Source organism: Paenibacillus sp. Y916, assembly GCF_056786435.1.
Genome location: NZ_JBXCJA010000003.1, coordinates 1 through 57,671, shown reverse-complemented (window position 1 = coordinate 57,671; position 57,671 = coordinate 1). Strand labels below are relative to the sequence as shown.

The following is a 57,671-nucleotide window of genomic DNA, read 5'->3' as shown; positions in this document are numbered from 1 at the left end:
TACAATATCTGGTGCGTCTTCATATTCATCAACGAATTTGTCGATCGCAAGTTCTACATGATCTTTGCATACTACGTACATGAATGAAAGCATCCTTTCTGTCCTACACTCTGCTGATGTTCCATTTATTATAACCCGAATTTGCTCATAACACATCAAAAAACTACATAGGGTTCTCTTTGCTACTCCACAGGCTTATCACTAAGTGTTAGCTTAACAACTTTCAATATACCCTCGCGATAAAAGGTAACTTCAACAACATCGCCAATTTCCCGCTCATTATAGAGGTACTTGCGGAGCTTCATCGTTGAGCTAATGGGTGCATTATCTAGCATCGTAATGACATCATTCAGCTTCAATCCTGCCTCTAGTGCAGGACCCACAGCATCCAATACCAAGACGCCATCTTTGACGTTACTTGGAAGTTTCAAGCTTTTACGTTCGTCTGCATCTAACGGTGCAAATGGATTACTAATGTCCACCGTATATACTCCGATATATGGACGTGTTATTTTACCTGTCAGCATCAATTCATCGACGATATGCATCACATGCTTGATCGGAATAGCGAAGCCAAGTCCCTCAACACCCATATCCGATATCTTCATCGTATTAATTCCGATCACTTCACCGTTCAGATTCACCAAGGCACCACCACTGTTACCTTCATTTATGGCAGCATCTGTCTGTATCACTTCCTGCTCCCAATCGTATATGCCGTCTTTATTCATCGATACTGGAATGATCCGATTCGTATGGCTCACTATCCCAGAAGTAAGTGTATCTCCTAACCCTAACGGATTGCCGATAGCAATGACGGTCTCTCCTAACCGGAGTGTACTCGAGTTGCCTATCTCAGCGATCGTATGTATCTTCTTCCCATCAATAGAAAGAACCGCAATATCGTTAACCACGTCTGTACCCACCAATGTTGCTCGGATCAAGTCTCCATTCGTCGTCATCACTTCCAGCTCATCTGCTTCTGCGATGACATGATTGTTCGTGATAATATAGGCTAGACCATTCTCCTTCTTGAATATGACGCCCGATCCCAGACCTGATTCATCTAAATCTAACTCATCCTTCTTCAGATCCTTATAATTAGCAATACTCACGACGGTTGGACGTACCTTTGCTGCTGCCTGTATCAATCGTTCAAAAGGATCCGTCTCCATCTTGACCGGTACTGTGCTCACTGCAGCTGCCTCAGGAGCTGATTTAGGCACTCCAGTAACTAGACTGAATAATAATACAGCTACCATTGCACTGATCACCGAACTAATGACAGATATTTGCAATGTGGACATTCCCTTGCGGTGAGCTTTGGACCAACTTCCAGAATTGGGCTTTACTTTGGTATGCTCTTTGCTCTGTCTTGATACCTTGGTCGAATAAAATCCATCTTCGAACAAACCCATAGTAAATCCTCTCCCTTTGTTATTACCCTCTGACAATCCTCAACCTTTTTAAACACACACTAATATAACAGTTTTACAACCCTAAAAGTTGCACTTCTTAACTACTTTATTTTATATATCACCAAATAACATCACTTTGAAGAGGTAATTCAAAAAATCATCTTTTGATCACGAAGTATAACAGGAAGTGTATTCGCCATCGAATATTGAATTCAGCCGGTCTTTCCGGTGCTGAAAAACTGACTTTTTGAACCTTTTTCAATTCTTCTCGAAATTGAAATAGCCATTTTTAAAGTAATAAAAGTCGAAATTCATTCGGAATGGAATAATTTTTAACAAAGCGGACTACACTAATAACAAGTCTCTTATTCTAGAATCATAGCTTCATAGAGATTATAGGTATATGTTCTTACTGTTCATTGTATCATATGTAGCTTAGCTACATAATCTTTTCGCATTTATTTTCACTGGTTAATAGTGGGTAAATCATCCGTTCGAGGGAGGGAATAATTCATACATGGAAAATGGAAATATTTCAATGGATATGGTGCACATGATGGCCAAGCTTGGAGATATGAAGGACGAGCATTATCGTAATACCCTTGCCATAAGCACAATCATTGAACTTCTTGTAGACAAGGGAATTCTCACTCGTGAGGAATTGGCTATCAAGGCCGATGAACTAGATTAATTCATCGCTTGCTCACCTTATCCCATGGGGTAGGTCGATCATAATAAGTATCACACAACTGGAAATCCGTTTCTTTATAGAAACACCCGCGCTCTTCCATCGCATCACGTACTGTCATTTTAGCTAAATCCATCATGTTGTGATCTCGACTTAAATGTGCCAAATATGTGCGTTTCGTATCACCTGTCAGGAGCTCACTCATCGCTTCTCCTGAAGCTTCATTGGAGAGATGCCCCATATCGCCTAGAATACGACGTTTCGTGTTCCAAGGATAGCGGCCCATTCGCAACAACTCAATATCATGATTCGCTTCCAGCACCAATACATCTGCATTCGAGATAGCCCGCTTCACTTTATCGCTGACATAGCCTAAATCCGTAGCCACACTCAGCTTCTCATCCCCATCATAGAAATTATAGCCTACGGGTTCTGCTGCGTCATGGGAAATACCGAAGGATTCCACGCGGAGTGTGCCGAAATCTTTCACTTCTCCACTATCCATCACAATCCGATTCTCTTCAGCAATCTTACCAATGGATTTATTCATGGCATCCCATGTTTTCTCATTCGCATAGATTGGGAGATTGTATTTGCGGGCCACAGGACCTAATCCCTTAATATGATCCGAATGCTCATGTGTAATGAGAACGCCGTCTATTTCCCCGCCGCTTAACTCTCTTTCCTGCAAAAGCTCATCTATCCGTCGTGCACTAAACCCTGCATCAATCAACAGTGTCGTCTCCCCGTTCGTGACTACCGTTGCATTCCCTGTCGATCCACTCGACAGCACTGTAAATGATATCCCCATAACAATAACTCTACTCCTTCGCTTTCTCTGTCTTGGAACTAATAACGTCCCCACTGATGCCCTGTACATAATACATTTCATTCTCAAGTGTGAAGCGCCACGCTGGTGCAGCTACCTGATTCTCTGAGTCAAACATCTCGCCATAATAGCCTAACTGGATGTCCTTCACAACGGAATTAGGTGCAATATACTTATTAATTAAAGTAGTTAATGCATCTACCGCTGTTAACACCTTCTGTTGTTCATCCTCATTGGATGAAACCATCTTAATGGGGGATTGCTGATACGAGACTATCTTTCGATCGCTGTATATCAGCTTCAACTTTAACTGATCATTAAAGAGTGGCCATTCCCCTTCAACTAAAGGGTGGAACACAAATACCCCGTTCTCACTCTCCATTGGATCATAACGATAATCTTTGAAATTCGGGATCTGACTCTCTAATGCTTTCACTAACTCATTACCCATGAAGACTAGCTTACTATCCACAGGTGTTTCTAGCTCTATGATGTCCGTATTCTGATCATTAACAAAGTGATAATTAATTTTAGGAAGTACTGGGGTCCGTGCAGGAATAAGAGATAGCAGCTGTATATTCTTCTCCTGCATTATTTTCTGTGTATTACTATCAAGTGAGGTGTAATCCAGCTTTGTGCTTACTTGTTCTCTTACATCATTCCATAATTGATAGCCTAACACGAGATTTAGCAACAAGAAAGCATAGATCAATACATTTTTAGCCCGTCCCCAATCCATTCCCTTCCCTCCTTATCCCCATTGTGTTCTATTCAATTCACCCAACTTATTTATCCAGCACCATCACTCCACCTGTCTGAAACTTAACAGCCCATACAGGTGTAAGCAGTAGCCCTTCCTCGCTACGTGTAGGCAAGTAAGCAGGATACAAGTCCACTACTCTAGATTGTCCACTGATGCCTTTTAAGCGACCTCTCAGTTCTTCCCCATAAGGCAACATCTTCATGTCCTTCTTCGTTTCCTCAGACTTCATATAGATGAGAGAGCGCTCGTATGTGGATACCGTTCCCTGATGTAGGTTAAGGTTGATCGTTCCATATTGAAATTGGGGTTCTGATAGAATAGGATAGGTACCATAATATTGCTGGAATACCACCTCATTCTGATCCGTACCCCCACCAGCAAGGCTTAAGCGATAATCCCCATTCCATCCTCCATGATCGTTCACGAAGTCAACCGCGGCTAGCACTTCTTTATCCATATCAATTTCCCCATCCGGCAGTGCCGCAGGATCTGTATATCTCATCCACTTCTGTTCTTGTCTTACTTGCAAGCTCCGCTTACTATCTGTATATATTTCAGAGCCATTCTTCTCCCTAATATTACGAGTAATGCTGGGATCAAAGAATAGGCTGCGTTGCATTTGTTCCGCTGTATACGCATCAATACTTAGCCTGGTTTGTACCATCTCTACCTCTGTCTCAGGAATATAGTACAACCCATTCTGTAAAGTATATGGGGTCCATGTTAATCCGAAATCGACATGCTGTTGCACATCCTGAATCGTAAGGTCGGCTTTCCCTGCCTCGTATACGACGTCACCTTCCGTACTGAAGAACAAAGCACGTGCCTTCGTTTCATTACTAACATTATAAATCCAGATTCGATCTATTTGCTCCGCTTGGAATAAAGCATCTGGATGGATCTGCATGATTCGTTGCAATAATGTCACGGGAACACCAGCCCCGAAAGTCAATTCAATCCCCGGATTCTGTGATCGTATTTCTGCGATATTCAGATCCTGCAAAGAACGACGCTGAAAACTATCAAAGCTCCGACCTTCAAGCCGAGAGAAGATCAGATTGTAGAACGTTGAATTCGGATAAAATATGGTATGTTTATTTTCACCCATATGAATGATCATCTTATCAGGATAAATCAGACTCTCAACATCGGCTTCAGGTCCCATATCCTCTGCCTTGAGATACTTAGCTGCAGACTTAATGACCGAATCACCACCCGGAAGGCGATACATGAGATAATAACTCTCCACTAAGCTACTCAAGACCAACAGGACGAGTAAGATCGACTTCAGCTTCTCTTTCATGTCATCACACCCCAATCTTCAACTAAAGGAAGCGTAAAGGTAACCTTCGTCCCTTGTCCAAATTCAGATTGGAGAGCCATAACCCCACCGTGGGCACTAACAATTTCCCGGGCAATCGAAAGACCCAGTCCCGTTCCTCCCATATTACGCGAGCGTGCTTTATCCACCCGATAGAAACGATCAAATATACGCTCCAAATCCTTCTTTGGTATGCCAATCCCAGTGTCCTGTACTGAAATTGCAATCTGATAGTCCTCAGTCAACCTAGCTTCTAACGTAACAACACCACCATCAGGTGTATATTTAAGAGAATTAGACACAAGATTATCCAATACTTGATCGATCTGGTCACGGTCAAATAATACGCTATCAATACCCGCTTGGATCTTTATGTTAGATTCAATATGTTTCTGCTGCATTTGAAAAGAGAATCGATCCGTCACATCCTCCAACATTTCCAGCACATCCGTCGGTTCTTTGCGCAAGGCAGCTTCCTTATTATCAAGCCTTGATAAGTGTAGAAGATCCGTCACTAGACGAATCATTCGTTCTGTTTCATTCTGAATCACGCCTAAGAAGCGTCGAGCTAACTGTGCATCCTCTAATGCACCATCATCCAAAGCTTCTGTGTAGCTCTTAATCGTTGTAAGTGGCGTTCTTAACTCATGTGATACGTTCGCTACGAACTCGCGTCGTGATGCCTCCAGCTGTTCTTGCTCCGTTACATCCTGCAATACGGCAATCGTACCCGCTATCCCGAATTCACGTCGATGAATAGGGGTGAAAGTTACACGCACCTTGTAGGTGGTAGCCACCTCTTCTGGACTCATCTCAAGCAGTGCACTCTGAATAGATCCCTCAGCAAAAGATTCCGTCTGCTCTGGATCAAGTCCAAGCAGCATCGTAATATCTCGGCTATCTAACTCTTCTTCATCTAAACTTAACATCGCACCAGCACGACGGTTCATGAGAATAACCTGTCCCGTTTCATCCGTGGCAATGACACCGTCACTCATATTCGTAAGGATAGAGGCTAATTTCTCCTTCTCCTCTTCATTCTGTAAGAGTGCATCTCGCAAGCGACTCGTCATATAATTAAAGGCTTCACTTAATTGCCCGATTTCATCGTTACCGAATACGGGCATCTTCTGATCGAAGCTGCCTTCTGCCACTGCTGTCGCATGGCGTGTCATCTCTTTGATAGGCTGGGTAATCGTATGTGCCAGAATAACGCTAAGTATCGCCGTTAATAGGAGCGCAATCAACATTCCCGAAATAAAAATATTGTTAACCCGTCCAATCGTATCATGTAATTCATTCATAGAAGCAACGATATAGACGGCACCCACAATTTTACTGTTATAAATGACTGGCTTCGCAACCACTCGCTTGCGTTCATTATCTTCATCAATCACATATTCCTCATTATCACTAATGCCTTGAAGCGCTCGGCTCACTACCGTCTGCGTGTTCTTACGTCCCACATAATCGGCATGGGTAGACAATGAGGTAATCAGTACCTTCCCACTCGCATCGAGGACTTGAATTTCTACGCCACTGAGGTTAAACAGGTTGTTAATGATCACGCCTAAACTTTCCACTGAATTCTTCCCAGCCTCAACATCGCCTCCCAATTTCTCCGCGGACATCACGGACAGAAGCTCTGCTTGTTCTTGCAGATCATTCGTGAAATTGCTCGTAAGTGAATTTTTCATCGCGCTCACGAAATAGACGCCTATCAACTGCATGGCAATTAGAATCAGAAGCATATACACAAAGATAAGCTTAGCTTGAACAGTACGAAATAATGAAGCCGGCTTCATTATAGACCTCCGTTTTTAAGACTTCGCATCACATAACCAAGCCCCCTACGGGTAAGTATATACTCCGGTTTGCTAGGGTTCTCCTCAATTTTCTCGCGAAGTCGACGAATGGTCACATCCACAGTTCGCACATCACCGAAGTACTCAAATCCCCACACGGCTTGCAGTAAGTGCTCACGCGTCATCACTTTACCCGCATGCTTCACGAGATAGAACAGCAATTCATATTCCCGATGTGTCAGGTCAAGTGGTTCACCATTCTTGAATACTAAATACATATCCGTATCTATAAACAAGTCAAAGAAGGGTATACCTTGCCTCTCCGAAGCTACACTCTCTTCCGATGCTGCTGCCATCTTATTGACTCTTCGCATATGCGCTTTCACTCGGGCTAGCAGTTCTCTTGTGCTAAAAGGCTTGGTCACATAGTCATCTGCACCCAGCTCTAATCCGAGCACCTTATCAATTTCACCATCTTTAGCTGTAAGCATAATAATGGGGAATTGCAACTGAGCTGCCCTAATCTCGCGGCATACGTCCATGCCATCTTTACCTGGTAGCATGAGATCAAGTAGCATAAGATCAGGTTTCTTAGATAAGGCTAATTCAACGGCGGTAATGCCATCAAATGCACATATGACGTCGTACCCCTCTTTTTCTAAGTTGAATTTCAATATATCAGCAATGGGTTGTTCATCATCTACTACTAGAATGGTTCCCTGCATGAATGTATCCCACCTTATATTTCAATCAATCGGTTGTTAGTCGTCTTCTTATTTTACCACACCTGAATGCCTGTCACACCCTCATAAGTATCTTATATTTGCAAAAAGAGCATGCCCCTCGATTAGGGTCATGCTCTTATGCCATTAACAAACTTCCTCTACTAATTCAAATATTTCATAGGGTTCTGGGCAACATCATTCTTCAGAATTTCAAAATGTAAATGTGTACCTGTCGAGCGTCCAGTATTGCCCATAACACCGATGCTACCTCCCTTCGTTACCGTCTGCCCTTGAGTGACCGAGTAACTCTTCAAGTGACCGTACAATGTCGTGTATCCATTGCTATGATTAATAATGACCGCTTTACCGTAACCGCTAATGTTGCCCGTGAAGGTAACAACACCCTCATCAGCTGCCATAATGGTACGGTTTCCTGAGACGATGTCGATCCCTTTATGTTGTTTCCCCCATCGTGAGCCATAAGTACTGGATATGGTCGCACCTCTTACGGGCCAAGCGAATTGCCCGGATCCTTGCCCAGCAATCTTCGTACCTTGTAGCACCACTTCGGTGACCGGTTGTTTAATGACCTCTTGACCGATCCACTGTTCATCGACAACATAACCGTTCTCTTTAGTCACCAAATACTCCATGACCTTGAGTCCTTCTTGTCCAGGGCGAACTACTTTTGATTTCCCCGCTTCAAGCTCCGCTGTCTTTCTAATTTCAACGGCCGGAGCCGTCACAATCTCTTCCGATATTTGCTCAAGCGTTGTAACCGTTATTGGAAGCTTAGGCACCTTAAGTTGTAGTGTATCTCCAATTTGAAGATATTTCTCCTTAACATCAGGATTGTTTAAATAAATTTGCTTCTCTGTAATATCATATCGCTTCGCAATAGACCCTAACGTATCACCTTCATCTATTGTATATACGATTGGAGCCTCTTTACTTACCGTAAGGAGCGCTACGACTTCCTCTGCGTCAAGTAGTTGGTCAGGATCTGTGTTAATTGGTGTCACATTCACTTCTTCTCCGATTTTGACTGATTTCACAGTTGACTCTTCTGGCGCACTCGCCGCACTTACGTTAGCAGTTGGTATCGAGCTACTCATCCTTTTCAACTGAAGCTGTTCTTTGGCTACCTCTGGTACATACTGTCGCTTCACCTGATTCAATATATCGTCTACCGTTTCCTGGTCTTTAACAATCGCAACGATCTCACCATCAATCTTTAGCTCTACCCCTTTAGCATATGCATTTAGCATGCTGTCTAGCTTCTTAAGCGTTAACTCGCTATCCACTTCTGCATTGAAAGCTTCTTCTGCCTTGGTCGTAACACCTTCCGTCTGTAGAATCATTTCCACATCGGGATATTTATTCTGATATTCTTGTCGCTTCTGACTGAACAATTGTTCAATCTGGATTGGATTCTCGACGCTTCCGATCTCTTCATCCTCGACGTAAACATTATAGTAAGCGATTTTGTTAGCATTAACATATTGGTTGCCTGCAAGTACAAGAACTACCGTTATCACAATTCCTGTCGCTGTTATAGTTAACCATCTCTTCATTTGGCTCTCATCCGCCTGTTCCACAGGCAGGACAAATCGTGTGATGCTACTCCATGTATTCTTTAACCAGGGTATAACGTTGAAACCTTTCATCATGTATCTCCTTTGCAACCATATCTTTATTTGCAGTTGAATGATAATCCTCTATTTCCAAATGCTTATACTTCCCAATTTTCTTTATATTAAGTAGCCTTCTCCAAAAATAAGTAAATCCAAAAGGTTTCAAAATCTTAACCTTTAGCTCTCTGTTTACTTTACCATAACATTTGCAAGCAATTCAACCTTTACTAACTACGACAAAAAACCCGCTGTTATGCGGATTTCTAGATATTGTTAATATTCTATTCTTTATTTATAAATGACAAACAGATGACATTCACAATCTTAATTATGATTTAAGTAAAGATAACAACTTAGCGTATTCATCTTTATCTAAATATTCAGATAAGATTTTCTCTACTTCAGTCAACTCTTGTTCCGTCAGACCATTCTCCATAGCGATGGTGATTTCCTGAATTTTCTCTTGAGGAAGCTTCGTGATTAATATGTTAAATATCTCTTCCTTGTCACTAGTGATCAGACCATCCTTCTTACGTACCATTTCATCGGGTGTAACCACAACTTGTTGATCCAACCCTAACTGATCCTGTTGTCCCAATCCAGCAGCTTCCTCTGTGTAGGATTGTCCCATCACTGGTAGTGCGTCAACTGGCGCATCATTGTCAGAAGGAGCTTGTTCCGCTCCTGGTTCTGAGAGCGTCCCCTTCTCCTCTATCTTCTCATCGGAGACTTTCGTATCCTTCACTTCGGTTCCCATTATCCCTTGTAACATACTTACCAAAGCAATGGGTTGCCCCGGAAGCTGTATATTGAAACTTGCTAACATCGATTTAAGATAAGTATTCACGACCCATCCTGTTGTGAACATGGTCAATGTACTGACCAATACTACCGTTAAGACTACCTTACACAACCACACTAGAAACTTCATCATTTATCCTCCTCCACACCCCATGATCCGATATCCATGTTCATACTCTCATCAGCAGTATTGACCAGAAGGATGGCGTTTAATCCCATAAATAAGACATTCACGTCGAATGATCGGTCCTATACTTAACCTTTATCATCATCTTGTAATCACCTTACGCCGACCAACCCTTCCTCAATTAGATGTACCTAGCTTTGCTAGGAACGCAGTTGCATTAAGTACATCTAAATGTAGCCATATCCCTCTTCATCCAATTTTAATTGCACAACCTACATCTAAATTACTGAAAATTCCACTTTTCGGCATTATCGACATTTTTAACTGTAGATTTAGCAACTATTTCCTTTGATTACTACTTTTCCTGCTTATTAAGCGCATATATACATCTATTTCAGCCTCTTTATGTTAAAAAGAGCCCACCAGTCACAGAAGTGACCAGCAGGCTCCTTTAGATGTTTCTTGAACAACTACATTCTATGATTCATAGATCGGAAGAACCTGGTTCGTCTGATCACGGTTACGTCCAACGGAGAATATGGCAATCGGGATACCTGTAAGCTCAGAGACCCGTTTCACATAATTGCGAGTGTTCTCAGGAAGATCTCCTAACGTCTTAGCACCCGTAATATTCTCGCTCCAACCCGGTAACTCTTCATATATGGCTTCACATTCCGCAAGCTTCTTCAGACTAGCGGGATAATGACTGATAATCTCATCACGATACTTATAACCGGTACAAATCTTAACCGTCTCGAGGCCAGACAAGACATCTAAAGAGTTCAAAGATAATCCCGTTATTCCACTGACACGACGAGCATGACGTACGACAACACTGTCGAACCAACCTACACGACGAGCACGACCAGTAACGGTTCCATATTCATGACCTGTTTCACGAATAAAGTCACCGATCTCGTTATTTAACTCTGTTGGGAATGGACCATCACCGACCCGAGTTGTATACGATTTCGCCACGCCAATAACCTGTTGAATCTTCGATGGGCCCACACCAGATCCGATACAGACTCCACCAGCAGAAGGATTAGATGACGTGACATAAGGATACGTTCCTTGGTCAATGTCCAACATGACACCCTGAGCGCCCTCAAACAATACTTTACGATTCTCATCAATCGCATCATTCAATACAACCGATGTATCTGTTACATAATGACGAATCACTTCTGCATATTCTAGATACTGCTTCAGCGTCTGTTCCACATCAAGAGGTTCTACACCATATATCTGTTGTAGAACCTGATTCTTCTCTTGCATCATTTGGCGAAGTTTTAATTCGAACTCTTCTGCATCCATTAGATCTGCTATACGGATACCGTTACGTGCAACTTTATCCATATAACAAGGACCAATCCCTTTACGTGTCGTACCAATCTTCTGATCACCTTTACGATCTTCTTCGAGCGCGTCTAGAACGATATGATACGGCATAATGACATGTGCACGGTCGCTAATGACCAAGTTATTCGTAGTAAATCCATGATCATGGATATAATTTATCTCTTCGATAAGTGCAGCTGGATTAATAACCATTCCATTACCAATAACGCATACCTTATCTTCATAAAATACACCCGATGGAATAAGACTCAGCTTATATTTTTTATCGTCAATTAGAATGGTATGGCCGGCATTGTTACCTCCCTGATATCGAGCCACCACATCGGCGCTCTCCGCAAGAAAGTCTGTAATCTTCCCTTTGCCTTCGTCTCCCCATTGCGTTCCCACAACGACTACAGTTGACATGTTCATTCCCCTTTTGGTGCCATTGCACCTATTATTGACATCATAAATCCTGGGCTTAGCATATGATTAGAGCGCTCAAACCATACTACAGCTTAATAAAGTAACAGTAATAGTGTAACAGTCCATTTTTTTGAAGTCAATAAAAAACGAACGATCACACCATAAAGGCTGTGATCGTTCGGAAATAGACTATTAATTGCGTAATATAATAAATTACCCCATTGATTAACCTGCAAAAGGATCAGATTGGGCTCCTTCATAGTTAACGAATTTATTAAAGTTCTTGAGAAACACCAGTTCTACCGTGCCTACAGGTCCATTACGTTGCTTAGCAATAATGATCTCAATAATATTCTTCTTCTCTGAATCCTGATTATAGTAATCATCCCGGTATAAGAAAGAGACAATATCGGCATCTTGCTCTATTGAGCCAGACTCCCGCAAGTCACTCATCATAGGTCTTTTATCTTGTCGTTGCTCTACACCCCGACTTAACTGAGACAATGCTATTACCGGCACTTCAAGCTCACGTGCGATCTGCTTCAACGTTCTGGATATTTCAGATACTTCCTGCTGACGGTTCTCTCCAGCTTTACCACGACCATGAATCAGTTGGAGATAATCGATGACGATCATTCCGAGACCCTTCTCTTTCTTCAGACGGCGACATTTCGAACGAATATCAGCCACGGTCACACCTGGTGTATCATCAATATAGATTTCTGCCTCAGATAACGAGGATATTCCCATCGTGAGCTTGGCCCAATCATCATCTTTGAAATCCCCAGTCCGCATCACGTTCGCGTCCAAGTTAGCTTCTGCACAAATCATCCGCTGCACGAGCTGAGGCGCTGACATTTCCAGACTGAATATAGCTACCGTCTCATTGGCGCGAACCGCGACATTCTGAGCAATATTCAATGCAAATGCCGTCTTACCAACAGAAGGTCTAGCTGCCACAATTATAAGGTCATTCTTCTGGAACCCATTCGTCATTTTATCTAGATCGACGAATCCCGTTGGAATTCCGGACGTCCCCCCCTTATTCTCATGTAACAATTCCACCTTATCGAACACTTCCATCAATACGTCACGGATATATACGAACCCACTTCCGCTACGCCGATTGGAAATTTCCAGAATCTTACGCTCAGCATCACCAAGCATACCCGAGACGTCTTCGCCACCCGTATAGCCTTCGCTAACAATCTGAGTGGCTGTTCGAATTAACCGCCGCAGCATCGACTTTTCCTCAATAATCTGCGCGTAATACTCCACGTTGGCTGCCGTTGGTACGGAATGAGCCAGCCTCGCTAAATAGCTGACACCACCAATATCCTCCAGTTGCCCACGATCCTGCAACAAAGATGTCAGTGTAACTAGATCGATCGGTTGATTATCCTCACCCAGCTGTAGCATAGCTTCAAAGATCAGTTGATGTGGTTTATCATAGAAATCATCTGTATTTACACGCTCCATCGCGGTAATTAGAGCTTCATCCTGTAGTAATATCGCACCAATAACAGCTTGCTCAGCCTCTAGATTCTGAGGTGGTATTCGATCATAATACTGCTCTCCGCCCATTTTAACCCTCCGCTACTAGAACCTTAAGCGTTGCCTTTACTTCAGGATGTAGCTTCACTGGTACTTGAGTTACACCTAATTGCCTAATCGGTTCACCTAACTCGATCTTACGTTTATCAATCTTGACTCCTTTAGCCGCCATTGCTTCTGCAATCTGCTTACTTGTGATCGCTCCGAACAATCGACCACCTTCACCAGCCTTTGCTGCAAGCTCAATCGTCATTTCCTCAAGCTTTTTGCCAAGAGCAATCGCTTCGTCCTTTTCCTGTTGTTTACGTCTTTCCTCAGCTGAAGTTTGATTCTCAAGAGTCTTCATATTGCCATCTGTCGCTGGACGCGCTACCCCACGAGGAAATAGAAAGTTTGCTGCATACCCTTCGGATACTTCTTTAACTTCGCCCTTTTTACCTTGACCCTTCATGTCCTTTAGAAAAATAACCTTCATTCGAATAAACCCTCTTTCTCTTCAATTTGATTCAGTACGTCCATTAGCTTCACTTCGGCTTCCGAAACTGTGCATTTCAGTTGTACCGCGGCATTCGTCAAGTGACCGCCACCGCCTAACATCTCCATTACGACTTGTACATTCATCCGTCCTAGAGATCGAGCGCTAATACCAATCAACCCATCTGGACGCTCACTAATGACAAAGGATGCCATCACATCGGTCATCGTCAGAAGCGTATCCGCAACCTGTGCAATTAATAGTTGTGAAATAACAACCCCTGATCCCGTAACCGCAAGTGCGACGTGTTGATGGACCATTTTCACCTTCTTAATAATTTCCGCCTTAGCCAAATACTCCTGGAGATCCTCTTTCAGCATGCGTTGAATCATCACAGTATCTGCACCACTACGACGCAAGAATCCAGCAGCTTCAAAGGTTCGCGAACCTGTATGAAGGGCAAAGTGCTTCGTGTCGACAATAATGCCAGCTAACAACATGGTAGCCTCGATCGGAGTAAGTTGTATTTTCTCATGGATATACTGAAGTAGCTCGGTAACTAATTCACTAGCAGATGAAGCATAGGGCTCCATATACACCAACACAGCATCATTGATGAACTCTTCACTTCGACGATGATGATCTACCACTACAATTCGAGAAGCATTATGCACAAGCTTCGGTTCCATCGTCATCGACGCTTTATGCGTATCTACAACGACTAACAAGCTATGTCCCGTGAGCATCTGCAAGGCTTGCTCGGGCGTAATAAATCGCTCTACTAGCGTCTCATCCTTCTCCACCTGAACTAACATTCGTTCAATAGACGGATTGTTACCTGATAGCACGATATAAGCATCAACATTGTACATTTGAGCTGCTTTTAGCACACCAATCGAGGCACCGATCACATCCATGTCCGGCAACTTATGCCCCATAATGAACACTTTATCACTCTCTTGCATAAGATCACGAAGGGCATGAGCAATCACCCTAGCGCGTACACGCGTCCGTCTTTCTACAGCATTTGATTTACCACCATAGAAAGATAATCGCTGACCAGCCTTCACAGCAGCCTGATCGCCTCCGCGTCCAAGCGCCATATCAAGGCTAGATTGGGCAAGCTCACCCAATTCGGAAATATCCACCGGACCAAAGGCTAGACCAACACTCAGTGTCATCGGTACCTTCAGATCCGCCGTCATCTCTCGCACGTCATCCAGAATGACGAATCGACTTTTCTCCAATTCTTGCAAAGATTTATGATTTAGCATCATTAGATATCGATCAGAAGACAGACGCCTTAAATATACGTCATATGTTCTTGCCCAGAACGTGATTTCATTAGCGGCCTTAGCAATAAGCGCCGTTCGCTGTTGATCATCCATCCCCTGCGTGGCTTCATCAAGATTGTCCAATGAGATCATGCCTAAAGCTAACCTCTCATCCTCATAACGGGACCTAAGTACGACAAGCTCCGTAATGTCATGTAAATAGATGAGACGCTCATCTGGAATGGCAATCAACTGATAATGACGATCTTCATAATGCATTTCTATATGATGTTCCTTATTAAGTTGATCCTTACTGCCCTCTTTCTTATCACTTATGGATACCATCAACTGAGGGAACATATCCTGTAAGGAGCTTCCAATCAAGGATTTTCGCTTAAACATTAAACTAACGTAACGGTTATTCCACTCGATGGTTCGATCTTCGCTGTATAGCACAATACCAAAGGGGAGCATACTTACAGCCTCTGCCTCCACCCGTTTAATACGGAATGAAAGACCATTGATATATTCAAGTAAATCTTTGCGGAACGCCATTTCCGTCTTTAACATCAAATAGCTGAGAATAGTTACAATACACAGACAAACTATCCCAAGTGGCCAGTTATACCACGTCACAAAGATAACAAGTAGCAGGAGAAGCATAAACGCCCATACGCTATTGTAGCCGTGCCAGCGTTTCTGTAGAAATTTAGGCATGACTCTCCACCCTATCCTTTTGGTTTGGTCATTAGCTGTCGCAATGGAAATGCAATGTCAATAATACCGATAATTGCCAGCGGTGGAAACAGCAACACAGGAATAGCGATTAGAATTGGAATAATGAAATGCCATTTACGATGATGAGCTAGAAAGAAGAAGAACCCGATAGCCTGGATACAGAAGAAAATATTCAATACAGGAATAAGATTCGCAGAAATCATCGTTAAATAGCCGCTTTTTGAGTTTAGCGTCATCATTTCAATCACGACACCAAGCAAATAGTACCAAATCAAAGATCTTGGAAACTTCCACTCCCGTGCAGGCTTAAGCTTCGTCACAGGGTAACCCATACTACTTAGAATCGGTCGAGCAATCACATGTGTGATCACAGCCATTATAAAGGCGCTAAGGATCAATGCATAAGGAATCTTTAACATTGTCATCTCCATCAACAACTTCATTTCCTCTGCAGACCACACAAATTCTGCTGGAAGAGTACCGTTCGCTACCATGTCTTGCAACGGTTTCATCGTCATATTCACGGCATCTTGCATATACCCTGAAAGATCAAATTGGAACAAAACGGTACCAATAAAGAGTAACAAGAGCATCCCAGTCAGAATCGTACCTGTTCCAACACCGATGGTACGTATAGCGGGCGCACCCTTCTTGTAACTTCTCCCCATGAAGATTGCTGGAATTGCAAAATACAAGGCCAGCAATAAATAGACGGGATGAATGAATAAAGCAACCAACCAGACCGGAATCACATGGATCAAGAATCCTTTAATACTTAATATGTTAAATAGTACAATCACCGGCACAATTAACAGAAATGCCGTTACGATTGATAAATTAGTTAGCAATGAAAGGATAAGGAGCAAATAGACTCCCGTCCATGCTAACGATTTCCAACTGAATTTCAATAGGTTCACCTCTTACGCAAATGTTCTTCAAGTGTGGAGATATCCTGATACCACTCCTCCAATTGATGTCCTTCTTGCTTATGTTTTTTAAGTTTGTCAATTAACAACTCATCGATCTCTCGATAAGACACGCCCAGCCTTCGCCCTAGAATATACGAGCTCATAATCAGGCTGGCGATGCTATCACCCACTCGAGCTGTACTGCCCTCCCATAGAGCTTTAAACAATCGGGATACATGGTCGACCACTTCCGTCTTCAGCCATTCAATCACTTTAGCACGTTTGGCTACATCCAAATCTTTCGGCATATTGGACACGTTAACCTCCCAAAAAAGCTTTATTCTTGATTATATCATAAACAAAGTACTCCTACACTAAGCCCGGCTTGATGCTATCGATTCCTTGGATACAAATTTCTCACAATACTCAATAATCTGACTTCGACGTACAATGCCAATGAAACGATTCATATCATCCACTACGGGTACGAAGTTCTGGACTTTGGCTAGATTAATCAAATCCTCCATATTGGCATCAATCGAAACAGGCTTATTACTCATCTTAATAGGGATATCCCTTATTAGAAACTTTGATGCATTCTCAAAAGTCACTTTGCCCTCAGAATTTTTCATATACCATAATAAATCACCTTCTGTAATCGTACCGGCATACTCCCCATTGTTGTCCAGCATAGGTACGGATGTATATCGGTGAAATTCCATCCGTTCCAACGTCTGCCTCAACGTCGATTCATGAGTCAAACATACCACATCTTGCTTTGGAAGTAGAAAAAATGCAATGTTCATATTTAATGATCCTCCCTAATCTTGGTACAGAATTCACTATCTTCATACGTTCACAACGCAGAAATGTTCCATTAGATGCTAAATCAGCAGCCCTACTCGGTTGGGCTGCTGACTGAAGTAACTTACTTTGTTGTTTTCTGATCTTCCGGCATCAGCAATGAATAAGTTGATGTTGATTGATTCATCCAATTATCAATTAAATCTTGGGCAAATTGGAGATCGTCCTCATTGGCTTTCTCATAGGAAATTCCATTCAAGCGTATGTTCTCACCAATAACAGTATAGCTTGAAATTTGTAGTTCACTTCCAGTTAATAGCTGTTTCGCTAGATCAATAATAAATTTGGGCTGCATGTTCGTTTGAAGATTAGTACCCATAATATCTAATAATTCCGGAATATTAGCTAACTGGTTCACGTTCATCATTTTCTTGGCCACTTGGTCTAAGAATACTTGTTGTCTCTTTGTCCGATTGAAGCCACTATCCTCGCGGTAACGCACATAATTTAATGCATCCGTACCGTCGTAGACTAACTGATTCGCCTTAATTGTAAATTTCTCATGATCTGCTGCTTTATTGATAATATCCTTTTGGATGGGAAGTTCAATACCGCCAATTGCATCCACAGCATCCTTCAAACCAACGAAATTAATCGTAGTATAATAATCAATCGTATGATCAAGTAAAGCCTCCATCGTATCTTTCGCCATCTGTTGGCCACCGAAAGCGTAGGAGTGATTAATCTTATCCATCTTGCCTCTTCCTATAATCTCTGTGTACGTATCCCGTGGGATGGAGACCAACAATATCTTCGATTCCTTCGGGCGTACTACTGCATAAATCATGGTATCTGACCGCGCAGGTTCATTGTCACGCTGGTCTGTTCCCAACAGTAAGACCGAGAAAGGCTTACTCTGAAGTGCAATAGGCTCTGCCTTAGGAGTAGTTACATCTTCCTTTAGTGGCTTATATGACTTCTCCTGCAATGTGTTCTCCACTTGATCGGACAGAAAGATATCAAACGCAAGCACAGCTAGAGATTTACGAAAAGTAAAAGCTCCCGCTAAAATCAATACCAACACTATAGCTACAATTGTATAACTTTTTGTTCTTTTTTTCATGTTTATGTTCCTTCTTATCGTGTATAGTATAAATAATATTAGTGAGCATACCAAACTATTGTAAACTTTATCTCGATAAAAGGAAACTGGAAAATGACTTTAACGCTAAATTTATTTAATAGTACACACAAGTAGAAACGGCAATGCCGTCCTTTTTCAAAGACGGCACCCGTTTCAGCGGAAATATAAGTAATGTGGTGGGAAAAGAGTTCATGTAACCTATACAAAATGGCATGCCACAAAGTGATCATTACCTACATTTCGATACTCAGGATTCTCTTGTTTACAAATATCTGCAGCAATAGGGCAACGTGTGTGGAACTTACATCCAGTCGGAGGATTTGCCGGGCTTGGTATATCCCCGTTAAGAATAATCCGTTCCCGCTTCAATGTAGGATCAGGAATCGGTATCGCTGACATTAGAGCTTTTGTATATGGATGTAGTGGATTTCTGAATAATTCCTTTTTCGGAGCCATCTCCACCATAGATCCCAAATACATAACCCCCACCCGATCACAGAGATGCTCCACCACGCTCAGATCATGAGAAATGAACAAGTATGTAAGACCCTTATCCTGCTGCAAATCACTTAGTAGGTTAATAATCTGTGCTTGGATAGATACATCTAGTGCCGATACCGGTTCATCTGCTACGATAAATTCAGGATTCATAATTAGTGCACGTGCAATACCTATTCTTTGACGTTGCCCACCCGAAAATTCGTGAGGATAGCGATTATATTGATAGCTAGCTAATCCACAAATATTCATCGTCTCCAGGACACGTTCCTTCAGTTCTCTCTGGTTATGGACCATGCCATGATCAAAGAGTGCTTCACCTATAGCCTCACCAACCTTAACTCTTGGGTTCAGTGAACTATAAGGATCTTGAAATATAATTTGTATCTTCGGACGAAGGTTACGTAGTTTATCCTTTCGCAGCTTATAAATATCTACTCCCTTGAACAACACAGTTCCCGAAGTTTTCTCTTGCAAACGAAGTATTGTACGGCCAATCGTGCTTTTACCACAACCAGACTCACCTACAAGACCAAGCGACTCCCCCTTGTTAATATGAAATGAAATATCATCTACCGCCTTGACATGTCCTACGGTCCGCGAGAATACTCCGCCGGTAATGGGAAAGTACTTCTTAAGATGCTCGACTTCCAGCAATGATTCGTTCATTGTACTTCCCTCTCTTCTTCATATAACCAACAGGCTACTTTATGTTCCTTATTTGCATGTGAACGGAAGGGGGGTTGTTTCGTTGTACAAATATCCATACAGAACTCGCATCGTTCATGGAAATGGCAGTTATCTCCTAGATCAACCGGATTAGGAACCTGTCCGGGTATTGAATATAATCGTTCCTGTTCTTGATTCATAATCGGCTTTGCTTTCAAGAGTCCCCGCGTATAAGGATGCCTAGGCTCTTTAAACAGCTCCAATACCGGCGCCTCTTCAATCACCTTTCCTGCATACATCACAACAACATAGTCAGCCATTTCAGCCACGACACCGAGGTCATGAGTGATCAACATAATGGAAGTATTCAGCTTATCCTTGATATCACGCATTAAATCTAGTATTTGCGCTTGAATGGTGACATCTAGCGCAGTAGTCGGTTCGTCAGCAATAAGCAGCTTCGGATTACAACTAAGAGCAATCGCAATCATGACCCGTTGACGCATACCGCCACTTAATTCATGTGGGTATGAATGATATATTTTGTCCGCTCGTGGTATACCAACCATATCAATGAGTTCAATCGCCTTAATACGAGCCTCTTTACGATTCATCATGAGATGAAGAATAATGGGTTCAGCGATCTGCTCACCTATAGTCAATACCGGATTAAGAGATGACATCGGTTCTTGAAAAATGATTGAGATTTCATTTCCACGGATGAAGCTCATTTCACGCTTATTCATTTTCAAAATATCTTTACCCTCGAACAAAATCTCTCCACCAGCGATCTTTCCCGGAGGCGTCTCAACCAACCGCATCAAAGACATCGCTGTGACGCTTTTACCACATCCCGATTCTCCAACGACGCAAAGTGTCTCGCCTTCGCGAATTGTAAAACTAACATCATCAACCGCTTTTACAATTCCATCGGATGTATGAAAATGCGTTTTCAAGTTACGGAATTCTACTAAATTCTTAGCCATATCGCATCTCCTATCTTAAGCATATAGGTGCCCTATTTCTTCATTTTTGGATCCAGGGCATCACGAAGGCCCTCACCGATAAGATTGATCGCAACAACGGTCATAAGAATACACATTCCTGGTGGAATCCACAGCCATGGCCTTTTACGGAAATCAATCATATTATTCGCTGCTGAGATCATATTCCCCCATGATGGCGTTGGAGGTACTACACCAACTCCTAAGAAACTCAGAGCTGATTCATACAGGATGGCTCCCGCCACTCCCAATGTGGCAGAGACAATAATAATGGGAACAACATTAGGGATCAGATGCCGAAATATTTTACGACGATCACGTAATCCAAGGGCTTCTGTTGCTTGCATAAATTCCATCTCTCGAAGTGATAAAATTTGTCCTCGTACAAGTCGAGATAGACCCGTCCACCCCAAAACACCAATGATCAACATAAGAAAGTATATACGATTGCCAGAATCTACTTTGAGATCAGATAACACCGCACCCAGAATGATCAGTATTGGCAGTGTCGGTAGTGCCATGAATATATCAGCAATACGCATAATGACCGCGTCAATTCCTTTACGATAAAACCCAGCAATCGCGCCTAGCGTTGCTCCGATGGCCACCGATATGGACGTAGCCACTAATCCAACAGTCAAAGAGATCCTACCGGCGAGCATCATTCTAAGCAGAATATCTCGCCCTAGCTTGTCGGTACCTAACCAATGAGCCCAATGAGGTGCTAAATTCTTATTAGCAATGCTATAGTCCCCCACACTATAGGGGGATAGCAACGGACCTACAAAACTGAGTATAAACATAAATGTTAGTATGATAAGTCCCATTAATGCTAACCTGTTCTTCACAAATCTGCGCATCGCCAATCTCCATGGAGAAGAGGATGCTTTCGTTGTAACTTGTACATTTGTCTCCCTTATGGCTATGTCTACGGACAACTGAATCTCCTCCTACTTCAGGCGAATTCTTGGATCTGCAACTCCATATAATACGTCGGAGAGCAGATTGCCTAGCAATGTTAGTACAGCAAGGAATATCGTGAACCCGAGCATAAACGGATAGTCACGCATACTGATAGATCCTAGATATACTTGGCCAATCCCCGGCCAAATAAATATCTTCTCCAGTATAATCGCGCCACCAAACAAAGCAGGTAGTTCAAATCCAAGTAAAGTAATCGCAGGAATCATCGCATTACGTAGGGCATGTTTGAATATAACCGTTCGCTCTTTCAGCCCTTTTGCCCGCGCTGTTCGAATATAATCCTGACGGATGACTTCCAGCATAGAGGTACGGAAATAGCGTGTAAGACTCCCCGTACTAATCATCGTCAACACAATAGTCGGTAGGAGCATATGATGAGCTACATCCATGATATAGTCCCATCCGGTAGCCCCAAGTCCTGCTGTCGTCATACCTCCTACAGGGGTAAGCCCGAGATTTAGGCTGACTACTAATATAAGTAGGAGTCCTATGAAGAACGAAGGTAGCGACATACAGAGAAATATAAACAGCGTAATCATCTTATCCAAGAATGAATGTTGAAATTTAGCAGAGAACACCCCTGCGAATATAGCAATAATCCAACTTAATACTAAACTTGTAAATGCAATGACAACGGAATTCCAAACATACGTATCAATGACCTTGGTGACCGGTTTCTTATGTTGTAGCGAATCACCCATATCACCTACAGCCATATTTCCCACCCAGTCAATATAAGCTTTACCTATTGGCTTATCTAGGCCGTAGATTTCACGAAGCTGTGCTTCTTTCTCTGCTGTCATATTAGGAGAGGCTTTAGCCGTAATATAATCTCCTGGAACCATACGGGAAATTGCAAACACAATCATAGTGATCCCAATGAGTGTCGGAATCATTTGCAGCAGTCTACGGAATATGTACTGCCTCATATTATTCCTCCTGACTTTATAATGGATATATGCTCAGCCCCTAGGGGCTGAGCATATATCCTTCTATTCTTCTATTCTTCTTGTTCTATGATTATTATTGTGCAATTTCCACTTGGTTCAGGCTATACGTAAAGTTCTTATATGGAGTAAGGTCGAACCCTTTAATTCTTCCGTTAATAGGCCACATATCTCTTCTTTGATACATATAGATGTAAGGGAGATCAGCATTAAGCTCTTGATACATTTCTTTGTAAATTTCTTTACGTTTTTCTTGATCTAGTTCAACTTTTCCCTTTCTCATTAGCTCATCTACTTTAGCACTACCATAACCGATATTGTTCTGTGCACCATCAGAAGTATACACCGTGTTATCTGGATCTGGTGTCAAGCCCCAAGCTGCGAAGTACATTTCGAAATTTCCAGCTTTTTGCTTAGCGATAATAGCATTGAAATCAAGTGTTTCTGAAGAAATATCAACACCTAGATCTTTGTAGTTCTTCGTCATGATTGGAAGCAATGCCTCTACAACTGAGTTATCTGCTGTTGCGGAGAAGTTAATCTTGAACTTTTCTCCGTCTTTTTCACGAATACCATCCGCTCCAACTATCCAACCTGCTTCATCAAGAAGTGATTTTGCCTTCTCAATATCGAAGTCATACGACTCAATACCTTCATCTGTGTAAGCCCAACCTACTTTTGATTCTGGAACATTGATTACATCTGCATATTTACCAAAAGAACCTTCTACAACTTCTTTACGGTTCAGACCGATTGTTAAAGCCTGACGAACCTTAACATCTTTGAATTTATTGTCCTTATGGTTAAAAGCAATATACCCATATCCATTAGTTGGGAATATATGAACATCTAGAAATCCTAATATTTGTAATTCTTCTACATTATCCTCATTCACTGTAACCATATCCATATCGATCTCACCAGCTTGAAGCATCGCAAGCTTCGTATCATCTGTTGTTGCCTTAAAGATCAAGTTCTTCACCTTTGGAGCACCAGCAAAGTAGTCTGCGTTTGCCTCAAATACCACTTCTTGACCTGCAGCATGATTCTTCATGATGTATTTACCGCTACCAATCGGTTTATCATTCAGTTCTTTAATTGAATCCAATTTACCAAATTCATACCCTTTACCATAGTAAGATTCAGGCATGAAGTAAATTTCACCCAGATCAGTTCTTGTAATAGCTGTTTTTTCAGTAACATTAATTTCAATTGTATTATCATCAATAATGGTTACACCAGAAATATCCTTGGACTTACCATCATGAAATTCCTGACCACCTGCAACTTTTAAAGATAGAATATCCGTTTCTCCATCATACGTTGGATCATGAAGCACTTTTAGTGCGAACAAGATATCCTTGACTGTGACCGGCGTTCCATCACTATACTTAATACCTGACTTCAACTTAAATGTATATTTCAACCCATCTTCAGAAACATCCACACTTTCAGCAAGATGCTCTTTGTACGTCCCATCCCCTTGAACGATAAGGAAACTATCGAATACGGTTTCAACAACATATTTATCGTAAGCTGTAGACCAGAATAACGGGTTAAATGTACCATTGGGAGCTACCATACCAATAATGAGTGTGTCTGCACGATTCGCAGCAGCCGCTGGGTTCAGCGAAAGGTCGCTAGCTGGGAATACACCATCATTCTTCCCCTCATCCGTCGCTACCGGTTCTACTGTTTCTGCGGGTTCCGCAGGCTTGATCGTTTCAGTAGCTGGTGGAGTTTCTTTAGCTGGTTCTGCGATATTATTTCCTGAACATGCTGACAAAATGGTAATCATAACTAAGAGTATTAGCATCATACTTGATAGTTTCTTCTTCAAAGTAAGTCCCCCTCGAGATTATTTAACACCATGTAACTATTCATATTCTGAAAGAATCCTATAATGTTAATTAATCACCCTCCTACGGATCATCTTGGAATGGCTGATACTAATCTTTATAGATGCTTTTCATGATGTTAAATTTTCCTCCATTGTGCATTCACAATAGTCAGACAGTACACTAACGCTTTAAAGCGAAATAAACCAACGGTCAATAATAGCGTGATAAGGGAATTAATCCCTCTGTTAAATTAATGTAAATCATACAGTGTTATAATAACTCACGTCAACCTATTTTTTGTGTAACTTCCATTTAAAATAAAACCGCATACACTTCATTATGTTTCATTAACTTCCATAATTGTATTTGAGATTTTATATTATATAGCACTTATTCTAGTTTTTTGTCGGTTTATGTAATAATACGCGTTAGATTATATAACATTCTGGTGTTTTCGCTAATATTCCTCAATAAATGACACTGTTATTTGACTCTCATATATTAGCTACGCATGATAGATTTATGCATTTCTTCAAAAAAGTCTATTCTTTCAAACAAAAAAAGACAGCCGCCTCTAGGCAGCTGTCTCTTTCATGTACAAGTATAGACTACTATTCAGTAGTGTATGGCATCAAAGCGATTTGACGTGAGCGTTTAATAGCAATTGTCAAAGCACGTTGATATTTTGCACTAGTTCCTGTTACACGACGCGGCAAAATCTTTCCGCGTTCGCTAACAAACTTCTTAAGCAAATCGATATCTTTATAATCAATGTGAGTAATTTTGTTAGCAGTAAAGAAACATACCTTTTTACGCTTATTACGTCCACCGCGGCGTGCCGGTCTCTTATCGTTATCAGCAGATTCTCTTGGTTTAAAAGCCATGCTAGTCAGTCCCTTCCATAATTAAAATGGCAAATCATCATCCGAAATATCTATCGGTTTTCCGTCATCGGAAAAAGGATCTTGATTGTTGTTTGTATTGCGTGAGGCTTGATTTCCGCGCCCCTCGCCACCGTTTGAAGGCTCTTCACGTGTTGCAGTATTACCTCCACCACTTCCGCCTTCGCGGTTAGATGATTCCAAGAAACGAACATTATCAGCAATAATCTCGGTGACGTATACACGTTTACCTTCATTATTCTCATAATTACGCACTTGAATGCGTCCTTCTACTGCCGTCAGACGGCCCTTACGTAAATAGTTGGCGCAAGTCTCAGCAAGTTGTCTCCAGGTTACGATCGGAATGAAATCCGCTTCGCGTTCCCCGCCTTGAGCCGTAAATGAACGATCTACAGCAAGCGTAAATTGCGTAACCGCTACCCCTGAAGGTGTGTAGCGCAATTCTGGATCCTTCGTTAATCGGCCGATCAGAATGACACGATTCAACAAATTAAGTCCCCTCCCTCAAGCGATTTAACTACAAAGCAAAAAACGAATTAAGCAACATCATTGGTAATGAGATAACGAATAATATCGTCAGAAATTTTCATTAGACGCTCAAGTTCATTAATAACTTCTGGTGTACCGTTGAAGTTAACTAGAACGAAAGTACCATCATTAAATTTCTTAATCTCATACGCAAGACGGCGTTTACCCATTACATCATGCTTTGTAATTTCCCCACCGTTGGAGATAATGCCTTGGAATTTTTCGACTGCAGCTTGGACTGCATCCTGCTCAATATCAGGACGAATAATGTACATTACTTCATATTTGCGCATATCATTTCACCTCCTTATGGTCTCACGGCCCCTGATCTAACGTCAGGAGCAAGGAGCGAGCGTTAACTCGCACCTAAACATTATACCTAATTGTCATGCTGTACGCAAGTCCAATCATTGGACACATGATTCTTTGTAACTGGTACACACTAATGGGGTAATCCATTTTTATTTCAAGGAGGATATCATAATGGGCGAACATACAGAATTTAGACCGGGAGACAAGGCCCCAAAGAACGGTCATTACATGGAGTTTGGGGAAATCGGTATTGATACTCCCATTCTAGACCCTAAGCATGTTAAGCTTCAAAAGGGAGAACGATTCCCTAACACGAGCAACCAGAATCGAAAGTGGAAAATGAAAGACAAAGGAAAGTCACATTAATTATCGCTAAAATAAATTTTTATTAAGTTCATGTATAAGATCCCTCTTACCTAATCATAATATTAGCAAGCGGTGCATGAGAGAGGTGTGGTTCCGTTGGACTACTTAGTCAAGCAGATACAACATCAGCCTTACATTAAGTTGGGGGTCGAAATCTGTGTCTGTGAGAGATATAAGCAAGAATTAGCGTAAAGCTTAAACTTTTCTTGTATTTCAAACAAATCACCGGAAATCCGAAGTTTCACTGTAAAATGTGACTGTAGATGAATTCCAAATCGACACGCACCGCTACAAAGAAGGGCCCTTATGGGTCCTTCTTTGGTTCACATCTGTTGAAACCACATTGGCTTTCAGTCATATTTAAATAAACTGGGTTATCCTGATAAATAAGTGTCATTCGGGCACTTATTCCAGCCTGATCTTTCAAAAAAGACCTTCCACATGAAGTGGAAGGTCTTATATACGTAGGAAAAATAGTAATGGCGGAAAGAGTGGGAGTCGAACCCACGCACGCCTTGCGACGCCTAACTGATTTCGAGTCAGCCCCCTTGGACCACTTGGGTACCTTTCCACAGCAGAGTTTATTATACCGTGAAGAGCATGAAATTGCAATTACAAACTACTCGCTAAGCCCTTTATTCCATCGTTTCTGACGGAGGTATCGTAGAACGAAGAACCTTCTTCATATTCTTCTCAAATTTCACACGCGGAACAAGTACACTGTGCTGACAACCTACACATTTAATCCGAATATCCATCCCCATACGGATGATCTCCATTTCATTACTCCCACATGGATGTTGCTTCTTCATCTGTACAACATCGCCTAATTGAAATACTTTACGTTCCATTTTTCTACTCCTTCCCGCCTTCTCTTACTGTGGATTGTTCTGTTCCACCAGCCCTAATTGTAAAGACTCTTCTTCCTCAAGAGCCCGCTTAATCACCATCTGAATTTGACGTTCAACCTCGTCACGAGTATTGGGCAGACAATCTGCTACAATACGAATTGCATATTCACTTGTACTTAAGGCTTGGATACCAAGCACATCAGGCGTTCTGATCATTTCCATCCTACCTTCGATCATCCCTTCTGTCGCTCGCTGTATAAGTTTAAGCGTATCTTCAAGATGATGTTCATTCTTCATAGGGATATCTACAATTGCCAAGGCATTAGATAATGAAAAGTTAGTCACCGTAGTAATCCCTCCATTAGGCAAAATATAAACTTCACCCGTATGGCTTACGATCCGAGTTGTCCGAATGCCGATCATTTCCACTGTACCTCTAAAAGTACCTGTCTGGATCACATCACCCACTGCGAACTGATCCTCTAGTATAATGAAGAATCCGGTAATCACATCTTTAACTAAACTTTGTGCTCCGAACCCGATGGCTAGACCCAACACCCCTGCTCCCGCAAGTAACGGAGCTAATTCAAAATTAAACTCAGCCAAAACAATCAAAACCATAATAAAGTTACACGCCACAGAAGTAATATTCCTCATTAATCCACTCACAGTCACAAATCTACGCGGATTCATTCTCAGCTTACTATTCTCCTGACGAGCCAATGATTGATCGATTAACTTGTATACAATCTTAATTATTAAACGACTAAGCAAAATAATGATAATAATTCGTATGCCTGCAATGAGAACGGACATCCACATGTCCACATCCGTTAGCCAGTTCCATACCTTATCCTTAAATCTCAGCACCTCCACAATGACTGCCTCTGGATCTACACTTTCAACATCCAAGTATGGCAAGACTGTTCCTCCTTACATCTAAATGGCTTCATAATGCTCTAAGTTGTTCTTCATAAATATCCCGCGGATCTCAACCTTCTCTTGTTCAATGATGTTCTGAACAACAGCTAACTCCTCACTAGGGAATAGAATAGATAATGCGCATCCAGCTGTAACATCTTTAGGTGTTGGAAACAAGTCAATCTCAATATTTGCATATTCCAGCAACATCTCAGCTCGTAACGCCTGCTGCGTGGAATCAAACGCAATAAGAAGCCCTTCTTCCATCATTCAGCCTCCCATTTCTTAATTTATAGCCTATTTCATCATCCAAATTAATAGATTCAATAGAACCTACGTATAAATAACCCTCTTCGTCCATATACTAGATACTACTATCTGCCAATGAAAGGAAGATCCTATGAGTCCTCTTTCCAAACCAATGCCAAATCAGCAACCTTCTTGCTTAAAAATACCACATACCGATCCTGAAATCCATTCAACACTCACTCATCGCTTGCTCTTCCATCTTTCTCAGGTAAAAGAGGGTCAGCCTATTATTATAGTATGTGTAGGTACCGACCGATCTACAGGGGATAGTCTCGGTCCACTCGTAGGCACTTTATTATCCCGTTATGAGAGTCCACTATTTCATATTTACGGTACATTAGAAGACCCTGTCCATGCGGTTAATCTACAGGACAATATCTCTTCTATATATAAGACTTATCATCAACCATTCGTTATCGGTATTGATGCCTGTTTAGGACAATCTTCTAGTATTGGTTGTATCCAGATCATAGATGGTCCTCTCGCGCCAGGAGCTGGGGTACATAAACAATTACCGCCTGTAGGCGATATCCATCTAACTGGAATCGTTAACGTCGGCGGCTTCATGGAATACTTTGTTTTGCAGAACACACGTTTAAGTTTAGTTATGCGCTTATCTGATATTATTGCGATTAGTTTATACACCGCGATTAAAGAGTGGAAATCCCACTCAACAATGTTTGCTTTGCGAGAGTAATCGCTCGCTTCTCTTCTGTAGACAATGTGTATGTTGAATCGCCTTGTTTAAGCGGTTTAGCGTATATATAGGAATTCTCCCTACTGTAGATCGATGTAAGAACAATACCATCAGAGTGATCGTCGATGATCGCAACGGAGAAACTTAAGTCACTACCACGTTCTTCAAATGCATTGTATTTAATTAGTCCAACATGCCCTTTTACCGATTGCATCTTGTTCAACGTACTTTCTAGCGTTTCTCGCTGTTGACCATGATCCTCTTGCAACCGATCAAGTTGTAACTTCAGATCAATTAGGAGACCCTCTAAATTCTCCACACCATCGCCAGACATCATCTGCTCATATCTACGACGCAATTTATTTAATTTAAATAATTGCATGAACATCAAGATTAACAATACCAATACAATAAACATAATGATTCCAATATATAGCGCTACATGTTCTATGATTAAATCATTGAGATCTGACATGGATGCTTCATTCCTTTTCCTGTTTCATTTACACATTTGTTTCATGGCCTTGATTAACATGTCTATTTCTATTTCTGTCGTCTCGACTCCTACACTAGCACGTACAGCACCGCTTTTATCCGTATGTACGGCATAATGAGCAAGAGGGGTACAATGGAAACCCGCCCTTACAGCAATATCGTATTCACGATCTAGTCGAAAGGCCATCTCAGATGAGTCATACTTATCTACCACAAAAGAAACAATACCCGTGCGTGGATCTCCCTTATTGGGGCCTAATAACGCAACGCCTGGTATATCGACCAATCCATCCATAAGTTGTTGAGTAAGATTCCACTCATGACTATATATCCGCTTAGGGGTAAGTTCAATCACCTTTTTAACTCCTACTTGTAGACCTGCAATTCCAACCGTGTTGGGTGTCCCTGCTTCATAACGGTCAGGACGAACAGAAGGCTGTTCCTTCTCCTCAGACTGGCTTCCTGTTCCCCCATGAATAAGCGGTTCCAACTCTACATAAGGAGCAATATACAAGCCTCCAGTCCCTTGAGGTCCTAGCAACCCCTTATGACCTGGAAAAGCCATCATATCGATATTCATCCGCTCCACATCAATATCCAGAATCCCCGCACTCTGTGCCGCATCCACCAAGAAGATCGCACCATATTTGTGGGCTAATGCACCTATCTCTTCAACAGGTAGTATACTTCCTAATAAATTCGAACTATGTGTGCACACAACCAAACGTGTGGGTTGTCTCAATGCAACCTCTACATCAAGAAGATTCAACTCACCTTTTCCATTGACTCGTACATAATCCACCGTAATCCCTAGCGTTCTCTTCAGATACTCTAACGGACGACGAACAGAGTTATGTTCTACCATTGTGGCAACGACATGATCTCCTTCTTGTAGGAACCCTTTTATCGCCATATTCAGTGCAAGGGTTGTATTATTGGTAAAGGCAATATCATTCGCATTTCTTACACAGAACAGTTTAGCCAATTGCATCCTACTTTCGAAAAGAACACGACTAGCCTTAACGGCCATCGCGTGGCTTCCCCTTCCAGGATTAGCCGCTGACTCCTCCATCGCAACCTTCATAGCTTGAATTACAGCTGGTGGTTTAGGCCATGATGTTGCCGCGTGATCTAAGTAAATCATTGGACTCAACCTCCTCAAGACACAGAAAGACACACCCCAACTCAGATATGTCTCTCTGCATTTACACCATCTACACTTATTGCAACAATTCCAACAGTCGTTCTAAATCTTGCTTGCTATAATAATTCAATTCAATCTTACCTTTATCTTTATTCTGTTTAATTTTCACTGTCGTTCTAAAGCGATCTCGAAGTGACTCCTCTACATGATCAATATAGGGATCAATTTTCTTCGTTGTTGATTTTGGAGTTTCAGCGGGCTTACGATCTAAATTCTTCACCGTCTCCTCTAACTCTCTAACACTCCACTCATATTCAACACATTGTTTAGCTAACTGTATAATGATTGCTGTATCTTTAATTCCAACGATAGCTCTTGCGTGCCCCATTGATAATGTTCCACGTGAAACATAGTCTTTAACTTCCTCAGGCAACGCCAGCAAACGTAAGAAGTTAGCGATATGAGATCTAGACTTTCCTACTTTTAATGACAGTTCCTCTTGTGTTAATGAATATTGCTCCATCAGTCCTTGATATGCTACAGCAACTTCCATCGCATTTAAGTTCTCACGTTGTAAATTCTCAATTAAAGCAATCTCCATCACTTGCTGATCGCTAAAATTACGTACAACTGCTGGGATTGTAGGTTTACCGCAATATTGAGACGCTCGAAACCGACGCTCACCAGCAATAATCTCAAATCCTTTAAGAACTTTACGGACGATAATAGGTTGTATAACACCGTGTTGACGAATAGATTCTGCTAATTCATGAATAGCTTCCTCTTTAAATTCTTTGCGCGGCTGATACGGATTAGCACGCAACTGACTCAACGGGATTTCTACAATTTTATCGTCATCATTAATAGAAAGTGATGGAATTAAAGCATCTAATCCCTTTCCCAAGCGCTTACTCATAAGAAACCACTTCCTTTGCCAACTCTAAGTAAACTTCTGCTCCTTTAGAGCGTGGATCATACGTAATAATGGATTGCCCGTGAGATGGTGCTTCACTCAAACGGACATTTCTAGGGATGACGGTTCTATATACTTTGTCTTGGAAATACTTTTTCACTTCCTCAATCACTTGGATTCCCAGATTTGTTCGAGCATCAAACATTGTTAATAACACGCCCTCAATTTGTAATGACGTATTTAGATGCTTTTGAACTAACCTAATAGAATTAAGTAACTGACTTAAGCCCTCTAACGCATAATATTCACATTGAATAGGTATTAACACGGAATCAGCTGCTGTAAGTGAATTAATCGTTAATATCCCGAGTGATGGCGGACAATCAATCAGAACATAATCATACATATCTTTAACTAAATGTAATGATTTCTTCAACCGTTGTTCTCTAGAAATGGTAGGGACCAATTCTATTTCCGCTCCAGCCAATTGAATCGTAGCAGGGATAATATGTAGGCCTTCTACATTGGTATGAGCGATGGCGTCTTTAGGATGAACTTCATTAATAATGACATCATAAATACAATTCTCAACATCAGCTTTATTAATACCAACTCCACTTGTTGTATTCCCTTGTGGATCAATATCAACGAGAAGCACTCTTTTGCCTAAGGAAGCCAAGCAAGCACCCAGATTCACGGAAGTGGTCGTTTTCCCAACCCCACCCTTTTGATTTGCTATGGCAATAATTTTGGACACTTATTTCACCTCAATAATATATTAGACTCGTCATGTTGGCTGTGAGATATGAGTTGGGCCTATTTCGCTTCTACCTCTTATGATCTTTTCGGAATTTTAATTACAATTTCATAATGATCTTCATGGTCCTTTTCGGTCGTCTTAATTGACATTCCAGATCCAGATACCATATCAATAGACTGTCTAATGGTATTTAATGCGAGACGAACATCTTTAGAATATGATATACGCTTTGATTTCTTAACATGAACAGTCTCTTTATAATAAGCAACTCTAGCTTCTGTCTGTTTAACGTTCAATTCTTTAGCTATAATTTCTGATAATAATTTAAGTTGTAACTCTTCAGTTGGAAGTGATAATAAAGCACGTGCATGTCGTTCTGATATTTTCCGTTCCATTAAAGCTAACTTTACCGTTTCAGGAAGATTCAACAACCTAACCTTGTTCGCGATGGTAGACTGACTTTTACCTAAACGTTGGGCCAGACTTTCTTGTGTTAATTGATGTAATTCGATGAGATTCTGATAAGCTACAGCCTCTTCAATGGATGTTAATCCCTCACGTTGCAAGTTTTCTATTAATGCGATAGAGGCTGCCTGTGAATCATTAAAGTCACGGACTATAGCAGGGATGACCTCAAGTCCAAGCTTCTTAACGGCTCGCCATCTGCGTTCCCCTGCAACAAGCTCATACTTGTCATTACGGAAACGAACAACAATCGGTTGAATAACTCCTAATGTTTTAATCGTCTGGCACAGCTCATCTATTTTACTTTCATCAAAAATAGTACGTGGTTGATATGGACTGGATACGATCTCCTCAACCGGAATTTGTTTCACTTCATCCGCATTATTCCGTTCAGTTAGACCAAATAACTTAGAAAATTGTTCTTTCATTCCGTATATTACCACCTAGTTTCATAATAGCTCCGAATCACTGTGGATCAATCTATTCATTTCAGACCACTATGCCTTTAGAGCCTTCTAAACACTATACAAAGCAAAAAAGAACCTATGTTTTGTATATTTATGGACATTCTACTTTTTTGTAAGAGTCAATCTTCCGCATTGTATTGCATGAGATTCCTTCTAACCTATTCTATCATCTTTTTCGATATAATCCTATTCTATCAGCACCATTATTTGCATTTTTTACTGATTATATAAACATATCACGCGATGTTTCATTAAATCACATAGAAGCAGCTAAGCTGTCCTTTTTCAAACACGGTACTCGGTTTAGAGCGAATATAGGAAACAGAGTATCCCGTGATACTTTCACTTACTAATACTATAAAAAAAAGGACTATACGCTCTCCTACTTTATAGGAAAGACATAGTCCTTTTTTTCGATAATGTTTCACGTGAAACATTATATTGGCTTTTTATATAAGAGGAGCTTTAGCTGCAACACCTGGACTTCTTGGATATTTCTGAGGTGTAGCAGCCTTCTTCTGAGCAAAAACGATATGTCGCTCAGCTTCCTCCACAGGGAGAATGAATTTCTCAACTTTACTAAGTTTACCTTTTAATTGTTTGAAACTATATGTCGCTTCTTTTACTTCTTCCGTAGGATCGCTACCTTTCATTGCAGCAAATGTCCCATCCACACGTACAAAAGGTAGACACCATTCATTCAGTAATGCTAACTTTGCTACTGCTCTAGCCGTTACTAAATCGAAGTGATCTCGATACCCTTGTTTCTGTCCCCATTCTTCTGCTCTACCATGAATGAGTTCAACACCTGTGAGATTTAACTTCTCTACGATGTTTTTAAGGAATGATATCCTTTTATTAAGTGAGTCAATAATTGTTAATTGTAGCTCTGGGAAACAAATCTTCAGCGGAATGCCTGGAAATCCTGCTCCTGATCCGATATCAGCCAATGTCTTTACTTTACTCATATCCATAAAGAAGGCTAGAGATATAGAATCGTAGAAGTGTTTCGTATATACTTGTTCCCGCTCGGTTATCCCCGTTAAATTCATTTTCTCATTCCAACTGACCAACTCTTTGAAATACGTTTCAAATTGATTTAATTGTATTTCACTTAGCGTAATCCCGTGCTCCTGGAGACGACTGGTAAATGACAGTTGTATAGTATCCATCATCTACCCCCTTGCCGCAGTTACTCGGTTATAATGCTCCAAATATATCAGTAAGACAGATATATCCGCAGGTGTAACACCTGCAATCCGTGTAGCTTGGCCAATTGAAAGCGGACGAATCTTAGCTAGCTTTTGTCGTGCTTCAATAGCCAGTCCCTTTATTTCTTCATATATAATAGAATCAGGAATCTTCTTTTTCTCCATCTTCTGTAGCTTTTCCACATGCGCCATTTGCTTTTCAATATACCCTGCATATTTAATCTGAATTTCAACTTGTTCTTTCATTTCCTCAGTTAATTCATAAGGCGAAGGTGACAGTTGCTCAATATGACTATAGTTAATTTCAGGTCGACGCAAAAGAACTAACATACTGCTACCATCCTGAATTTGAGATGAGTCCGATGCTTCCAAGAGTGCATTCACTTCACTTGGTCTCGCCTTCTCTACACGCAAACGTTCAACTTCAAGTTCAACCGTTTCCTTTTTCTTAAGAAATCTTTCATATCTTTCATCTGATATCAAACCGATCTCATGTCCAATCGGTGTAAGACGTAGGTCAGCGTTGTCATGACGAAGCAATAATCGGTATTCAGCACGTGATGTTAACAGTCGATAAGGTTCACTTGTTCCTTTTGTAACCAAATCATCGATTAATACTCCAATATAACCTTGAGCGCGACTAAGTACAATGGACTCTTTGCCTTGCACCTTACGCGCAGCATTAATTCCAGCAATAATCCCTTGTGCTGCTGCTTCCTCATAGCCAGATGTTCCATTAATTTGACCTGCAGTAAATAACCCCGGGATTTTCTTCGTCTCTAGCGATGGCCATAGTTGCGTAGGCACAATAGAATCATATTCAATAGCATAACCATTGCGCATAATTTCTGCCTTTTCCAGACCTGGAACAGAATGCAACATAGCAATTTGTACATCCTCTGGCATACTAGTCGACAAGCCCTGAACATAATACTCTGCCGTGTTCTTACCTTCCGGTTCTAGAAAGATTTGGTGTCTTGCTTTATCACTAAACCGGACAACTTTATCCTCAATAGATGGACAATAACGTGGTCCTGTTCCTTCAATAAGGCCGGAATACATAGGCGCACGATCAAGATTCGCCATAATAATCTCCTGTGTCTCAGCTGTCGTATATGTTAACCAACAAGGTAGTTGTTCATTCGTAGAAGATTCAGTTTCATGAGAGAAGAACTTAGGATTATCATCCCCTGGTTGGATCTCCGTCTTGCTGAAATCAATCGTATCTCTATGCACACGCATCGGAGTTCCTGTCTTGAAACGTACGAGATCAAAGCCAAGCTCACGTAAATTCTCTGCTAGTTTTACTGATGGTTGCTGATTATTAGGCCCACTTTCGTAAGTTAACTCACCCATAATTACCTTGCCTCGTAAATAAGTGCCTGTCGTTAACACGATCGATTTAGCTCGGTATTCAGTCCCCGTCATCGTTAGGACACCTACACATTGGCCATCTTCAACGATTAACTCATCAACCATTCCCTGACGTAGCGTTAGATTCGGTTCCTTCTCCAACGTCTCCTTCATTGTATGCTGATAATTAAATTTATCTGCTTGGGCCCGTAGTGCATGCACAGCAGGTCCCTTTCCTGTATTGAGCATCCGCAATTGAATAAATGTTCGGTCAACATTTCGACCTATTTCGCCACCAAGTGCATCAACTTCCCGCACAACATGCCCCTTTGCAGGTCCACCAATCGATGGATTACAAGGCAAAAAGGCCACCATATCTAAATTGATTGTAATAACCAATGTCTTACAGCCCATTCGAGCAGCAGCTAAGGCAGATTCAACCCCAGCATGACCTGCTCCAATCACGATCACATCATAATTGCTTCCTACATAACTCATCGTCCTACCCCCTCTATTTGCCCAAACAAAATTGTGAAAAGATTTGATCTAGCAGAGATTCTCCCGCTGTATCACCAATAATCTCTCCAAGCTGTTCCCAAGCCAATCGCACATCAATCTGTATCATATCTATCGGAATAAGTTGTTCAGCAGCATCATAGGCATCTTGTAATGACTGATGTGCCTTCTTTAATAAGGCAATATGTCGAACATTACTTACATAAGTCAAATCATTTGATTCCAATTGACCACTGAAGAATAACTTTGATATGGCATTCTCCAATGCATCAATACCTTCTTGATCCTTTACAGACATTTGAACAATAGATGCCTCATCGAAGTTTCCTTTTACTACATCTATATCTATCTTGGATTCTAAGTCCATTTTATTCGTAATAACAATACATTGTCTACCACGGATTTGTTCCATTAATACCAATTCATCCTCATGAAGAGGCTGACTTGCATCTAAAACAAGCAATATCAGATCTGCTTCATTCACAGCATTCTTAGATCGTTCTACGCCAATCCGCTCAACAACATCCATCGTATCACGAATTCCCGCCGTATCTAGTAATTTTAATGGAATATTGTTAATCGTAATAAATTCTTCTATGACATCACGTGTCGTTCCCGGAATATCCGTTACGATCGCTTTATTATCATGTGCTAATGTATTTAACAAAGAGGACTTCCCCACATTAGGACGACCAACGATGGCTGTTGTGATTCCTTCGCGAAGAATTTTTCCTTCCTTTGATGTCTTTAATAACTTCGTAATTTCTTCCATAACCTCACTACACTTTTCCATAATAAAAGAAGACGTCATCGACTCCACATCATGCTCTGGATAATCAATATTTACTTCAATATGAGCCATCGTCTCAATCAACGTAAATCTTTGGTTTTTAATTTGTTGGGAAAGATCACCCTTCACTTGTTTCAATGCAATAGAGAAGGCGCGATCCGATTTCGAGCGAATAAGATCAATAACGGCTTCCGCTTGTGATAAATCAATTCGTCCGTTCAGAAAGGCACGCTTTGTAAATTCACCTGGCTCAGCCAATCGAATATTCTGTTGCAATAACAAATCCATCACACGCGTAACAGAGATTACACCACCATGCGCACTGACCTCCACGACATTCTCCGTTGTAAAAGACCGAGGTCCCCGCATCACAGTAGTCAGTACCTCTTCAACCTCTTCTCCTGTGTGAGGATTAATAACATGTCCATAATGAACAGTATGCGAGTCAGCTTCAGTTAGCTTTATCCGGCTTTTAAATATTCGTTCTACTTCTACAATCGCATCCGGCCCACTGACGCGAATGACCGCAATCCCTGCTTCTCCAACCGCTGTAATAATGGCTGCTATAGTATCACTAATCAACAGTGTCACCTCTCCCTATAAAATATAAAAAGCAATGACTCTAATTCACTTCCCAGAGAGTCATTGCATCTATACAGAATGAACTTAAGCTCATTCTATCCGATATATTGAACTTAAGTTAATAAGTCTAAAGTTCAATATATCTATTTAATCTCGTTACCTTAACGAAATGACTACACGCCTATTAGGATCTTCGCCTTTACTGTAGGTCTTTACCAGTTTATGATCCTGAAGCTTGGCATGAATCACCTTACGCTCTTGAGGGGACATTGGCTCAAGCACAACCTCTTTATGAGAACGAATCACACGTCCTGCCAAACGATCTGCAAGTTCTTCTAACGTCTTCTTGCGACGTTCGCGGAAGTTCTCAGCATCAAGAATAATTCTTATATAACTACTCGATGCACGATTGGCTACGATGTTCGCTAAGTATTGAAGAGAATCCAGCGTCTGGCCTCTTCTACCAATCATAAGTCCCAAATCAGGTCCAAAAATATGAAGTGTTGTAGCTTCTCTTGAATGCTGCATCTCCACCTGCACGTCTAGCCCCATACTTTTACCAACATCAAGAATGAATTGTACTGCTATGGCATAAGGGTCTCCCTCTACTAAATCATGATTGCTAGATTCAGATAGAGGTTTCACCGTCTCGGTAACTGAATTTGGTGCTACTTCTGGAAGCAAAGTAAGTTCTACTTTCGCTTGCCTGACACCAATCAGTCCCAGGAATCCTTTTGACGGCTGCGAAAGTATATTCACCGTAACACGGTCTTGGCTAACACCGAGTTTGGAAAGTCCCTTATTTACAGCTTCTTCAACGGTTTTTCCTGAAGCGATGACGTTGCTCATTTAGACCTTTTTGCCCCCTTCGATTTCTTCTTAGGATGATTATGATTTGTTTTACCCTTAGCTTGGCTTCCTTTAATATTCGATTTACTACCTGCTACAGCAACACCAGAAACATTAGCTGTGTTAGGATTGTTGCGATAAAGGAAGTAATTCTGTATTAACGTATACAAGTTACTGAAGAACCAATATAACGGTAACGCAGATGGGAAATTGTATGACATGAAGAATATCAATACCGGATAGACCATCATCATGAACTTCATAGCACCTTGTTGTGGTGACGGGTTCATCTTCATCATCATTTTAGTCTGAAAGAATGTCGTAATAGCAGCTAAAAAGGGAAGAATAAATGTTTTGTCCGGTTCTCCAAGTTGTAACCATAAGAACTCACCATGACGTAATAATTCATTTCCATAAATAGAGTTATAGAGAGCGATAAATATTGGCATCTGAACAATTAAGGGTAAGCACCCTGCCATTGGATTTACCTTATTCTCTTGAAATAACTTCATCGTTTCCTGTTGTTGTTGTTCCGGGTTATCCTTGTACTTCTCTTTAAGCTTAGCGAGTTCAGGCTGAATAGCTTGCATCGCTCTCGAACTTTTTACTTGCTTAATGGTTAATGGAAGTATAAGTGTCCGAACAATAATCACCATTACTAGTACGGCTAGTCCATATTGACCACCGAACCAACTGGCGAACGTATCAAGTGCTGTAGCGAACCAGTAAACAACATTTCTCTGCCAAAATCCACCTTCAAGTAGTTGATCCGTGGTCTTCGCAGCCATTCCATTTGTTCCACAACCTGCTAATATGGTCATGGCAAAAATCATCATGCTGAGGAGGATCCATTTCCTTCCCACTCTAGTCTTCAGTCGTGACACTCGATAACCCCTCTCTTAACGCTTACATTTCATAGTAAATCATATCATATTCCAAGGGACAAATAAATATAGCTTCATTGCTTCATAGTCTTCAAAAGTGACGCTTTGCGTAACACATGCAGAATACTCTTCTCTAGATCCTTATAGGTCATATTTAGAGCACCTTTACGTACAATAAATACGAGGTCAATATGTTCTATCAATTCTGAATCATGATGACGCACAATTTCCTTCACCAATCTTCTCATACGATTACGAACAACCGCATTCCCTACTTTTTTACTGACTGAAATACCAGCTCTAAATTGATCTACTTCTTTTTTGCGGAACCAATAGACAACAAATTGATGATTGGCAAATGACTTTCCATGACGATATACGCGACTGAAATCAGCCCGGTTTCGTAAACGTAAACTTTTATGCACGAGTCTCTCCCAATTTCACTTCATTATTATAATTTAACTTCCTACATATATTATAGGCATTCTTCAGAACCCATAAACCAATCTTCTGAAGCGTTTCGAGGAAACGCAGCATCATAAACAAATGCTTTAGTGCTGAAAACCTGAATTTTTGATCTCAAATTTAAAATATTTATTTCTTCTTCTATATATACAACTCCATATTTAAGAAAAAAAAGACCACCTGAGTGGTCTTCATGCACGCTCACATTTATGCACTCAATATTTTTCTGCCTTTTAAGCGACGAGCAGCCAAAATTTTTCGGCCGTTTTTCGTGCTCATTCTTTTACGGAAACCATGAACCTTAGCGCGTTTACTCACATTTGGTTTAAAAGTCGGTCCCATGTATTGCACCCCCTTACAGGAATTTATATCATAGATTAACCATTCTCATAATCACGAAAATGCCTTTACACATTATAACCATGTAGACACGTAAATGTCAACTTCCTCCCCCTAATTATAATCTTCCTAATCAAGTCTTAGCAAGTCATCTTCTACTATATTAATAGTAAAAAAGTTCACTAAATCCACCATGATTTCTATTTAGCTCATTTTAGTTGCTCAAACGACACTTAATAACTCACAAAAGCTGACTTTCAACTATTCCCCCTATGTTAGCTGTCATCCACCATGTACTTATTTCTCTCTACCTTGGCTGATCTTCCAACAGAAGCATTTCTTTATGCACTTGCTTCATTCTCAGGGAGCTTCCTCCATCGATAATTCGTAAGGATTAGAAAAAGTTCTCCACAGGTCATTTATAAATAAAATAAAAATATAAACTTATCCACTTGTTCATAATAATCTGAATTTCGATTATTTCTAGCACAAGCTGTGCATAAGTTTATTTGCATTTTACAAGATGCTGTCGAAATTTTAACATAATATAAACAATATCTTGTGGTGTGCATAAAAATTATACACAAGTTATTGGGTTTGTGGATAAAATGCCACCAATCATTGAAATCAAGCGGTTATTTTGCTATGATGGTAATACTTTTTGATGTGAATACATGTGTTATGCCTCAATACTATCAACAGGCTGTGGATAAAGTTGTGAACAATTTCAATTTATCCATTTTTTTATGTTTCTCTGCTTCTGAGTTTTGGGGATAAATAGATCCATTTTCGTTTTATTTCGACATTTCCTCTCATGGCCTGAGCCATATTTGGATGATTTAAAGGAGTGACAATATCTGTGGAAAGCCATACTTCCGAACTATGGCAGCAAATTTTATCTATTATTCAAACCAAGCTAAGTAAGCCCAGCTTTGATACTTGGTTCAAAGCAACAAAAGCGACCTCAATGAATAATCAAACCATTGTTATATCTGCCCCTACGACATTTGCTGTCGAATGGCTTGAAAGTCGCTATACCAAACTGGTGGGTTCCACTCTATTTGAAGTTGTTGGTAAGCAGCTTGATGTTAAATTTGTGATTGAAGAGACCAAAATTGAAGAAACCGTGCCTTCTTTCTTCTCTCCACAACCTCAAATTTCACATGAAGAATCTATGACCCACATGCTTAATCCCAAATATACCTTTGATACATTCGTTATCGGATCAGGTAACCGATTTGCTCATGCAGCGTCTTTAGCTGTTGCAGAAGCTCCAGCCAAAGCCTATAATCCACTGTTTCTATATGGTGGTGTTGGACTCGGTAAAACGCATTTGATGCATGCCATTGGTCACTATGTGCTGGAACACAATCCAAACAGTAAGGTGGTCTATCTATCTTCAGAGAAATTTACGAACGAATTTATTAATTCCATTCGAGACAATCGTACGGAAAATTTCCGCAATAAATATCGTAGCGTTGATATTCTCCTAGTTGATGATATCCAGTTCCTTGCAGGTAAGGAGTCTACACAGGAAGAATTTTTCCATACGTTTAATGCCCTCCATGAAGAACGCAAACAAATTATTATTTCTAGCGATAGACCACCGAAGGAAATTCCAACGTTGGAAGAACGTTTACGTTCTCGGTTTGAATGGGGCTTGATTACGGATATTCAACCTCCAGATCTCGAGACGAGAACTGCGATTTTGCGTAAAAAGGCAAAAGCTGAAAACTTGGATATTCCCAATGAAGCAATGATGTATATCGCGAATCAGATCGACACGAATATACGTGAATTAGAAGGTGCTTTGATCCGTGTCGTAGCCTATTCATCGCTGACGAATCAAGATGTAACGACTCATCTAGCTGCAGAGGCGCTTAAAGATATTATTCCTTCAAGCCGCCCTCGAATGATTACAATGCAGGATATTCAGCAAAAGGTTGGAGAATACTACAACATGCGAATGGAAGACTTTAAAGCGCGTAAGCGGACAAAAGCCATCGCATTCCCTAGACAAATTGCTATGTATCTTTCAAGGGAGTTAACCGATTTCTCTTTACCTAAAATTGGTGATGCTTTCGGTGGTAGAGATCATACGACCGTCATTCATGCTCATGAGAAAATTACTCAATTACTCAAGGTAGACCAAGAGCTATTTAAAGTGGTCAACAATCTCATAGATACCATTAAAAATCCTACCTGAACAAGTCCAAGCCTATGCACAATCTATACACATGTGGATAGGCTTGGCTTTATTAATCTATTTGGACTTATACACATATCCACTGCGCCTATTACTATTACTAATAAAAGATATAAAGAATAATCATCTATAAAGAGGGTGAAAAAGGTCTACTCATCTGACCCAATTCCCGAATTCTCCCAAGGAGTGAAATTATGAAAATTAACATTCTCAAAGACTATTTAAACGAATCGATCCAACAAGTCAATAAAGCTATCTCAAGTAGAACAACGATCCCTATTCTGACTGGTATTAAAATAGACGTGAATCATCAAGGAGTTACACTTACTGCCAGTGATACCGATATTTCAATCCAATCATTTATTCCTATTGAAGATGATAAAGGAACGATTATCCAAATTGAGGAAACAGGTAGCGTCGTGCTTCCTGCTAAATTTTTCGTGGAAATTATTAAAAAACTTCCTTCTCAAGATATTCATATGGAAGTAAAGGAACAATTCCATACTTTTATTTCATCAGGTGCAACCGAAATCCAAATGGTCGGTCTAGATCCAGAGGAGTTCCCTATTTTACCAGCGATTGAAGGAAATCAAACCGTTTCTATTCCGGGGGACTTATTGAAAAATATGATTAGACAAACGGGATTCTCTATTTCCACTCATGAAACAACACCTATTCTTACAGGTATCCTATGGAACTTGGAGGATAATGAGCTGAAATTTACTGCGACCGACCGGCACCGTCTCGCTACACGTTCAGCCTATTTGAATGCTGTTGATGTGAAGTTCAATAATGTTGTTATTGCTGGTAAAACGTTAAATGAATTAAGTAAAATTGTCCCTGATCAGAATACGCTAGTTGATATCGTCGTATCCGATAATCAGGTATTATTCAAGATTGACAACGTTCTTTTCTATTCACGAATTCTTGAAGGGATTTATCCTGATACTTCTAGGATTATTCCGTCAACATATAAAACAGAACTAATTGTCGATACAAAAAAATTAAGTGAATCGATTGATCGCGCATATTTGCTCTCCAGAGAAGAGAAAACAAACATCGTAAGATTGCAAACGTTAGAACATGGTGGAATTGAAATAACCTCAAGTTCGACTGAATTAGGTAAAGTACGTGAAGAATTGGAATTAATTGACTTTAAAGGGGATCCTCTGCGTATTTCCTTTAACTCTAAATATATGTTGGATGTTCTAAAAGTAGTCGAAAGTGAGCAATTAATGATTGCTTTCACTGGGGTAATGAGTCCAATCGTGCTCAAGCCAATGGATGACAGCCAAAGTCTATTTGTTATTTTGCCATATAGAACTAATAATTAAGGGATACGTCTATTTAAATGTGAAAGGAACAATGATTATGAACAAAATTATTATCCAAAGTGAATATATAAAGTTAGATACATTTCTGAAGTTATCGAATTGTGTATCAACAGGTGGAATGGCTAAAGCTCTAATTCAAGAGGGAATGATCTTAGTCAACGGGGAATTAGAAGAACGACGTGGTCGTAAGTTATATCCTGGAGATATTGTGAAAGTGACGGATGAAGGTACGTTTGAGGTTACTAAGGAATCATGATCTGCACCTCAAAGCCCATTATATTTGAACCATGGGTGGAAAATGAGGAGGATACAATGTGTTTGTGAAAAACATCAGCTTGCAGCATTACCGCAATTATGAACATTTGCAGCTGGATTCCTTTGGTGATGTGAACCTTTTGATTGGTCCTAATGCTCAAGGGAAAACGAATCTGCTGGAAGCTATCTTTGTACTGGCACTTACTAAAAGTCACCGCACTTCCAAGGATCGTGAGCTTATTGCCTTTGAACAAGGCGTAGCTCATTTATCTGCCACTATTGAGAAGAAATATGGGCCTCTTTTACTAGAACTGATGTTGTCCCCCCAAGGAAAAAAAGCGAAGATCAATGGGCTTGAACAACGGAAGTTAAGTGAATTTATCGGTTCTCTCAATGTGGTCATGTTCGCACCAGAAGACTTGGAGATCGTTAAGGGGACTCCAGGCATTCGTCGGCGCTTTCTCGATATGGAGATTGGGCAAGTCCAACCAAGCTATCTGTATCATTTACAGCAATATCAGAAAATATTGATTCAACGAAACAATTTTTTGAAGCAATTGTGGGGTAAAGGTGATACACAGCAGGCGTTGTTAGATGTCTGGAATGAACAACTTGTGGGACATGGTGTTAAAATTATAAGAAAAAGGAAACAATTTATAATTAAGCTGCAGAAATGGGCAGAGACGATCCACCACGGGATTACAAACGGTAGCGAAGATCTCCAATTACGCTACGTTCCATCGTTCGGGGAAGCAGACGAGGAAGATGAAGCTGTTTTATTACAGCAATTTATGATAAAGTTAGAACAATTGAAAGAACAGGAAATTAGGCGCGGCATGACACTTACGGGGCCTCACCGTGATGATGTGACCTTTTTTATAAACGGTAAGGAAGTACATACTTACGGTTCTCAAGGACAGCAGCGGACGACAGCCTTGTCACTCAAATTGGCGGAGATTGAACTGATCAAGGAAGAGATCGGTGAATATCCTGTGTTGTTGCTAGACGATGTTCTATCTGAGCTTGATCCCTATCGTCAGACTCAACTTATCGAAACATTCCAAAGCAAGGTACAGACATTCATTACCGCAACTGGAGTAGAGAGTCTGAATGCAAATAAATTAAAAGGTGCACATATTTACCATGTGAATAAAGGTCAGGTGGATTCCTAACAGAGTGGAGGGTCACGATGTATATACATTTGGGCGGAGAAAGAGTTATTCGATCTTCAGAGCTCATTGCTATTTTTGACATATCCATTGAGAAAACATCTAAAATATCCAAGCAATTTGTAAATCACGTTAAAGAGGAAAAAACATTAGTTAATATCGGTGAGGAAGATCCAAAGTCCATCGTTGTAACGAGAGACACTGTTTTTTACTCCCCGATTTCCTCGACTACTCTGAAGAAAAGAGTTAACGTGTTTTATGCTAATGCTTAGCGTTATATGATCTAGAATATATAGGAGTAGGTGAAGGTATGTCTATGAATGAACCAAGTTATGATGAAAGTCAGATTCAGGTACTGGAAGGTCTAGAAGCTGTTCGTAAGCGACCGGGGATGTATATAGGATCAACTAGTGCGAAGGGCTTACATCATTTAGTCTGGGAAGTTGTGGACAATAGTATCGATGAAGCAATGGCCGGTATATGTGATCACATAGAAGTCACTATCCACAAAGATAACAGTGTGACGGTAGTCGATAATGGACGGGGTATTCCTGTAGGAGAAGAATCCAAGATGAAACGCCCTGCTCTAGAAGTCGTTATGACTGTACTGCATGCGGGTGGTAAATTTGGTGGCGGGGGCTATAAAGTTTCGGGTGGTTTGCACGGTGTCGGTGTCTCGGTTGTGAATGCCTTATCCGAGAAAGTTGTTGTAACGGTTAAACGTGAGGGACATATCCATCAGCAGGAATACCGACGTGGTGTGCCTCAGTATGATGTGAGAGTGATCGGAGATACGGACGAACATGGAACAACGGTTACCTTTCAACCCGATCCTGAAATATTCACTGAGACAACGGAGTATGATTATGCGACACTACTGACACGTATTCGGGAAATTGCTTTTTTGAATAAGGGTATTACCTTGACGCTTGTTGACGAAAGAACGGACGTTTCCAACCGATTCATGTATGAAGGTGGAATTAGTGAGTACGTCAAATACTTGAATGAGAAAAAAGAGGCACTTCATGAGGAGCCTATTTATGTGGAAGGTTCACGCGATATGATCCAAGTGGAAGTTGCCTTGCAATATAACGATAGCTATACGGAGAATATTTATTCGTTCTGTAATAATATTAATACGCATGAAGGCGGAACGCATGAATCTGGCTTCAAGAGTGCATTGACGCGGATTGTGAATGATTATGCTCGCAAGACAGGAGTCATTAAAGATAGTAACTCTAATTTATCTGGTGATGATGTTCGTGAAGGCTTAACCGCGATCATTTCAGTTAAAGTTCCAGAGCCACAGTTCGAAGGACAGACGAAGACAAAGCTTGGTAACAGTGAAGTTCGTGGAATTGTGGAATCATTGTTTGGTGAGAAACTACAAGAATTTCTAGAAGAGAACCCAGCTGTATCACGTCGGATTCTCGATAAGGGCTTGCAAGCATCAAGAGCTCGGGAAGCTGCACGTAAGGCTCGTGAACTAACGAGACGTAAGAGTGCACTAGAGGTTAGCGCATTGCCTGGTAAACTAGCAGATTGTTCCTCAAAGGATGCATCGATTAGTGAGCTTTATATCGTGGAAGGGGACTCTGCTGGAGGATCAGCTAAGCAGGGACGAGACCGACATTTCCAAGCAATTCTTCCTCTACGTGGAAAGATACTAAACGTTGAGAAGGCTAGACTTGACCGCATTCTTTCTAATGCTGAAATTCGGAATATGATAACAGCTATGGGAACCGGAATTGGTGAAGAGTTCGACATCAGTAAAGCTCGGTACCACAAGCTTATTATTATGACGGATGCGGACGTCGATGGAGCACATATTCGGACATTGATGTTAACATTCTTCTATCGCTATATGAGAAAACTCATTGATGCAGGCTATGTCTATATTGCACAACCCCCTTTATATAAAGTGGAACGCAATAAAGTCATCAAATATGCGAACACAGAGCAGGAAAGAGATCAAATCATTAGTGAATTTGGAGCTAATGCTAAATATAATGTTCAACGTTATAAAGGTCTTGGAGAGATGAACGCAGCCCAACTATGGGATACAACGATGGATCCAGAAACACGGACAATGCTTCAAGTGACCATTGATGATGCGATGTTAGCGGATAACATGTTTGATACGCTAATGGGTGATAATGTAGAGCCACGACGTGAATTTATTTATGAACATGCGAAATCAGTTAAGAACTTGGATGTTTAAAGTTAGATTTTGATGATGAGAGAAGAGAAGATGCTGTTAGAAGCGTCTTCTCTTTTCTTTGAAATATAAGAATGATTAATGTGTGGTGCTCTTCTTTGCAGTTAATCTTCCATAGGATACTGCATACCGGTGAATTCTCCGATACACTTCTTTGTCAGAAATATATTTTTTGAAAGGGAATAAGGCGGGGAGAGTATTTACTTCTAGAATCCAGAGTAAGCCCTCGTTATCTATTGCGATATCAAGTCCAAGCTCTTTAATATTCGGATACTTTTTTTGAAGCTGTTGAGCGACGGAGATACCTAATTTTTTAAGTGATTGTTGAATGATGAATATTTCCATGGTGCTCTTATAAGGGGACATTAAGGTTTCGAATGTTTGGCATTGTCCACCACTGTGATGATTAGTTATGACTTTATGAGGGGCTGCCACACGACCGATGATTCCTGTCGTTATCCATTGATGGTTAGGACTTTTCTGGGTAAGAATGCGCAAGTCGAAAGGGCGATTGTTGTATCGTAATAAGCGAATACCTTGTTGGATCAAATAAGTACCTTTATGGACATGGGTTTGAAGTTTAAGATGCAATTCCTCAATGGAGGTAATGACTTGTGTTTCAGCAGCATAGCGAAGTTGATATATGGTGTCATGGACTTGGTGATCATCTTTGAGTTGGATATTATCGTGTGGATCTATCATATTTGTTGTTATTTGTTCAATGCATAATACTCCACGACCATAGGTACCGATATCAGGCTTTAAGAAAACAAAAGTATATTCATTCAGCATACGTATTAAGGCATCAGGTGAGTATTTACAGGTAACAGGAATATGCGATGAGATATGTTCATTCTGCAGGAGCACTTTGGTTTTGGCCCATTTGCTTGAGATACGCTGAATAGCCAAAAGTATTCATCCTTTCAACATTCTATTTTTGATATAACAGATCGTGAAAAATTAGGACAGGGCAGTAAAACAATGGTATACTGTGAGATAGGGATTTATTAATTATTATATGAATAAGCGGTATAAGAGGGCAGGGCACATCACTATTTCTTAACATTAAATCAGTGTTTTTCTTCTTTTATCATATATAACGTTTAATAGTTCATCTTTTGAGAAAGTAATATAAGAAAGTATAAGTTTCGCTTGATATTCTAATCCTTATATTTCCGCTGAAACGGGTGCTGTCCTGAAAAAGGATGGCGAAGCCGTTTATCTTTATATATTTCATTGATTGATAGGAAATTGGAGGAGGTACAGCATGTCGGAGGAATTAAACTCGCAAATTAAGAACCGGGATATCGGGGTGGAAATGCGCGAGTCATTTATGGACTATGCGATGAGCATTATTGTAAGTAGAGCTTTGCCGGATGTTAGAGATGGATTGAAGCCGGTACATCGTCGTATTCTGTATGCTATGAATGATTTGGGGATGACCCCAGATAAACCATTTAAGAAATCAGCAAGAATTGTCGGTGATGTGATTGGTAAGTACCATCCACACGGTGATACAGCGGTATATCATACAATGGTACGGATGGCACAGGATTTCTCGATGCGTTATATGCTTGTAGAGGGTCATGGTAACTTTGGTTCAGTTGATGGTGATATGGCAGCAGCGATGCGTTATACAGAAGCACGTCTTTCCAAAATAGCGATGGAAATGTTGAGAGATATTAACAAGGATACAGTTGACTTCCAACCCAACTATGATGGTGAAGAACAAGAGCCTATGGTATTGCCAGCGCGTTATCCTAACTTGTTAGTGAACGGAGTTTCAGGGATTGCTGTTGGGATGGCTACGAATATTCCACCGCATAATTTGGGTGAAGTCATTGATGGGGTTCAAGCTTTGATTAAGAATCCAGAGATTACTTCTCTAGAATTGATGGAGTATATCAAGGGGCCAGACTTTCCAACCTATGGATACATATTAGGACGTTCGGGAATACGCCAAGCTTACCAGACGGGTCGTGGATCCGTAACGATGCGTGCGAAGGCTAATATTGAAGAGAATAACAATAGAGCTCGTATTGTGATCTATGAACTTCCTTACCAAGTAAACAAGGCACGACTGGTAGAGAAAATTGCTGATCTTGTCCGTGAGAAGAATATAGATGGAATTACAGATTTAAGAGATGAATCTGACCGTAATGGTATGCGTGTAGTTATTGAATTACGACGTGACGTTAATCCGAATGTTGTTTTGAATAATCTATATAAGCAAACGCCAATGCAGTCAACCTTTGGGATTAATATGTTAGCTATTGTTAACGGTGAACCGAAGACGCTTGGTCTTTATGAGGTGCTGTATCATTATTTAGAGCATCAGAAGATTGTTATCCGCCGACGGACAGAATTCGAGCTTAAAAAGGCAGAAGCACGAGCACACATACTAGAGGGTTTGCGTGTTGCACTTGATCATCTGGATGAAGTTATTGCTCTAATCCGTGGTTCACAAACATCAGAAATTGCACGTGATGGACTCATGAGTAAATTTGAGCTAACCCTTGAACAGGCACAGGCCATCATGGAAATGCGTTTACAACGTCTAACTGGTTTGGAACGTGATAAGATTGAGAACGAGTACCAGGATTTGATGAAGAGAATTGCAGAAATGCGTGAAATTTTGGCTAATGAATATCTTATTTTACAAATCATTAGTGAAGAACTGGATGAAATTAAGGATCGTTTCAATGATGAGCGTAGGACTGAAATTACAGTGGGCGAAGAGAGCATACTGGATGAGGATCTTATTCCACAAGAAGAAGTAATCATTACGATTAGCCATTCTGGTTATATCAAGCGTCTTCCTGCGAATACCTATCGTAATCAGAAGCGTGGTGGACGAGGCGTTATGGGAATGGACACGAAGGATCAAGACTTTGTTGAACATCTCTTCGTGACGAATTCACACCACTATCTCTTATTCTTTACAGATCGAGGGAAGGTATATCGACTCAAGGCTTATGAAATTCCTGATTTGAGTCGTACAGCGCGTGGCACAGCGATTATCAACCTGATACAGATCGAACAAGGTGAGACTGTGAATGCTGTCATTCCGGTGCAGAAGTTCGAGAGTGAAGAATACTTATTCTTTGCTACTCGTCAAGGGGTCGTGAAGAAGACACCTCTTGAAGACTATACGAATATCCGTAAAGGCGGTCTAATCGCTATTAATCTTCGTGAAGATGATGCACTTATCGAAGCGAAGCTTGTAACAAATGAACAAGAATTAATTATGGGTACATCTCAAGGAATGTCTATCCGCTTCTCTGAAAATGATGTCCGCTCTATGGGACGAAGTGCAACAGGAGTTAGGGGTATTCGTTTAGGAGATAATGACCAAGTTATCGGTATGGATGTCATTGATAAGGATCTGGATATCTTAATCGTTACGGCCAATGGGTATGGTAAGAGAACACCAGCTAGTGATTATCGTTCTCAGGGTCGTGGTGGTAAAGGGATTAAGACTATTAATGTGACAGAAAAGAACGGTGCGGTCATCGCTTTGAAGGTAGTGAAGAATGAAGAAGACTTAATGATTATTACGACACTTGGAACCTTAATACGTACAAGTATGGAGGGAATCTCCACAATGGGTCGTTATACTCAAGGTGTTAAGTTGATTAATATACGTGAAGATGACGCCGTGGCTACAGTATCTCGTGTAGATAAGACGGAAGAAACGGATGAATTGCTTGAGGAAGATGGAGAATTCGATGAATCTGGTTCTGTTACTATTGTTCAGGGAACAGAGTCTTTAGAAGAAACTTCATCGGATGATGAGAATATCATTCTAGACGATTCAGATGATACGCTAGAAGAGGAATAGGAATAAAGATTAGAAATGACCCCGGTATTGCTACCGGGGTCATTTTTAATGGGAATTATAATATGAACGTTTATAGATGATCTTCATATTTAATATGCTATGGACTGCAGAGTATTACCCCTTATCGGGTTCAATCCGTCCTTCCAACGTACATTTAATGAATGTGAATGTAATAAATCCCCACCGTCTGATATTTGAAAATGAAGATGTGCTTCGCTTGAGTTACCTGAATTACCGAGCTCCCCAATCTTATCACCTAGCATGACCTGATCTCCAGGGTTCACTGTGACTGAATCCTTTTTGAGGTGAGCTAGAATACTATATTCTCCTCCATGATCGATAACAACTACATTTCCTGCAGGTTCTTTTTCGTTCATGACACCAACGGGCTCATTGTCTGAAATATGATTGACTACTGATATAACTGTTCCGTTTGCTGGTGCCAATATATCCTGACCAAAGGCGTAGTAACTATGATTAACCAGTGGATCACCAGAGAATGAATATCCATTTTTATGTTGAATGAAGTCATATGCATATCGCTGACTTTCATATTCATAATGGTAATTCACGAGAATATTTGATCCCCCCCAGAACACAAGCCAATCTCCATGAAAAGGAAGCTCGTAGGTTGTTGTAGTTAGCATCTCGTCTGTATCTGTCGATGGGGAAAGGTTCATAATCTGAAGTCCCACGATGAAGCCTGTTTCATCAAATACTGCTAAGATCCCCTTATCATGAGAAGGATTCAACCATACACGTTGGTCATTTCCGTTAAGTTGCATAGCAGAAGTTTGTTCAAATGATTCAACCCCTTGCGTGAAGTCTTTAGCCATTCCTGCAAAGTCAGCTTCGCTAATTTGGCCCTTAAATGCTGGACTGAAGCTATCGTAGATTTGATTGTACTGTGCTTCAAGCATCGCTTGAGGAAGTTCACTTGGTTCAAGATAGTTATCAGTGACGATCATACCTTCTGAACTGGGATTATTTATATTTGTATTTGTACCCGTTCCCGTTCCTCCTCCGCAAGCCGTCATTAAAGTAAGAAGTACTACCACAGTTATTCTATACATTCCTGAATGAATCAAATGGTTTAGCTTCACGTTCATTCTTCATTCCTCCTCATATTTGCCATAGCATCTTCTAACCATCTCATTGTACCAACGAAGTCTTATGTCTAGTGAAATGGTATATTAACTCCCCCTTAACTTTGTATGTATTTTGAATTAAGCTTCCGTTAAGATAAGTCTTCGTTTGACGCGAAGCAATCATGTTAAAATGAAGGCATACAGGTTATTGGAAAGGGGAATGACACCATGAACGATGCATCCATTTTACTAGTTGACGATGAGTGGTCGATTATTGAACTACTGCAGACTGTATTATACAAGGAGGGGTATACGAATATAGATACTGCGGGGACAGGTGAAGCTGCAGTGATGGCTTGTGAGTTGAAGAAATATGATTTAATCGTATTAGATGTCATGCTGCCTGGACGTAGCGGAATTGAAGTATGTCCCTTTCTGCGTCAAACTACGGATGCCCCTATTTTGTTCCTAAGCGCGCGAACATCTGATTTTGATAAAATTAAAGGATTCGCTGTTGGCGGCGATGATTACATTACGAAGCCTTTTAATCCACTGGAAGTGGTTGCACGGATAAGATCCCAGTTGCGTCGCTACTTTGGGGCGATTCATCAACTGGCTATGGAATCTAGAATAAAGGAACCATCTAGGAGAGTACATAATGTATATGATTATGGAAGGTTTCGGATCGACGAAGCGGCGTGTGAGCTTCAAGTTGAAGGTATAGCGGTTACATGTCCTGCGCTCGTATTTCAGCTTCTTCTATTTCTATGCAAAAATCCAAATCAGATATTTAGCAAAAGCCAACTGTACGAGCATGTATGGGGTGAGGAATCATTTAGTGATGACAATACCGTTATGGTCCATATCCATCGCATTAGAGAGAGGATCGAGAAAGATCCATCGAATCCTAGCTTTATCATTAATGTTAGAGGACTAGGATATAAATTAGTTCAAGCGAACCAGGGAAGATTCTATTCGCCATGAGGACGAAGCGTCGATTAACCCTTCGTTTCATATTGCAGCTCATTACCGCTGGTATAGTAGTGCTACTGTTTACCACTATATGTGTCATATGGATTGTTCAGCGTTTAGGCGATATAAGTATGTCACATGATTTCGCCTCGGTTGGATTAGCGCGACTCGTTGAGTCATCAGAACTTAGTGAGGATGGTATACGTTTCGATGCAGACTTACTCGCGCAGGTGAAAAAAAATAATGGATGGCTACAAAGTTTAGATGAGAATGGGCGGATCGATAGCTCATACAATACGCCTGCTGACGTTCCGAAGAATTACGACCCGGGCGAGCTGGTTGCATACTGGACAAAGACCGCCCCATTTCCATACGATCTTTACCTCTGGATTCAAGAAAAGGATGGGAAGTTATTCACTCTCATATATGGTATTTCTAACGATCTAAAGCCTCTACTGCAAGAAATTAGTACGGGTGCATTGCTTACTCCAGCTGGAGAGTTGGAGCTTCCTGCTGCAGTTGAGGGACGAATTAAAGTACTTGGCGGCTACGTTCAATTACTAGATTCAGAAGGACTCGAGATAGCTACCTTTAATAAGCCTAACGATATACCAACGCAATTCACCATTCAGGAGCTTGCGCTACGCACGATGTATAGTGATAGATACGGTTATAATGTCTCTTCTTCGTATGAGGACCATACCGGACGAACATGGTTGGTTGGTCTACCCAATGCCCGAAGCGATGCAGAAGGACCGGCTATGCTTTTGCCAGCGGAAATACAAGTATTGTTGATTGGAATTGGTGCTATGTTCACGGCTATGCTTATCGTGTTTATCCTTCTATCGTTGTGGAATGCGCATCGCTTTGGTGTGCCGATAATCCATATGCTTGATTGGCTCGATTCCCTTGGCAAATCTAAATATGAAGAGCCAACGGATTCTAAGGGTGTTCCACGTAGCCGAACTCGATCGGGTAAATGGCGGCTCCGTTATCGCATTTTTGCTGAAGTCATGCACTCGTTGGATAAACTGTCGATCACGCTTCAGCGTGACCAGGTATTACGTCAAGAGACCAATAACTTGCGTGGAGAGTGGATTGCAGGTATTACGCATGATTTAAAAACACCTTTATCATCTATTAAAGGCTATGCACATTTATTAGCTGAGCCTAAATATGAATGGACTATGGAAGAAGTACGTAATTTCTCTGATAACATGCTTAACAAATCTTCGCATATGGCTATGCTTATTAGCGATCTTGAGATGACCTATCGTCTTACAACAGGAGTTACCCCGCCAGAGTCGGAAGTAATTGAGCTGAATGAGTGGCTACGAACAGCGTTGAATCAAGCAGGTACGCATCCTGAGTTTGGCGAGGGGAGGATTACATTCATTCCATCCGAGAAGGAGGTATTGTCTAAACTATATACCCCTTGGCTTGAGCGAATTGTAAATAATTTGACGGCCAATGCTCTACTTCATAATTCTTCAGATACTGTTCTAACAGTAACGCTGTGGAATGGTGAACGCGGAAAGGGAATAACCATTCAATTTACGGATAATGGTCATGGAATGGATGAGAATATGACGAATAGACTATTTGAGCGATATTATCGTGGAACAGATACATCAGCTACGCCAAATGGATCAGGGTTAGGAATGGCTATTTCCAAAGGATTAGTTGAGGCTATGGGTGGGCAGATCCATGTAGTAACATCACTGGGAAAGGGGACAGAAATACGGTTGATTTGGACTTAGCGTGCTCTTTATCGTATATAAAGATTACAGACTAGTATTATATTATTCACTTTATTCCTGTATTATCTAATAAAGATTGTAGCGCTATACGATAAATAATATAATAACCATAATCGTAATACTCAGTTATCAAATGATAGAAAATGAAATGGGGGGTATTCATAAATCCATGGGTAATATGAATGTATTGAGTTTAAAGCCTGGTGTTAAATTGATGGAAGACGTATATACCCCGTTGGGTTCACTTCTTTTTAATAAAGATAAGGTGTTACTGCCTCGTGATTTAGATATTCTAACGGCCTTTCTTGTAGAAAGTGTAGAAGTTAATGAAACAGGGACTAAAGCTACCTCAACAAGAGAAAAGCAGTTCAATAAAGAAAAAAAAGTGCTAACTAAAAATACTTTGGATAGCTCACCTGCTTCTGTACGCGAAGAAGTGTCAGTGATTAACACGTCTTCATTTATTGAAGAGTATGACAGGATGGTCAATTTAATCAAAAATGGCTATCCTTCTGTTCTTGCGGTTGGAATTCCTATTTATGAAATACGTAATCAGTTAGAAAGCTTAATTTACTATCTAAAAGACTACGACCTGCTATCTTTTTCACCTCGAATCGTATTTGAACATGATTATATTCATCATAATGCGGTATTGTGTGCATTGACTTCGTACAAGCTTGCCCAATGGAGTGGTCTTCCACAAAAGGATTGGTTGCAAGCCGCCTTTGCTGGATTATTCCATGATATTGGCAACGTCAAAGTTGATCCAACCATATTGTATAAACCAACTTCATTAACATTAAGTGAAATTGAAGAAATGCATGAGCACACGAAATATGGGTACCAAATATTGAAGAACGTTACTGCAATCAATGAGGGTGTGCGTCTAGCAGCATTACAGCATCACGAAAAGGTAGATGGTACAGGCTACCCTATGGGTGTTGAACTTACTAAGATTCATATCTATGCTAGAATAGTTGGGATAGCAGATATATATCATGCTATGACTTTAAATAAGGCTTATCGAAAGGGACAGTCTCCATACTTAGTATTGGAACAGATTCATACGGAATCTTTCGGCAAACTGGATCCAGAACTGGTGTTGACTTTTATTGGAAAAGTGACAGAATTCCATAATGGGAAGATGGTTCGTCTAAGTAGCGACCAGATCGGTGAAATTGTTTTCTCGAATCATAACAATCCAACTCGACCTATGGTCTCTGTACATGGTGATATTATTAATTTGGAGCAGAAACGTCATCTTTATATAGAAAAGGTAATAAATTAAACTGAAAAATGCTTGCTGTAATCCTTTTAAAAATCAGTAAAGAGCTTGATACAGCTTTTTTTCCTTCTATAAGGGATGACATGGCTGTTATAGGAGTTGTTTCAAGAGTCTCCTTTTGATCCCGAAGTATAGCAAGAGGTCTATTCGTCATCGAAGATTGAATTCAGTCGGTTCTAACATATGCTTACGAGGTATGTTTCCTTCGGAAACTTTATAGGTGCTCACGATAGGTACTGCCAACGTATGATTCCTAAGTCGCTTTCTATAAAAACATGTGGCTCCACTCCTTACTCCCTATCTTCATCCAATCAACTGGGGCGTTCCGGGGAAATGCAGCATCGAAAGCATATACTTTAGTGCTGAAAAGTCAGCTTTTTGAACACGTACTTATATTAAAAATATGATTCTAAGAAATAATAATAAAAAGACTTGCATTCATCTTCTTCACGTGATATATTATTAGTCCGGCCAATTAAACAACGTTTAATTGAATCGGCAAGCAAATTATCGGATGAAACAAAAACGAAAATAAAGCTTGCATAAACGAACCGGACATGTTATGATAATGAAGTTGTCGCCGAGAGAGAATGGCGGTAAACGAAAGAGAAATTGATCTTTGAAAACTGAACAACGAGTGAGTGGTTTTCACGAAAGTGAGAACAAAACAAATGAGAAATCATTTGGATTGAGAATGTAATATTCT

The 57,671-nt window shown here is 40.8% G+C and carries 56 protein-coding genes and 1 tRNA gene (1 of these 57 running past the window's edge); 13 read left to right on the top strand and 44 right to left on the bottom strand.

Going from position 1 to position 57,671, the window contains the following annotated elements:
• Both AC1TO9_RS08335 and AC1TO9_RS08330 read right to left on the bottom strand, forming a co-directional pair.
• Window positions 1-81 carry the 5' end (the start) of a CxxH/CxxC protein gene (locus AC1TO9_RS08335; RefSeq protein ID WP_438348391.1) on the bottom strand. Its footprint begins 87 nt before the window's first position, so only the first 81 of its 168 coding nucleotides appear in the window; its start codon is at window positions 79-81; the stop codon falls past the left edge of the window.
• Window positions 82-182: 101 nt separating this feature from the next.
• Window positions 183-1,418 (bottom strand): S1C family serine protease, encoded by a 1,236-nt coding sequence (locus tag AC1TO9_RS08330; RefSeq protein ID WP_482058858.1) that lies wholly within the window; start codon window positions 1,416-1,418, stop codon window positions 183-185.
• Between the two features lie 517 nt (window positions 1,419-1,935).
• Between AC1TO9_RS08330 and AC1TO9_RS08325 the strand changes: the two genes are divergently transcribed.
• Window positions 1,936-2,109 (top strand): hypothetical protein, encoded by a 174-nt coding sequence (locus tag AC1TO9_RS08325; RefSeq protein WP_482055729.1) that lies wholly within the window; start codon window positions 1,936-1,938, stop codon window positions 2,107-2,109.
• A gap of 1 nt (window position 2,110) precedes the next feature.
• Here the strand turns inward: AC1TO9_RS08325 and AC1TO9_RS08320 are convergent, their stop codons facing one another.
• The 23 genes from AC1TO9_RS08320 to rpsF form a co-directional block, all read right to left on the bottom strand.
• Window positions 2,111-2,917: an MBL fold metallo-hydrolase gene (locus tag AC1TO9_RS08320; protein ID WP_482055728.1), complete on the bottom strand. Its 807-nt coding sequence runs from the start codon at window positions 2,915-2,917 to the stop codon at window positions 2,111-2,113.
• A 10-nt stretch (window positions 2,918-2,927) separates the two neighbouring features.
• Window positions 2,928-3,674, bottom strand: a complete 747-nt coding sequence (gene yycI, locus AC1TO9_RS08315; RefSeq protein ID WP_482055727.1) for a two-component system regulatory protein YycI — start codon at window positions 3,672-3,674, stop codon at window positions 2,928-2,930.
• Between the two features lie 46 nt (window positions 3,675-3,720).
• Window positions 3,721-5,001 (bottom strand): YycH family regulatory protein, encoded by a 1,281-nt coding sequence (locus AC1TO9_RS08310; protein WP_482055726.1) that lies wholly within the window; start codon window positions 4,999-5,001, stop codon window positions 3,721-3,723.
• Window positions 4,998-6,824, bottom strand: a complete 1,827-nt coding sequence (gene walK / locus AC1TO9_RS08305; protein WP_482055725.1) for a cell wall metabolism sensor histidine kinase WalK — start codon at window positions 6,822-6,824, stop codon at window positions 4,998-5,000. Before walK ends, AC1TO9_RS08310 begins: the two co-directional genes overlap by 4 nt.
• The gene (gene yycF / locus AC1TO9_RS08300) at window positions 6,824-7,549 is read right to left on the bottom strand and encodes a response regulator YycF (protein WP_482055724.1); all 726 of its coding nucleotides are present in this window, start codon (window positions 7,547-7,549) and stop codon (window positions 6,824-6,826) included. Before yycF ends, walK begins: the two co-directional genes overlap by 1 nt.
• Window positions 7,550-7,710: 161 nt before the next feature.
• Window positions 7,711-9,216, bottom strand: coding sequence for a peptidoglycan DD-metalloendopeptidase family protein (locus AC1TO9_RS08295; RefSeq protein ID WP_482058857.1), 1,506 nt, complete (start codon window positions 9,214-9,216; stop codon window positions 7,711-7,713).
• A 295-nt stretch (window positions 9,217-9,511) separates the two neighbouring features.
• Window positions 9,512-10,117, bottom strand: coding sequence for a hypothetical protein (locus AC1TO9_RS08290; RefSeq protein ID WP_482055722.1), 606 nt, complete (start codon window positions 10,115-10,117; stop codon window positions 9,512-9,514).
• A gap of 471 nt (window positions 10,118-10,588) precedes the next feature.
• The gene (locus AC1TO9_RS08285; protein WP_482058856.1) at window positions 10,589-11,878 is read right to left on the bottom strand and encodes an adenylosuccinate synthase; all 1,290 of its coding nucleotides are present in this window, start codon (window positions 11,876-11,878) and stop codon (window positions 10,589-10,591) included.
• Window positions 11,879-12,103: 225 nt separating this feature from the next.
• Window positions 12,104-13,462 carry a replicative DNA helicase gene (dnaB, locus tag AC1TO9_RS08280; protein WP_482055720.1) on the bottom strand — a complete coding sequence of 453 codons (1,359 nt, stop codon included), beginning with the start codon at window positions 13,460-13,462 and terminating at the stop codon, window positions 12,104-12,106.
• 1 nt (window position 13,463) lies between these two features.
• Window positions 13,464-13,907, bottom strand: a complete 444-nt coding sequence (gene rplI / locus AC1TO9_RS08275) for a 50S ribosomal protein L9 (RefSeq protein WP_482058855.1) — start codon at window positions 13,905-13,907, stop codon at window positions 13,464-13,466.
• Window positions 13,904-15,898, bottom strand: coding sequence for a DHH family phosphoesterase (locus AC1TO9_RS08270; protein WP_482058854.1), 1,995 nt, complete (start codon window positions 15,896-15,898; stop codon window positions 13,904-13,906). The genes rplI and AC1TO9_RS08270 overlap by 4 nt, the downstream gene beginning before the upstream one ends.
• Window positions 15,899-15,909: 11 nt before the next feature.
• Entirely contained in the window at window positions 15,910-16,827 is a 918-nt protein-coding gene (locus AC1TO9_RS08265; protein WP_482058853.1) for a DUF2232 domain-containing protein, read from the bottom strand.
• 5 nt (window positions 16,828-16,832) lie between these two features.
• A complete protein-coding gene (locus AC1TO9_RS08260) occupies window positions 16,833-17,135 on the bottom strand; it encodes a MazG-like family protein (protein WP_482055955.1) in 303 nt (100 codons plus the stop codon).
• 66 nt (window positions 17,136-17,201) lie between these two features.
• A complete protein-coding gene (locus tag AC1TO9_RS08255; protein WP_482055716.1) occupies window positions 17,202-17,633 on the bottom strand; it encodes a CBS domain-containing protein in 432 nt (143 codons plus the stop codon).
• 122 nt (window positions 17,634-17,755) lie between these two features.
• Window positions 17,756-18,754 carry an LCP family protein gene (locus AC1TO9_RS08250; protein WP_482055715.1) on the bottom strand — a complete coding sequence of 333 codons (999 nt, stop codon included), beginning with the start codon at window positions 18,752-18,754 and terminating at the stop codon, window positions 17,756-17,758.
• A 219-nt stretch (window positions 18,755-18,973) separates the two neighbouring features.
• The gene (locus tag AC1TO9_RS08245; protein ID WP_482055714.1) at window positions 18,974-19,942 is read right to left on the bottom strand and encodes an ABC transporter ATP-binding protein; all 969 of its coding nucleotides are present in this window, start codon (window positions 19,940-19,942) and stop codon (window positions 18,974-18,976) included.
• Entirely contained in the window at window positions 19,939-20,928 is a 990-nt protein-coding gene (locus AC1TO9_RS08240; RefSeq protein WP_482055713.1) for an ABC transporter ATP-binding protein, read from the bottom strand. Before AC1TO9_RS08240 ends, AC1TO9_RS08245 begins: the two co-directional genes overlap by 4 nt.
• A gap of 32 nt (window positions 20,929-20,960) precedes the next feature.
• The gene (gene opp4C / locus AC1TO9_RS08235; protein WP_482058852.1) at window positions 20,961-21,884 is read right to left on the bottom strand and encodes an oligopeptide ABC transporter permease; all 924 of its coding nucleotides are present in this window, start codon (window positions 21,882-21,884) and stop codon (window positions 20,961-20,963) included.
• Between the two features lie 12 nt (window positions 21,885-21,896).
• Entirely contained in the window at window positions 21,897-22,859 is a 963-nt protein-coding gene (locus AC1TO9_RS08230) for an ABC transporter permease (RefSeq protein WP_482055711.1), read from the bottom strand.
• Between the two features lie 94 nt (window positions 22,860-22,953).
• Complete coding sequence (locus AC1TO9_RS08225) at window positions 22,954-24,696, bottom strand: ABC transporter substrate-binding protein (RefSeq protein WP_482055954.1); 1,743 nt, start codon at window positions 24,694-24,696, stop codon at window positions 22,954-22,956.
• Window positions 24,697-25,329: 633 nt separating this feature from the next.
• Window positions 25,330-25,602 carry a 30S ribosomal protein S18 gene (gene rpsR / locus AC1TO9_RS08220; RefSeq protein WP_438348368.1) on the bottom strand — a complete coding sequence of 91 codons (273 nt, stop codon included), beginning with the start codon at window positions 25,600-25,602 and terminating at the stop codon, window positions 25,330-25,332.
• 21 nt (window positions 25,603-25,623) lie between these two features.
• The gene (gene ssb / locus AC1TO9_RS08215) at window positions 25,624-26,109 is read right to left on the bottom strand and encodes a single-stranded DNA-binding protein (RefSeq protein ID WP_482055710.1); all 486 of its coding nucleotides are present in this window, start codon (window positions 26,107-26,109) and stop codon (window positions 25,624-25,626) included.
• A 47-nt stretch (window positions 26,110-26,156) separates the two neighbouring features.
• A complete protein-coding gene (gene rpsF / locus AC1TO9_RS08210) occupies window positions 26,157-26,441 on the bottom strand; it encodes a 30S ribosomal protein S6 (RefSeq protein ID WP_482055709.1) in 285 nt (94 codons plus the stop codon).
• A 190-nt stretch (window positions 26,442-26,631) separates the two neighbouring features.
• Here rpsF and AC1TO9_RS08205 point away from each other — a divergent pair, with 190 nt between their 5' ends.
• Window positions 26,632-26,826, top strand: a complete 195-nt coding sequence (locus tag AC1TO9_RS08205; protein WP_482055708.1) for a YjzC family protein — start codon at window positions 26,632-26,634, stop codon at window positions 26,824-26,826.
• A gap of 480 nt (window positions 26,827-27,306) precedes the next feature.
• On the opposite strand, the gene AC1TO9_RS08200 is transcribed toward AC1TO9_RS08205, so the two are convergent.
• The 4 genes from AC1TO9_RS08200 to AC1TO9_RS08185 all read right to left on the bottom strand — a co-directional run bounded on the left by AC1TO9_RS08200 (window position 27,307) and on the right by AC1TO9_RS08185 (window position 28,865).
• A tRNA-Ser gene (locus AC1TO9_RS08200) sits at window positions 27,307-27,397 on the bottom strand.
• Window positions 27,398-27,461: 64 nt separating this feature from the next.
• Entirely contained in the window at window positions 27,462-27,677 is a 216-nt protein-coding gene (locus AC1TO9_RS08195; RefSeq protein ID WP_438348365.1) for a DUF951 domain-containing protein, read from the bottom strand.
• Window positions 27,678-27,701: 24 nt separating this feature from the next.
• Window positions 27,702-28,598 (bottom strand): mechanosensitive ion channel family protein, encoded by an 897-nt coding sequence (locus AC1TO9_RS08190; protein ID WP_482055707.1) that lies wholly within the window; start codon window positions 28,596-28,598, stop codon window positions 27,702-27,704.
• Window positions 28,599-28,616: 18 nt separating this feature from the next.
• Complete coding sequence (locus AC1TO9_RS08185; protein ID WP_482055953.1) at window positions 28,617-28,865, bottom strand: putative Se/S carrier protein; 249 nt, start codon at window positions 28,863-28,865, stop codon at window positions 28,617-28,619.
• A 133-nt stretch (window positions 28,866-28,998) separates the two neighbouring features.
• On the opposite strand from AC1TO9_RS08185, the gene yyaC reads away from it, so the two are divergent.
• Complete coding sequence (gene yyaC, locus AC1TO9_RS08180; protein WP_482055706.1) at window positions 28,999-29,604, top strand: spore protease YyaC; 606 nt, start codon at window positions 28,999-29,001, stop codon at window positions 29,602-29,604.
• On the opposite strand, the gene AC1TO9_RS08175 is transcribed toward yyaC, so the two are convergent.
• The 13 genes from AC1TO9_RS08175 to rpmH form a co-directional block, all read right to left on the bottom strand.
• Window positions 29,558-30,079 (bottom strand): DUF4446 family protein, encoded by a 522-nt coding sequence (locus AC1TO9_RS08175; protein WP_482055705.1) that lies wholly within the window; start codon window positions 30,077-30,079, stop codon window positions 29,558-29,560. The genes yyaC and AC1TO9_RS08175 overlap by 47 nt on opposite strands.
• 24 nt (window positions 30,080-30,103) lie before the next feature.
• Window positions 30,104-31,252, bottom strand: a complete 1,149-nt coding sequence (locus tag AC1TO9_RS08170; protein ID WP_482058851.1) for an aminotransferase class V-fold PLP-dependent enzyme — start codon at window positions 31,250-31,252, stop codon at window positions 30,104-30,106.
• A gap of 67 nt (window positions 31,253-31,319) precedes the next feature.
• On the bottom strand, window positions 31,320-32,159 hold the full coding sequence (locus AC1TO9_RS08165; RefSeq protein ID WP_482058850.1) for a ParB/RepB/Spo0J family partition protein: 840 nt from the start codon (window positions 32,157-32,159) through the stop codon (window positions 31,320-31,322).
• Entirely contained in the window at window positions 32,152-32,913 is a 762-nt protein-coding gene (locus AC1TO9_RS08160) for a ParA family protein (RefSeq protein ID WP_482055702.1), read from the bottom strand. The genes AC1TO9_RS08165 and AC1TO9_RS08160 overlap by 8 nt, the downstream gene beginning before the upstream one ends.
• 77 nt (window positions 32,914-32,990) lie before the next feature.
• Window positions 32,991-33,809, bottom strand: coding sequence for a nucleoid occlusion protein (gene noc, locus AC1TO9_RS08155; RefSeq protein WP_482055701.1), 819 nt, complete (start codon window positions 33,807-33,809; stop codon window positions 32,991-32,993).
• 488 nt (window positions 33,810-34,297) lie between these two features.
• Window positions 34,298-35,020, bottom strand: coding sequence for a 16S rRNA (guanine(527)-N(7))-methyltransferase RsmG (gene rsmG / locus AC1TO9_RS08150; protein WP_482058849.1), 723 nt, complete (start codon window positions 35,018-35,020; stop codon window positions 34,298-34,300).
• A gap of 3 nt (window positions 35,021-35,023) precedes the next feature.
• A complete protein-coding gene (gene mnmG, locus AC1TO9_RS08145; protein ID WP_482055699.1) occupies window positions 35,024-36,910 on the bottom strand; it encodes a tRNA uridine-5-carboxymethylaminomethyl(34) synthesis enzyme MnmG in 1,887 nt (628 codons plus the stop codon).
• Between the two features lie 13 nt (window positions 36,911-36,923).
• Complete coding sequence (gene mnmE / locus AC1TO9_RS08140; RefSeq protein WP_482058848.1) at window positions 36,924-38,300, bottom strand: tRNA uridine-5-carboxymethylaminomethyl(34) synthesis GTPase MnmE; 1,377 nt, start codon at window positions 38,298-38,300, stop codon at window positions 36,924-36,926.
• 156 nt (window positions 38,301-38,456) lie between these two features.
• The gene (gene jag / locus AC1TO9_RS08135) at window positions 38,457-39,149 is read right to left on the bottom strand and encodes an RNA-binding cell elongation regulator Jag/EloR (protein WP_482055697.1); all 693 of its coding nucleotides are present in this window, start codon (window positions 39,147-39,149) and stop codon (window positions 38,457-38,459) included.
• On the bottom strand, window positions 39,146-39,937 hold the full coding sequence (locus tag AC1TO9_RS08130; RefSeq protein WP_482055952.1) for a YidC/Oxa1 family membrane protein insertase: 792 nt from the start codon (window positions 39,935-39,937) through the stop codon (window positions 39,146-39,148). Before AC1TO9_RS08130 ends, jag begins: the two co-directional genes overlap by 4 nt.
• 170 nt (window positions 39,938-40,107) lie before the next feature.
• Window positions 40,108-40,458: a ribonuclease P protein component gene (gene rnpA, locus AC1TO9_RS08125; protein ID WP_482055696.1), complete on the bottom strand. Its 351-nt coding sequence runs from the start codon at window positions 40,456-40,458 to the stop codon at window positions 40,108-40,110.
• 50 nt (window positions 40,459-40,508) lie between these two features.
• Entirely contained in the window at window positions 40,509-40,703 is a 195-nt protein-coding gene (locus tag AC1TO9_RS08120) for a hypothetical protein (protein ID WP_482058847.1), read from the bottom strand.
• A 2-nt stretch (window positions 40,704-40,705) separates the two neighbouring features.
• Window positions 40,706-40,840, bottom strand: coding sequence for a 50S ribosomal protein L34 (rpmH, locus tag AC1TO9_RS08115; RefSeq protein ID WP_482055694.1), 135 nt, complete (start codon window positions 40,838-40,840; stop codon window positions 40,706-40,708).
• An 856-nt stretch (window positions 40,841-41,696) separates the two neighbouring features.
• Between rpmH and dnaA the strand changes: the two genes are divergently transcribed.
• From dnaA to gyrB, 6 genes are all read left to right on the top strand, one after another.
• Entirely contained in the window at window positions 41,697-43,043 is a 1,347-nt protein-coding gene (dnaA, locus tag AC1TO9_RS08110) for a chromosomal replication initiator protein DnaA (RefSeq protein WP_482055693.1), read from the top strand.
• Window positions 43,044-43,237: 194 nt separating this feature from the next.
• Window positions 43,238-44,377 (top strand): DNA polymerase III subunit beta, encoded by a 1,140-nt coding sequence (dnaN, locus tag AC1TO9_RS08105; protein WP_482055692.1) that lies wholly within the window; start codon window positions 43,238-43,240, stop codon window positions 44,375-44,377.
• Between the two features lie 37 nt (window positions 44,378-44,414).
• Window positions 44,415-44,633 (top strand): S4 domain-containing protein YaaA, encoded by a 219-nt coding sequence (gene yaaA, locus AC1TO9_RS08100; protein WP_482055691.1) that lies wholly within the window; start codon window positions 44,415-44,417, stop codon window positions 44,631-44,633.
• A 58-nt stretch (window positions 44,634-44,691) separates the two neighbouring features.
• Window positions 44,692-45,804: a DNA replication/repair protein RecF gene (gene recF, locus AC1TO9_RS08095; protein WP_482058846.1), complete on the top strand. Its 1,113-nt coding sequence runs from the start codon at window positions 44,692-44,694 to the stop codon at window positions 45,802-45,804.
• Between the two features lie 17 nt (window positions 45,805-45,821).
• Complete coding sequence (remB, locus tag AC1TO9_RS08090; RefSeq protein ID WP_482055689.1) at window positions 45,822-46,073, top strand: extracellular matrix regulator RemB; 252 nt, start codon at window positions 45,822-45,824, stop codon at window positions 46,071-46,073.
• Window positions 46,074-46,111: 38 nt separating this feature from the next.
• Entirely contained in the window at window positions 46,112-48,022 is a 1,911-nt protein-coding gene (gyrB, locus tag AC1TO9_RS08085) for a DNA topoisomerase (ATP-hydrolyzing) subunit B (RefSeq protein ID WP_482055688.1), read from the top strand.
• A 75-nt stretch (window positions 48,023-48,097) separates the two neighbouring features.
• On the opposite strand, the gene AC1TO9_RS08080 is transcribed toward gyrB, so the two are convergent.
• The gene (locus tag AC1TO9_RS08080; protein ID WP_482055687.1) at window positions 48,098-48,928 is read right to left on the bottom strand and encodes a YheC/YheD family protein; all 831 of its coding nucleotides are present in this window, start codon (window positions 48,926-48,928) and stop codon (window positions 48,098-48,100) included.
• A gap of 358 nt (window positions 48,929-49,286) precedes the next feature.
• On the opposite strand from AC1TO9_RS08080, the gene gyrA reads away from it, so the two are divergent.
• Window positions 49,287-51,860: a DNA gyrase subunit A gene (gene gyrA / locus AC1TO9_RS08075; RefSeq protein WP_482055686.1), complete on the top strand. Its 2,574-nt coding sequence runs from the start codon at window positions 49,287-49,289 to the stop codon at window positions 51,858-51,860.
• Window positions 51,861-51,949: 89 nt separating this feature from the next.
• Here the strand turns inward: gyrA and AC1TO9_RS08070 are convergent, their stop codons facing one another.
• Window positions 51,950-52,969: a peptidoglycan DD-metalloendopeptidase family protein gene (locus AC1TO9_RS08070; RefSeq protein ID WP_482058845.1), complete on the bottom strand. Its 1,020-nt coding sequence runs from the start codon at window positions 52,967-52,969 to the stop codon at window positions 51,950-51,952.
• 207 nt (window positions 52,970-53,176) lie between these two features.
• Here AC1TO9_RS08070 and AC1TO9_RS08065 point away from each other — a divergent pair, with 207 nt between their 5' ends.
• The 3 genes from AC1TO9_RS08065 (at window position 53,177) to AC1TO9_RS08055 (ending at window position 56,968) form a co-directional block, all read left to right on the top strand.
• Window positions 53,177-53,932 carry a response regulator transcription factor gene (locus AC1TO9_RS08065; protein WP_482055684.1) on the top strand — a complete coding sequence of 252 codons (756 nt, stop codon included), beginning with the start codon at window positions 53,177-53,179 and terminating at the stop codon, window positions 53,930-53,932.
• Window positions 53,929-55,680 carry a sensor histidine kinase gene (locus tag AC1TO9_RS08060; protein ID WP_482058844.1) on the top strand — a complete coding sequence of 584 codons (1,752 nt, stop codon included), beginning with the start codon at window positions 53,929-53,931 and terminating at the stop codon, window positions 55,678-55,680. Before AC1TO9_RS08065 ends, AC1TO9_RS08060 begins: the two co-directional genes overlap by 4 nt.
• A gap of 169 nt (window positions 55,681-55,849) precedes the next feature.
• A complete protein-coding gene (locus tag AC1TO9_RS08055) occupies window positions 55,850-56,968 on the top strand; it encodes an HD-GYP domain-containing protein (RefSeq protein ID WP_482058843.1) in 1,119 nt (372 codons plus the stop codon).
• Window positions 56,969-57,671 lie beyond the last annotated feature (703 nt).

Excerpts from the sequence above, each read along its gene's own strand:
- AC1TO9_RS08330 (WP_482058858.1), bottom strand. The coding sequence starts at position 1,418 with ATGGGTTTGTTCGAAGATGGATTTTATTCGACCAAGGTATCAAGACAG.
- AC1TO9_RS08325 (WP_482055729.1), top strand. The coding sequence starts at position 1,936 with ATGGAAAATGGAAATATTTCAATGGATATGGTGCACATGATGGCCAAG.
- AC1TO9_RS08320 (WP_482055728.1), bottom strand. The coding sequence starts at position 2,917 with ATGGGGATATCATTTACAGTGCTGTCGAGTGGATCGACAGGGAATGCA.
- yycI (WP_482055727.1), bottom strand. The coding sequence starts at position 3,674 with ATGGATTGGGGACGGGCTAAAAATGTATTGATCTATGCTTTCTTGTTG.
- AC1TO9_RS08310 (WP_482055726.1), bottom strand. The coding sequence starts at position 5,001 with ATGAAAGAGAAGCTGAAGTCGATCTTACTCGTCCTGTTGGTCTTGAGT.
- walK (WP_482055725.1), bottom strand. The coding sequence starts at position 6,824 with ATGAAGCCGGCTTCATTATTTCGTACTGTTCAAGCTAAGCTTATCTTT.
- yycF (WP_482055724.1), bottom strand. The coding sequence starts at position 7,549 with ATGCAGGGAACCATTCTAGTAGTAGATGATGAACAACCCATTGCTGAT.
- AC1TO9_RS08295 (WP_482058857.1), bottom strand. The coding sequence starts at position 9,216 with ATGAAAGGTTTCAACGTTATACCCTGGTTAAAGAATACATGGAGTAGC.
- AC1TO9_RS08290 (WP_482055722.1), bottom strand. The coding sequence starts at position 10,117 with ATGATGAAGTTTCTAGTGTGGTTGTGTAAGGTAGTCTTAACGGTAGTA.
- AC1TO9_RS08285 (WP_482058856.1), bottom strand. The coding sequence starts at position 11,878 with ATGTCAACTGTAGTCGTTGTGGGAACGCAATGGGGAGACGAAGGCAAA.
- dnaB (WP_482055720.1), bottom strand. The coding sequence starts at position 13,462 with ATGGGCGGAGAGCAGTATTATGATCGAATACCACCTCAGAATCTAGAG.
- rplI (WP_482058855.1), bottom strand. The coding sequence starts at position 13,907 with ATGAAGGTTATTTTTCTAAAGGACATGAAGGGTCAAGGTAAAAAGGGC.
- AC1TO9_RS08270 (WP_482058854.1), bottom strand. The coding sequence starts at position 15,898 with ATGCCTAAATTTCTACAGAAACGCTGGCACGGCTACAATAGCGTATGG.
- AC1TO9_RS08260 (WP_482055955.1), bottom strand. The coding sequence starts at position 17,135 with ATGCCGAAAGATTTGGATGTAGCCAAACGTGCTAAAGTGATTGAATGG.
- AC1TO9_RS08255 (WP_482055716.1), bottom strand. The coding sequence starts at position 17,633 with ATGAACATTGCATTTTTTCTACTTCCAAAGCAAGATGTGGTATGTTTG.
- AC1TO9_RS08250 (WP_482055715.1), bottom strand. The coding sequence starts at position 18,754 with ATGAAAAAAAGAACAAAAAGTTATACAATTGTAGCTATAGTGTTGGTA.
- AC1TO9_RS08245 (WP_482055714.1), bottom strand. The coding sequence starts at position 19,942 with ATGAACGAATCATTGCTGGAAGTCGAGCATCTTAAGAAGTACTTTCCC.
- AC1TO9_RS08240 (WP_482055713.1), bottom strand. The coding sequence starts at position 20,928 with ATGGCTAAGAATTTAGTAGAATTCCGTAACTTGAAAACGCATTTTCAT.
- AC1TO9_RS08230 (WP_482055711.1), bottom strand. The coding sequence starts at position 22,859 with ATGAGGCAGTACATATTCCGTAGACTGCTGCAAATGATTCCGACACTC.
- AC1TO9_RS08225 (WP_482055954.1), bottom strand. The coding sequence starts at position 24,696 with ATGATGCTAATACTCTTAGTTATGATTACCATTTTGTCAGCATGTTCA.
- rpsR (WP_438348368.1), bottom strand. The coding sequence starts at position 25,602 with ATGGCTTTTAAACCAAGAGAATCTGCTGATAACGATAAGAGACCGGCA.
- rpsF (WP_482055709.1), bottom strand. The coding sequence starts at position 26,441 with ATGCGCAAATATGAAGTAATGTACATTATTCGTCCTGATATTGAGCAG.
- AC1TO9_RS08205 (WP_482055708.1), top strand. The coding sequence starts at position 26,632 with ATGGGCGAACATACAGAATTTAGACCGGGAGACAAGGCCCCAAAGAAC.
- AC1TO9_RS08195 (WP_438348365.1), bottom strand. The coding sequence starts at position 27,677 with ATGGAACGTAAAGTATTTCAATTAGGCGATGTTGTACAGATGAAGAAG.
- AC1TO9_RS08185 (WP_482055953.1), bottom strand. The coding sequence starts at position 28,865 with ATGGAAGAAGGGCTTCTTATTGCGTTTGATTCCACGCAGCAGGCGTTA.
- yyaC (WP_482055706.1), top strand. The coding sequence starts at position 28,999 with ATGAGTCCTCTTTCCAAACCAATGCCAAATCAGCAACCTTCTTGCTTA.
- AC1TO9_RS08175 (WP_482055705.1), bottom strand. The coding sequence starts at position 30,079 with ATGTCAGATCTCAATGATTTAATCATAGAACATGTAGCGCTATATATT.
- AC1TO9_RS08165 (WP_482058850.1), bottom strand. The coding sequence starts at position 32,159 with ATGAGTAAGCGCTTGGGAAAGGGATTAGATGCTTTAATTCCATCACTT.
- noc (WP_482055701.1), bottom strand. The coding sequence starts at position 33,809 with ATGAAAGAACAATTTTCTAAGTTATTTGGTCTAACTGAACGGAATAAT.
- rsmG (WP_482058849.1), bottom strand. The coding sequence starts at position 35,020 with ATGGATACTATACAACTGTCATTTACCAGTCGTCTCCAGGAGCACGGG.
- mnmG (WP_482055699.1), bottom strand. The coding sequence starts at position 36,910 with ATGAGTTATGTAGGAAGCAATTATGATGTGATCGTGATTGGAGCAGGT.
- jag (WP_482055697.1), bottom strand. The coding sequence starts at position 39,149 with ATGAGCAACGTCATCGCTTCAGGAAAAACCGTTGAAGAAGCTGTAAAT.
- AC1TO9_RS08130 (WP_482055952.1), bottom strand. The coding sequence starts at position 39,937 with ATGGCTGCGAAGACCACGGATCAACTACTTGAAGGTGGATTTTGGCAG.
- rpmH (WP_482055694.1), bottom strand. The coding sequence starts at position 40,840 with ATGGGACCGACTTTTAAACCAAATGTGAGTAAACGCGCTAAGGTTCAT.
- dnaN (WP_482055692.1), top strand. The coding sequence starts at position 43,238 with ATGAAAATTAACATTCTCAAAGACTATTTAAACGAATCGATCCAACAA.
- yaaA (WP_482055691.1), top strand. The coding sequence starts at position 44,415 with ATGAACAAAATTATTATCCAAAGTGAATATATAAAGTTAGATACATTT.
- remB (WP_482055689.1), top strand. The coding sequence starts at position 45,822 with ATGTATATACATTTGGGCGGAGAAAGAGTTATTCGATCTTCAGAGCTC.
- gyrB (WP_482055688.1), top strand. The coding sequence starts at position 46,112 with ATGTCTATGAATGAACCAAGTTATGATGAAAGTCAGATTCAGGTACTG.
- gyrA (WP_482055686.1), top strand. The coding sequence starts at position 49,287 with ATGTCGGAGGAATTAAACTCGCAAATTAAGAACCGGGATATCGGGGTG.
- AC1TO9_RS08070 (WP_482058845.1), bottom strand. The coding sequence starts at position 52,969 with ATGAACGTGAAGCTAAACCATTTGATTCATTCAGGAATGTATAGAATA.
- AC1TO9_RS08065 (WP_482055684.1), top strand. The coding sequence starts at position 53,177 with ATGAACGATGCATCCATTTTACTAGTTGACGATGAGTGGTCGATTATT.
- AC1TO9_RS08060 (WP_482058844.1), top strand. The coding sequence starts at position 53,929 with ATGAGGACGAAGCGTCGATTAACCCTTCGTTTCATATTGCAGCTCATT.
- AC1TO9_RS08055 (WP_482058843.1), top strand. The coding sequence starts at position 55,850 with ATGGGTAATATGAATGTATTGAGTTTAAAGCCTGGTGTTAAATTGATG.